This window comes from Arthrobacter sp. ES3-54, assembly GCF_029504395.1.
Lineage (GTDB): Bacteria > Actinomycetota > Actinomycetes > Actinomycetales > Micrococcaceae > Arthrobacter.
The window spans coordinates 339,903-397,573 of record NZ_JAQFIF010000004.1 but is presented as its reverse complement, the minus strand read 5'-3'; the positions used below and the strand labels follow the sequence as shown (position 1 = coordinate 397,573).

At 66.8% G+C, this 57,671-nt stretch carries 51 protein-coding genes (2 of these 51 cut by a window edge); 15 read left to right on the top strand and 36 right to left on the bottom strand.

The features are described from left to right. From mihF to pyrR, 8 genes are all read right to left on the bottom strand, one after another. Positions 1-120 carry the 5' end (the start) of an integration host factor, actinobacterial type gene (gene mihF / locus M2428_RS10400; RefSeq protein ID WP_277525874.1) on the bottom strand. 198 nt of this gene lie to the left of the window's left edge, so the window shows 120 of its 318 coding nt (coding positions 1-120); it begins with the start codon at positions 118-120; its stop codon lies off the left edge, out of view. A gap of 180 nt (positions 121-300) precedes the next feature. Continuing rightward, positions 301-1,167, bottom strand: coding sequence for an orotidine-5'-phosphate decarboxylase (gene pyrF, locus M2428_RS10395; protein WP_277525873.1), 867 nt, complete (start codon positions 1,165-1,167; stop codon positions 301-303). Further along, the gene (carB, locus tag M2428_RS10390; protein WP_277525872.1) at positions 1,160-4,459 is read right to left on the bottom strand and encodes a carbamoyl-phosphate synthase large subunit; all 3,300 of its coding nucleotides are present in this window, start codon (positions 4,457-4,459) and stop codon (positions 1,160-1,162) included. The genes pyrF and carB overlap by 8 nt, the downstream gene beginning before the upstream one ends. Further along, the gene (gene carA / locus M2428_RS10385) at positions 4,459-5,691 is read right to left on the bottom strand and encodes a glutamine-hydrolyzing carbamoyl-phosphate synthase small subunit (protein WP_277525871.1); all 1,233 of its coding nucleotides are present in this window, start codon (positions 5,689-5,691) and stop codon (positions 4,459-4,461) included. The genes carB and carA overlap by 1 nt, the downstream gene beginning before the upstream one ends. A 37-nt stretch (positions 5,692-5,728) precedes the next feature. Continuing rightward, positions 5,729-6,250 carry a hypothetical protein gene (locus M2428_RS10380; protein WP_277525870.1) on the bottom strand — a complete coding sequence of 174 codons (522 nt, stop codon included), beginning with the start codon at positions 6,248-6,250 and terminating at the stop codon, positions 5,729-5,731. Continuing rightward, a complete protein-coding gene (locus tag M2428_RS10375) occupies positions 6,247-7,635 on the bottom strand; it encodes a dihydroorotase (RefSeq protein ID WP_277525869.1) in 1,389 nt (462 codons plus the stop codon). The genes M2428_RS10380 and M2428_RS10375 overlap by 4 nt, the downstream gene beginning before the upstream one ends. Continuing rightward, positions 7,635-8,693 (bottom strand): aspartate carbamoyltransferase catalytic subunit, encoded by a 1,059-nt coding sequence (locus tag M2428_RS10370; protein WP_277525868.1) that lies wholly within the window; start codon positions 8,691-8,693, stop codon positions 7,635-7,637. Before M2428_RS10370 ends, M2428_RS10375 begins: the two co-directional genes overlap by 1 nt. Next, complete coding sequence (gene pyrR / locus M2428_RS10365; RefSeq protein WP_277525867.1) at positions 8,690-9,289, bottom strand: bifunctional pyr operon transcriptional regulator/uracil phosphoribosyltransferase PyrR; 600 nt, start codon at positions 9,287-9,289, stop codon at positions 8,690-8,692. The genes M2428_RS10370 and pyrR overlap by 4 nt, the downstream gene beginning before the upstream one ends. A gap of 136 nt (positions 9,290-9,425) precedes the next feature. Here pyrR and M2428_RS10360 point away from each other — a divergent pair, with 136 nt between their 5' ends. Then, on the top strand, positions 9,426-10,688 hold the full coding sequence (locus M2428_RS10360) for a PrsW family intramembrane metalloprotease (RefSeq protein ID WP_277525866.1): 1,263 nt from the start codon (positions 9,426-9,428) through the stop codon (positions 10,686-10,688). 68 nt (positions 10,689-10,756) lie between these two features. Here the strand turns inward: M2428_RS10360 and nusB are convergent, their stop codons facing one another. The 15 genes from nusB to M2428_RS10285 all read right to left on the bottom strand — a co-directional run bounded on the left by nusB (position 10,757) and on the right by M2428_RS10285 (position 25,215). After that, positions 10,757-11,167 carry a transcription antitermination factor NusB gene (nusB, locus tag M2428_RS10355; RefSeq protein WP_091251831.1) on the bottom strand — a complete coding sequence of 137 codons (411 nt, stop codon included), beginning with the start codon at positions 11,165-11,167 and terminating at the stop codon, positions 10,757-10,759. After that, positions 11,167-11,730 (bottom strand): elongation factor P, encoded by a 564-nt coding sequence (gene efp, locus M2428_RS10350; RefSeq protein WP_090581102.1) that lies wholly within the window; start codon positions 11,728-11,730, stop codon positions 11,167-11,169. Before efp ends, nusB begins: the two co-directional genes overlap by 1 nt. A 155-nt stretch (positions 11,731-11,885) precedes the next feature. Further along, positions 11,886-12,404, bottom strand: coding sequence for a tetratricopeptide repeat protein (locus M2428_RS10345; protein ID WP_277525865.1), 519 nt, complete (start codon positions 12,402-12,404; stop codon positions 11,886-11,888). Further along, positions 12,404-13,495, bottom strand: coding sequence for a 3-dehydroquinate synthase (aroB, locus tag M2428_RS10340; RefSeq protein ID WP_277525864.1), 1,092 nt, complete (start codon positions 13,493-13,495; stop codon positions 12,404-12,406). Before aroB ends, M2428_RS10345 begins: the two co-directional genes overlap by 1 nt. Further along, positions 13,495-14,103, bottom strand: a complete 609-nt coding sequence (locus tag M2428_RS10335; RefSeq protein WP_277525863.1) for a shikimate kinase — start codon at positions 14,101-14,103, stop codon at positions 13,495-13,497. Before M2428_RS10335 ends, aroB begins: the two co-directional genes overlap by 1 nt. Next, positions 14,103-15,302: a chorismate synthase gene (aroC, locus tag M2428_RS10330; RefSeq protein WP_277525862.1), complete on the bottom strand. Its 1,200-nt coding sequence runs from the start codon at positions 15,300-15,302 to the stop codon at positions 14,103-14,105. The genes M2428_RS10335 and aroC overlap by 1 nt, the downstream gene beginning before the upstream one ends. Before the next feature lie 26 nt (positions 15,303-15,328). After that, a complete protein-coding gene (locus M2428_RS10325; RefSeq protein WP_277525861.1) occupies positions 15,329-16,222 on the bottom strand; it encodes a shikimate dehydrogenase in 894 nt (297 codons plus the stop codon). Further along, a complete protein-coding gene (gene mltG / locus M2428_RS10320) occupies positions 16,219-18,009 on the bottom strand; it encodes an endolytic transglycosylase MltG (RefSeq protein WP_277525860.1) in 1,791 nt (596 codons plus the stop codon). The genes M2428_RS10325 and mltG overlap by 4 nt, the downstream gene beginning before the upstream one ends. After that, positions 18,006-18,590, bottom strand: coding sequence for a Holliday junction resolvase RuvX (ruvX, locus tag M2428_RS10315; protein ID WP_277525858.1), 585 nt, complete (start codon positions 18,588-18,590; stop codon positions 18,006-18,008). Before ruvX ends, mltG begins: the two co-directional genes overlap by 4 nt. A gap of 9 nt (positions 18,591-18,599) precedes the next feature. Next, the gene (gene alaS, locus M2428_RS10310; protein ID WP_277525857.1) at positions 18,600-21,278 is read right to left on the bottom strand and encodes an alanine--tRNA ligase; all 2,679 of its coding nucleotides are present in this window, start codon (positions 21,276-21,278) and stop codon (positions 18,600-18,602) included. Positions 21,279-21,446: 168 nt separating this feature from the next. Next, on the bottom strand, positions 21,447-21,713 hold the full coding sequence (locus M2428_RS10305) for a DUF6167 family protein (protein ID WP_277525856.1): 267 nt from the start codon (positions 21,711-21,713) through the stop codon (positions 21,447-21,449). A 19-nt stretch (positions 21,714-21,732) separates the two neighbouring features. Beyond that, on the bottom strand, positions 21,733-22,107 hold the full coding sequence (locus M2428_RS10300) for a DUF948 domain-containing protein (protein WP_277525855.1): 375 nt from the start codon (positions 22,105-22,107) through the stop codon (positions 21,733-21,735). Positions 22,108-22,274: 167 nt separating this feature from the next. Beyond that, positions 22,275-22,901: a 30S ribosomal protein S4 gene (gene rpsD, locus M2428_RS10295; RefSeq protein ID WP_018773157.1), complete on the bottom strand. Its 627-nt coding sequence runs from the start codon at positions 22,899-22,901 to the stop codon at positions 22,275-22,277. 187 nt (positions 22,902-23,088) lie between these two features. Continuing rightward, positions 23,089-23,487 carry a cupin gene (locus M2428_RS10290; RefSeq protein WP_277525854.1) on the bottom strand — a complete coding sequence of 133 codons (399 nt, stop codon included), beginning with the start codon at positions 23,485-23,487 and terminating at the stop codon, positions 23,089-23,091. Between the two features lie 243 nt (positions 23,488-23,730). Next, complete coding sequence (locus M2428_RS10285; protein ID WP_277525853.1) at positions 23,731-25,215, bottom strand: replication-associated recombination protein A; 1,485 nt, start codon at positions 25,213-25,215, stop codon at positions 23,731-23,733. A gap of 72 nt (positions 25,216-25,287) precedes the next feature. On the opposite strand from M2428_RS10285, the gene M2428_RS10280 reads away from it, so the two are divergent. From M2428_RS10280 to M2428_RS10255, 6 genes are all read left to right on the top strand, one after another. Next, positions 25,288-25,932, top strand: coding sequence for an acVLRF1 family peptidyl-tRNA hydrolase (locus M2428_RS10280; protein WP_277525852.1), 645 nt, complete (start codon positions 25,288-25,290; stop codon positions 25,930-25,932). A gap of 481 nt (positions 25,933-26,413) precedes the next feature. Further along, complete coding sequence (locus tag M2428_RS10275; protein WP_277525851.1) at positions 26,414-28,855, top strand: galactose oxidase early set domain-containing protein; 2,442 nt, start codon at positions 26,414-26,416, stop codon at positions 28,853-28,855. Then, positions 28,852-29,577, top strand: a complete 726-nt coding sequence (locus tag M2428_RS10270; protein ID WP_277525850.1) for a hypothetical protein — start codon at positions 28,852-28,854, stop codon at positions 29,575-29,577. Before M2428_RS10275 ends, M2428_RS10270 begins: the two co-directional genes overlap by 4 nt. A 113-nt stretch (positions 29,578-29,690) precedes the next feature. Continuing rightward, positions 29,691-30,980: a glycosyltransferase family 2 protein gene (locus M2428_RS10265; protein WP_277525849.1), complete on the top strand. Its 1,290-nt coding sequence runs from the start codon at positions 29,691-29,693 to the stop codon at positions 30,978-30,980. Positions 30,981-31,020: 40 nt separating this feature from the next. Then, positions 31,021-32,643: a glycosyltransferase family 39 protein gene (locus M2428_RS10260; RefSeq protein WP_277525848.1), complete on the top strand. Its 1,623-nt coding sequence runs from the start codon at positions 31,021-31,023 to the stop codon at positions 32,641-32,643. 25 nt (positions 32,644-32,668) lie between these two features. Next, positions 32,669-33,940 (top strand): glycosyltransferase, encoded by a 1,272-nt coding sequence (locus tag M2428_RS10255; RefSeq protein WP_277525847.1) that lies wholly within the window; start codon positions 32,669-32,671, stop codon positions 33,938-33,940. Between the two features lie 20 nt (positions 33,941-33,960). On the opposite strand, the gene M2428_RS10250 is transcribed toward M2428_RS10255, so the two are convergent. Together M2428_RS10250 and aspS are read right to left on the bottom strand one after the other, a co-directional pair. After that, positions 33,961-34,767, bottom strand: a complete 807-nt coding sequence (locus tag M2428_RS10250) for a GNAT family N-acetyltransferase (RefSeq protein ID WP_277525949.1) — start codon at positions 34,765-34,767, stop codon at positions 33,961-33,963. A 209-nt stretch (positions 34,768-34,976) separates the two neighbouring features. Beyond that, on the bottom strand, positions 34,977-36,767 hold the full coding sequence (gene aspS, locus M2428_RS10245) for an aspartate--tRNA ligase (RefSeq protein ID WP_277525846.1): 1,791 nt from the start codon (positions 36,765-36,767) through the stop codon (positions 34,977-34,979). A gap of 113 nt (positions 36,768-36,880) precedes the next feature. Between aspS and M2428_RS10240 the strand changes: the two genes are divergently transcribed. Then, a complete protein-coding gene (locus M2428_RS10240; protein ID WP_277525845.1) occupies positions 36,881-38,254 on the top strand; it encodes an APC family permease in 1,374 nt (457 codons plus the stop codon). On the opposite strand, the gene hisS is transcribed toward M2428_RS10240, so the two are convergent. Next, positions 38,251-39,591 (bottom strand): histidine--tRNA ligase, encoded by a 1,341-nt coding sequence (hisS, locus tag M2428_RS10235; RefSeq protein ID WP_277525844.1) that lies wholly within the window; start codon positions 39,589-39,591, stop codon positions 38,251-38,253. The two genes, M2428_RS10240 and hisS, sit on opposite strands and share 4 nt — an antisense overlap. Before the next feature lie 277 nt (positions 39,592-39,868). Here hisS and M2428_RS10230 point away from each other — a divergent pair, with 277 nt between their 5' ends. The 3 genes from M2428_RS10230 to M2428_RS10220 all read left to right on the top strand — a co-directional run bounded on the left by M2428_RS10230 (position 39,869) and on the right by M2428_RS10220 (position 43,249). Further along, complete coding sequence (locus M2428_RS10230) at positions 39,869-40,675, top strand: peptidylprolyl isomerase (RefSeq protein WP_277525843.1); 807 nt, start codon at positions 39,869-39,871, stop codon at positions 40,673-40,675. A 61-nt stretch (positions 40,676-40,736) separates the two neighbouring features. Continuing rightward, entirely contained in the window at positions 40,737-42,464 is a 1,728-nt protein-coding gene (locus tag M2428_RS10225; protein ID WP_277525842.1) for a DUF349 domain-containing protein, read from the top strand. A gap of 101 nt (positions 42,465-42,565) precedes the next feature. Further along, a complete protein-coding gene (locus M2428_RS10220; RefSeq protein ID WP_277525841.1) occupies positions 42,566-43,249 on the top strand; it encodes a type IV toxin-antitoxin system AbiEi family antitoxin in 684 nt (227 codons plus the stop codon). On the opposite strand, the gene M2428_RS10215 is transcribed toward M2428_RS10220, so the two are convergent. From M2428_RS10215 to pdxT, 9 genes are all read right to left on the bottom strand, one after another. Further along, positions 43,246-45,537 (bottom strand): bifunctional (p)ppGpp synthetase/guanosine-3',5'-bis(diphosphate) 3'-pyrophosphohydrolase, encoded by a 2,292-nt coding sequence (locus M2428_RS10215; protein ID WP_277525948.1) that lies wholly within the window; start codon positions 45,535-45,537, stop codon positions 43,246-43,248. The genes M2428_RS10220 and M2428_RS10215 overlap by 4 nt on opposite strands. Positions 45,538-45,790: 253 nt before the next feature. Next, positions 45,791-46,810, bottom strand: coding sequence for a protein translocase subunit SecF (gene secF, locus M2428_RS10210; protein ID WP_277525840.1), 1,020 nt, complete (start codon positions 46,808-46,810; stop codon positions 45,791-45,793). Then, the gene (gene secD / locus M2428_RS10205) at positions 46,811-48,586 is read right to left on the bottom strand and encodes a protein translocase subunit SecD (RefSeq protein ID WP_277525839.1); all 1,776 of its coding nucleotides are present in this window, start codon (positions 48,584-48,586) and stop codon (positions 46,811-46,813) included. Positions 48,587-48,691: 105 nt separating this feature from the next. Further along, the gene (gene yajC, locus M2428_RS10200; RefSeq protein WP_277525947.1) at positions 48,692-49,114 is read right to left on the bottom strand and encodes a preprotein translocase subunit YajC; all 423 of its coding nucleotides are present in this window, start codon (positions 49,112-49,114) and stop codon (positions 48,692-48,694) included. Between the two features lie 261 nt (positions 49,115-49,375). Then, positions 49,376-50,524 carry a Holliday junction branch migration DNA helicase RuvB gene (ruvB, locus tag M2428_RS10195; RefSeq protein ID WP_277525838.1) on the bottom strand — a complete coding sequence of 383 codons (1,149 nt, stop codon included), beginning with the start codon at positions 50,522-50,524 and terminating at the stop codon, positions 49,376-49,378. After that, complete coding sequence (ruvA, locus tag M2428_RS10190; RefSeq protein ID WP_277525837.1) at positions 50,517-51,161, bottom strand: Holliday junction branch migration protein RuvA; 645 nt, start codon at positions 51,159-51,161, stop codon at positions 50,517-50,519. Before ruvA ends, ruvB begins: the two co-directional genes overlap by 8 nt. A 134-nt stretch (positions 51,162-51,295) precedes the next feature. Further along, positions 51,296-51,874: a crossover junction endodeoxyribonuclease RuvC gene (gene ruvC / locus M2428_RS10185; protein WP_090578046.1), complete on the bottom strand. Its 579-nt coding sequence runs from the start codon at positions 51,872-51,874 to the stop codon at positions 51,296-51,298. Between the two features lie 31 nt (positions 51,875-51,905). Continuing rightward, positions 51,906-52,661 carry a YebC/PmpR family DNA-binding transcriptional regulator gene (locus tag M2428_RS10180; RefSeq protein ID WP_277525836.1) on the bottom strand — a complete coding sequence of 252 codons (756 nt, stop codon included), beginning with the start codon at positions 52,659-52,661 and terminating at the stop codon, positions 51,906-51,908. Positions 52,662-52,664: 3 nt separating this feature from the next. Further along, entirely contained in the window at positions 52,665-53,366 is a 702-nt protein-coding gene (gene pdxT, locus M2428_RS10175) for a pyridoxal 5'-phosphate synthase glutaminase subunit PdxT (protein WP_277525835.1), read from the bottom strand. Between the two features lie 92 nt (positions 53,367-53,458). On the opposite strand from pdxT, the gene M2428_RS10170 reads away from it, so the two are divergent. From M2428_RS10170 to M2428_RS10155, 4 genes are all read left to right on the top strand, one after another. Then, positions 53,459-54,748 (top strand): Mur ligase family protein, encoded by a 1,290-nt coding sequence (locus M2428_RS10170; RefSeq protein WP_277525834.1) that lies wholly within the window; start codon positions 53,459-53,461, stop codon positions 54,746-54,748. Next, positions 54,745-55,542, top strand: a complete 798-nt coding sequence (locus tag M2428_RS10165) for a glutamine amidotransferase (protein WP_277525833.1) — start codon at positions 54,745-54,747, stop codon at positions 55,540-55,542. The genes M2428_RS10170 and M2428_RS10165 overlap by 4 nt, the downstream gene beginning before the upstream one ends. A 5-nt stretch (positions 55,543-55,547) precedes the next feature. Then, on the top strand, positions 55,548-56,036 hold the full coding sequence (locus M2428_RS10160) for a GNAT family N-acetyltransferase (protein WP_277525832.1): 489 nt from the start codon (positions 55,548-55,550) through the stop codon (positions 56,034-56,036). A 685-nt stretch (positions 56,037-56,721) separates the two neighbouring features. Beyond that, complete coding sequence (locus M2428_RS10155) at positions 56,722-57,594, top strand: isoprenylcysteine carboxylmethyltransferase family protein (protein ID WP_277525831.1); 873 nt, start codon at positions 56,722-56,724, stop codon at positions 57,592-57,594. A gap of 17 nt (positions 57,595-57,611) precedes the next feature. Here M2428_RS10155 and arr read toward each other — a convergent pair whose 3' ends face one another. Further along, positions 57,612-57,671: the end of an NAD(+)--rifampin ADP-ribosyltransferase gene (arr, locus tag M2428_RS10150; RefSeq protein ID WP_277525830.1), read on the bottom strand. It continues 369 nt past the right edge of the window; the window shows 60 of its 429 coding nt (coding positions 370-429); its start codon lies off the right edge, out of view — the gene reads right to left on this strand; its stop codon occupies positions 57,612-57,614.

Below are 57,671 nucleotides of genomic sequence, written 5' to 3'. Positions count from 1 at the left end.
GGCAATAGACAGTTCCCCCGTCTTGAGGCGCTCCTTTGCCTCGGCCCTGGTGGCCCTTGCGGCAGCGGCCTTGCGGAGGGCGTCGGAACGCTCCTGCGGAGTGAGGGGTCTCAAACTCACTGGAAGTCCTCCCTGCATGGCGGGACGGGGCACTCGTGCCCTTGCCCCGAACCTACCGTCTGGCGGCGGCAGAAATCAATGGAAATCTGCGGACGCCAGCAGGCCGAAGCTGGCCGCCGTCCGGAAAGCCCGCGGCCCGGGTCCGGGAGCCCCGGACCCGGGCCGGCTTCCCGGCGGCCGCTAGGCGGCGAGGAGTTCGTCGAGGGTGCGCCGTGCGGCATCCCGGAGGGACTGCAGCTGCGGTCCGGCGCCGAGGATGTCCCGGCTCGAAGTGCCCAGGACCTGGGGATAGGCCGCACCGAAAGTTCGGCGCAGGTCCGCGGCCGTGGCGCCCTGCGCACCCAGGCCGGGGGCCAGGATGGGCCCGCGGACCGCCGCCAGGTCGAGATCCAGTGCGGTGAGGGCTGAACCCACCGTGGCGCCGATCACCAGGCCCACGGAACCGAGCGGACCGTCATAGCGGCGGTTCTCCGCCGCCGCCGCTTCCGTGATCCGCCGCGCGACGGAGTCCGCCCCGCCGACGTGCTGCACGGAGGCGCCTTCCGGGTTCGAGGTCAGCGCGAGGACGAACACGCCGCGCCCGGTCTCGGCCGCCAGGTCCAGGGCGGGCCGGAGCGACTCAAAGCCCAGGTACGGGCTCAGCGTGACCGAATCCGCGGCCAGGGCAGAGCCGTCCCGCAGCCAGGCGTCGGCGTAGGCAGCCATGGTGGAGCCGATGTCGCCGCGTTTGGCATCCGCAATGCTCAGCACGGAGTTTTCCGCAGCCGCGGCCAGGATCCGTTCGAGCACGGCGATTCCCGCGGAGCCGTGCCGCTCGTACAGGGCCACCTGCGGCTTCACCGCGGCAGCGAGGGAGCCCACGGCCTCCAGGACGGTCAGCGAGAAGCGTTCCAGCCCGGCGGGGTCGTCAGTCAGTCCCCAGCGCTGCAGGAGCGCCGGGTGCGGGTCGATGCCGACGCACAGCGGGCCGCGGTCCGCCATGGCCCGCCCCAGCCGGGAGCCGAAGGACTCCCGGCCGGGGGTTCCGGCCGTGGATGCCTCAGGCATCCTGCAGGGCCTTCAGGTTTGCGGCGTGCTCCTGCAGGCTCGTGACGGACCATTCGTAGGTGCGCAGCGCCTCGATGGCCTGGACGGCGGCATTGAACTCGGCCACCGTGGTGATGCACGGGATGCCGATCGACGTCGCGGCGGCACGCAGTTCGTAGCCGTCGCTGCGGGCCTCGCCACCGGAGGGGGTGTTGAAGACCATGTCGATCTCGCCGGCAATGACGAGGTCGGCGATGGTGCCTTCGCCTTCGGCGCTGGAGCCCTCGGCGACCTTCCGGACCGGGGTGGCTTGGATGCCGTTGCGGCGCAGGACGTCGGCCGTGCCGCCGGTGGAGACGATCTCGAAGCCGAGGTCCGAGAGCCGCTTGACGCCCATGATGACCGAGCGCTTGTCCCGGTTCGCCACCGAGACGAAGATCTTGCCCTCCGTGGGCAGCGCGTTGTTGGCGGCCGCCTGGCTCTTGGCGAAGGCCGTGTCGAAGTGCTTGTCGATGCCCATGACCTCACCCGTGGAGCGCATTTCCGGGCCGAGCAGGGAGTCGACCACCTTGCCCTCGGGGGTGCGGAAACGGCTGAACGGCAGCACGGCTTCCTTGACTGAGACCGGTGCATCCAGCGGCAGCGAGGAACCGTCGCCGCTCTCCGGCAGCATCTTGTACGCGCTGCGGAGCTGGTTGATGGTGACGCCGGTGCCGATCAGGGCCGCCGCCTTCGCCATCTGGACGCCGGTGGCCTTGGAGACGAACGGCACGGTCCGTGAGGCGCGCGGGTTGGCTTCCAGGACGTAGAGCACGTCGGAGGCCAGGGCGAACTGGATGTTGATCAGGCCGCGGACGCCCACGCCCTCGGCGATCGCCAGGGTGGCGGTCCGGACCCGTTCCAGCACGTTGCCGCCCAGGGTGATGGGCGGCAGCACGCAGGCCGAGTCGCCGGAGTGGATGCCGGCCTCCTCGATGTGCTCCATGATGCCGCCGAGGTACATCTCTGTGCCGTCGTAGAGGGCGTCGACGTCGATCTCGACGGCGTCCTCGAGGAAGCGGTCGATCAGGACCGGGTGGTCCGGGGTGATTTCGGTGGCGTTGGCGATGTAGCGGGAGAGGTTGGGCTCGTCGTAGACGATCTCCATGCCGCGGCCGCCGAGGACGTAGGAGGGGCGGACCAGGACGGGGTAGCCGATCTCGTCGGCGATCTTCTTGGCGTCCTCGAAGGACACGGCGGTGCCGTTCTTCGGCGAGACGAGCCCGGCCTTGTCGAGCACGCGGGAGAAGGCGCCCCGGTGTTCGGCGAGGTCGATCGCCTCCGGCGAGGTGCCAAGGATCGGCACGCCAGCGTCGGCGAGCTGCTGGGCCAGTTTCAGCGGGGTCTGGCCGCCGAGCTGGACGAAGACGCCCATGACGCCGCCGGTGCGCTCCTCGGCCGCGATGACCTCGAGCACGTCCTCCAGGGTCAGCGGCTCGAAGTAGAGCCGGGTGGAGACGTCGTAGTCCGTGGAGACCGTTTCCGGGTTGCAGTTGACCATCACGGTCTCGTAGCCGGCCTTGCGCAGCGCCATCGAGGCGTGGACGCAGGAGTAATCGAATTCGATGCCCTGGCCGATCCGGTTGGGGCCGGACCCGAGGATGATGATGGACGGCTTGGCGTGCAGCGCGACCTCGTCCTCCTCGTCATAGGAGGAGTAGTGGTACGGGGTGTAGGCGGCGAACTCGGCCGCGCAGGTGTCCACGGTCTTGTAGACGGGACGGATGCCGAGCGCCTGCCGGACGCCGCGGACGACGTCCTCGGAGTTGTGGGTCAGGGCACCGATCTGCTCGTCGGAGAAGCCGTGGCGCTTGGCGCGCGTCAGCATCTCCGGAGTCAGCGCCGCGGCCTGCCGGATTTCGAGGGAGATCTCGTTCAGCAGCTGGAGCTGGTCCAGGTACCAGGGGTCGATCTTGGTGGCCTCGAAGAGCTGTTCCACGGTGGCGCCGCCGAGCAGGGCGCGCTGGACCTGGTGCAGGCGGTCGGTGGTGGGACGCTTGGACTTCTCGATCAGCTCCGCAACTTCCCATTCCGGGACGTGGCTGAAGTCCAGCTGGGAGCCCTTCTGCTCCAGGGAGCGCAGGGCCTTCTGCAGCGCCTCGGTGAAGTTCCGGCCCATGGCCATCGCCTCGCCCACCGATTTCATGGTGGTGGTCAGGGTGGGGTCCGCCGCCGGGAACTTCTCGAACGCGAAGCGCGGGACCTTCACCACCACGTAGTCCAGCGTGGGTTCGAAGGACGCGGGGGTCTTCTGGGTGATGTCGTTCGGGATCTCGTCCAGGGTGTAGCCGAGGGACAGCTTGGTGGCGATTTTGGCGATCGCGAAGCCGGTGGCCTTCGAGGCGAGGGCGGAGGAACGGGAGACGCGCGGGTTCATTTCGATCACGACGACGCGGCCGGTGTCCGGTTCGACGGCGAACTGGATGTTGCAGCCGCCGGTGTCGACGCCGACCTCGCGGATGACGGCGATAGAGATGTCGCGCAGCCGCTGGTATTCGCGGTCCGTGAGCGTCAGGGCCGGGGCGACGGTGATCGAGTCGCCGGTGTGCACGCCGACCGGGTCGAAGTTCTCGATGGAGCAGACCACAACGACGTTGTCGTTCTTGTCCCGCATCATCTCGAGCTCGTATTCCTTCCAGCCGAGGATGCTCTCTTCGAGCAGCACCTCGGATGTGGGGCTGTACTGCAGGCCCTGGCCGACGATCCGGCGCAGGTCGCCCTCGTCGTAGGCCAGCCCGGAGCCGAGGCCGCCCATGGTGAAGGAGGGCCGGACGACCATCGGGTAGCCGAGGTCCCCGGCTGCCGCGAGTGCCTCGTCCATGGTGTGGATGATGTGGCTGCGGGCCGACTCGGCGCCGCAGCGCTCCACGACGCCCTTGAACTTCTCGCGGTCCTCGCCGAGCTCGATCGCGGCAATGTTGGCGCCGATCAGCTCGACGTTGTACTTCTCCAGGACGCCGTTCTTGTCCAGCGCGATGGCCGTGTTGAGCGCCGTCTGGCCGCCCAGGGTCGGCAGGAGCGCGTCGGGGCGCTCCTTGGCGATGATCTTCTCCACCACTTCGGGGGTGATCGGCTCGATGTAGGTGGCGTCCGCGAACTCGGGGTCCGTCATGATGGTGGCCGGGTTGGAGTTGACGAGGATGACCCGCAGGCCTTCCTCCTTGAGGACGCGCAGTGCCTGGGTGCCGGAGTAATCGAATTCGGCCGCCTGGCCGATCACGATCGGGCCGGACCCGATGACCATGACGCTCTTGAGGTCAGTTCTCTTGGGCATTACTTCTTGTCCTCAGTCTTGGAATCGGTGGCAGTCTTTGTGCCTGTCTCTGTCTTTGAAGAAGCGTCCGCCATCAGCTCGATGAAGCGGTCGAAGAGGTAGGCGGCGTCGTGCGGGCCGGCGGCAGCTTCGGGGTGGTACTGCACGGAGAAGGCCGGGATGTCGAGGCAGGCGAGGCCTTCGACGACGTCGTCATTGAGGCTCACGTGGCTGACCTCGACACGGCCGAAGCGCTCCTCGGGGGCCTGCGTGGCGCCGTTGAGCGGAGCGTCGACGGCGAACCCGTGGTTCTGCGAGGTGATTTCGACCTTGCCGGTGCGGCGGTCCATCACGGGCTGGTTGATGCCGCGGTGGCCGTAGCGCAGCTTGTAGGTGCCGAACCCGAGGGCCCGGCCCAGGATCTGGTTGCCGAAGCAGATCCCGAAGTACGGGATCTTCTCGTCGAGCACGGAGCGCAGCAGCGCCACCTGGTTGTCCGCGGTGGCGGGGTCACCGGGGCCGTTGGACATGAAGAAGCCGTCCGGGTTGACGGCCTGGACGTCGGCGAGGGTTGCCGTGGCGGGCAGCACGTGCACCCGGACACCGCGCTCGGCGAAACGGACCGGGGTCATGCGCTTGATGCCGAGGTCGATGGCGGCGATGCTGAAGCGCGGCTCGCCGTCCCAGCCGAAGTCCTTGGGCTCCACGGTGTACGCGGCGTCCACGCTGACTTCCTCGGCGAGCCGTGAGCCTTCCATCGGCGCGCTGGCCAGGACGGCGTCGACGAGTTCCTTGTCCGTGGCGCGGGCGGCGTCGCCGGAAAAGATGCCGGCGCGCATGGTCTTGTGTTCGCGCAGGTGGCGGGTGATGGCGCGGGTGTCGACGCCCTGGATGCCGACGATCCCCTGCTCGGTCAGCTCATCGTCCAGGGACCGTTCGGAACGCCAGTTGGAGGGCCGGCGCGCGGCGTCGCGGACGATGTAGCCGGCTACCCAGATGCGGCGGGACTCGGCGTCGTCGGTGTTGACGCCGGTGTTGCCAATGTGCGGCGCGGTCTGGACCACGAGCTGGCGTGCGTAGGAGGGGTCGGTGATGGTCTCCTGGTAGCCGGTCATGCCGGTCGCGAAGACCGCCTCGCCGAGCGCCGTTCCGGTGGCGCCGTAGCTGGTGCCGCGGAAAATCCGGCCGTCCTCGAGCACGAGGACTGCGGGGGTGGATGCTGCTGCAGCGGGTGCAGCGGGGGTGGTTGTCACTTCTGTTTCTGGCACTTCGTTGGCTTCCGTCACGTCGTTACTTTCCACTATCGGCTTCTGCCTGAGGGGCTGCGGAGATTAAATCTTGGAGGGTGGTGAGGAGCACGGCCTTGTCCTCGGCACGGCGGGTCCGGTAGCCGGTGTCCAGCTCGTGGGAACCGAGCATCCAGCTCAGCACCAGCAGGCCGTCCTTCTCGACGAACTTTCCGGCCATGCCGCTTTCCTGCCGCACACCGGTGAGGCGTGAGGCCGGGATGAACACCGGACCGGCGCCCGCGCGATCGAACAGCACGCCTTCGGGGTGCACGCTGAGCGTGGCGTTGGTGCGGATGCCCAGATTGTGCACGGCGATCCGGTCCAGCCAGTCGCCGGCGGTGGTGGACGCGACGTACTGGCCCTCGGCCGCGGCCAGCGGGGCGCCGAGCTCGGCGGGGACCTCGGGGAGGGGCTCGACGTCGGACTGGCGGCGCAGGCGGTTGCGCCAGCCGACCGCGATGAGGACAAGCGCGACGCCGGTCAGGACGAGCGTGAAGAGCAGGGAAAGGTCCTTGACCGTCATGGGCGGCGGCCCGCCGGTCCGGCGTCGACAGCGTCGGCCGGCCACCGGTAGGGGGTGTTGAGTTTTCCGTCGAGAACGGTCGGGTGGCCCTTGAAGAACGTCGCCACTACCTTCCCGGGCAGTTCCCGGCCGGCAAACGGAGAGTTACGGCCCATGGTTGCCATCTTAGAAGGGTCCACGGTCCAGCGCGCAGCCGGGTCCACGAGTGTGACGTTGGCGGGCTCCCCGGCCTCGAGCGGGCGGCCCTGGTCCTGGACCCGGCCGATAGCGGCCGGTGCCGTGGAGGTCACGCGGGCGAAGTCTTCCCAGCCCATCAGGCCGGATTCGATCATGGTGTGCTGCACCACGGAGAGCGCAGTTTCCAGCCCGGTCATGCCCATGGCCGCCTGCGCCCACTCGCATTCCTTGTGTTCGCTCGGGTGCGGGGCGTGGTCGGTGCCGACGACGTCGATCGTGCCGTCGGCCAGGGCGGCGCGGAGGGCCTGGACATCGGCGTCGGTGCGCAGCGGCGGGTTGACCTTGTAGACGGGGTCGTAGCTGCGGGCGAGCTCATCCGTGAGCCAGAGGTGGTGCGGGGTGACCTCGGCCGTGACGTTGACGCCGCGGGACTTGGCCCAGCGGATGATCTCCACGGACCCGGCCGTGGAGACGTGGCACACGTGCAGGCGGGAGCCGACGTGCTGGGCCAGCAGCACGTCCCGGGCGATGATGCTTTCTTCGGCAACAGCCGGCCAGCCGGCCAGGCCCAGGACGGCGGAGACCTCGCCCTCGTTCATCTGGGCGCCGGCGGTGAGGCGGGGTTCCTGCGCGTGCTGGGCCACGACGCCGTCGAACGCCTTGACGTATTCGAGCGCGCGGCGCATCAGCACCGGATCGTGCACGCAGATGCCGTCGTCGGAAAAGACCCGCACGTGGGCCCGGGAGTCGGCCATGGCGCCGAGTTCGGCGAGCTGCTCCCCCGCGAGTCCAACGGTGACGGCGCCCACCGGGCGGACGTCCACCCAGCCGGCGGTCCGGCCAAGGGTGAGGACTTGTTCGACGACGCCGGCGGTGTCCGCCACCGGGGTGCTGTTGGCCATCGCGTGGACGGCCGTATAGCCGCCGAGTGCGGCGGCGCGGGTGCCGGTTTCGACGGTTTCGGCGTCTTCGCGGCCGGGTTCACGCAGGTGCGTGTGGATGTCCACCATGCCCGGGAGCGCGACGAGGCCGGCGGCGTCAATTACTGTTGCGCCCCTCACCCCGGCGACGTCCGCGTCCAACTGCCGGCCGCGGGCGGCGATCACGCCGTCCCGGATCAGGAGGTCTTCGGCTGCTCCGCCCAGGATCGAGGCGCCTCGGATGAGGTAGGCCCCGCTGTTGTCTGCGTGCTGTTGCTGTTCGGCCATCAGTGGCTCTCCTGGTGGGAATGAGTGAGGTTCGGATTGGCGGCGTGGGCCGCGGATGCAGACACGGATGCAGGTACAGGTGCCGGGGCCGGTTCGCGGTTCTCCCCGGAAAGCAGCAGGTACAGTGCCGCCATGCGGATGGAGACACCGTTGCGGACCTGCGCCAGCACGGTGGAGCGGGGCGAGTCGGCCGCGGCAGCGGAGATTTCCAGGCCGCGGTTCATCGGACCCGGGTGCATGATGATGGTGTCCTTGAGCCCGAGGCTGTCGAGGGCCCGGAGCCGGTTGTCGTCGAAGCCCCAGCGGCGCGAGTACTCCCGGGTGGTCGGGAAGAAGGATGCATTCATCCGTTCGCCCTGGACCCGGAGCATCATCATGGCATCCACGCCCTGTGCGAGGGTCTCGTCGAGGTCGAAGCTAACGGCGCAGGGCCACTTTTCGACGCCGATGGGCAGCAAGGTGGGCGGCGCAACGAGGGTGACTTCGGCGCCGAGGGTGCGCAGCAGCCAGACGTTGGAACGCGCCACCCGGGAGTGCAGCACGTCGCCGGCGATGGCGACGCGCATGCCTTTGAGGTCGGCTCCGGCCGACGGCGTGCCGGCCAGCTTCGACCAGTGCCGGCGCATGGTGAACGCGTCCAACAGCGCCTGCGTGGGGTGTTCGTGGGTGCCGTCCCCGGCGTTGATGACGGCGGCGTCGATCCAGTCGGTTGCGGCAAGCCGGTGCGGGGCGCCGGAGGCCCAGTGCCGGATGACCACCGCGTCGGCGCCCATCGCGGCGAGTGTCTGGGCGGTGTCCTTGAGTGACTCGCCCTTGGAGACGGAGGAGCCTTTCGCGGCGAAGTTGATGACGTCGGCGGAGAGCCGCTTGGCGGCTGCCTCGAAGGAGATCCGGGTGCGGGTGGAGTCCTCGAAGAACAGGTTGACCACGGTGCGCCCGCGCAGGGCAGGGAGCTTTTTGACCTCGCGCTCCCCCACGGCCGCCATTTCCTCGGCGGTGTCCAGGATGCGGATGGCGTCGTGCAGGCTCAGGTCCTGGGTGGAGAGCAGGTGCCTCATGCTGTGGCCTCAATGACCACTTCATTGACGGGTGCGCCGTCCACGGAATCGGTTTCCTCGAGGCGGACGCGGACCTTCTCGGACGAGGAGGTGGGCAGGTTCTTGCCGACGTGGTCCGCGCGGATGGGCAGTTCCCGGTGGCCACGGTCGATCAGCACGGCGAGGCGGACAATCCGCGGGCGGCCGAGGTCGATGATGGCATCGAGGGCTGCCCGGATGGTGCGCCCGGAGTAGAGGACGTCGTCGATCAGCACAACAACTTTGTTATCGATCCCGGTGCGCGGGAGCTGCGTGGGGTACGGCGGCCTGGTGGGCTGGTGCGAGAGGTCATCGCGGAACATGGTGACGTCGAGCTGGCCGACAATCGCGGAGGCGTCCACTGTGGGGTCGGCGGCGGCGATCTTGGCGGCGAGGCGGACGGCGAGGGGATAACCCCGGCGCGGGATACCCAGCAGGACGAGGTCCTGGGAGCCCTTGTTGGCCTCGAGAATTTCGTGGGCGATACGAGTGAGGGCGCGGTCTATGTCAGCCTGGTTGAGGACAACCCGGGTGAGTATCACCTTCGCCGGACCCGGTGCTGAAGGCACAGAAGTCAAAGCTCGTCTCCCCTTTCCCCGCCTCACGGGACGGAATTAAAAAAGGATTATTTGCTCTTTCAAATTACCACAGCGGGGAAGACGGCCCATCGCCGCCGGAATGCGTTTAACCTCACACGGACATAGGCTCGACTCCATGACGACGAACGAGCCACGGCCCGGGCAGGACTACCTTGGCGCCTCAGGCCAGCGGCCGCTGCCCCAGCAGGCCAACCCGACGTGGCTGGGACATGTCCGCCCGGCCGACTACCGGCAGGCCCCGGCCAACTCCCGCGGCCAGTTCCAGCCGGCGCTCCCTCCGGCCCTTCCGGCGGTTCCGGGCGGCCGCCGTTCCGCCGGCGTTTCTGGCCTGGTGCTGGCCGGCGGGTTCCTCGCGTTCGTCAGCCTCTTCCTGGTCCTGCCCTTCCTCCTGGACAGGACCGGAATCTCCGGCTTTGTCATTGGCTTCATCGCCTCCCTGATTCCGCTGGGGACCGTGCTGTTGACCGTGCGCTTCATCGACCGCTGGGAACCTGAGCCCAAGCCGCTGCTGCTTTTCGCCTTTGTCTGGGGCGCTGCCGTCTCCATCGCGGTCACCATGCTGATCCAGCCGTACTTTTCGCTGGTGGCGGGGCCGGCCTCCGGGCTGGACTATACGACCTTCGCCGTGACGGTCCAGGCGCCGGTGGTAGAGGAATTCGCTAAGTCCCTGGGGCTGCTGGTGCTCCTGATCTTCGCCCCGAAGCATTTCAACGGGCCGGTGGACGGTGTGGTGTTCGCCTTCACGATCGCGGCTGGCTTCGCGTTCACCGAGAACATCCTGTACTTCGGCCGTGCCATCGCCGAATCCAGCGACCCCGGCACGGACCTCGCCGTGGTGTTTTTCCTCCGCGGGGTCATGTCCCCCTTCGCCCACGCCATCTTCACGGGAACCACCGGCCTGATCATGGGCCTCGCGGTGCGCCGCGGCCACACCGGGCTGGGCGTGCTGGCGTTCGCCGCCGGCCTCGTCCCCGCGATGCTGCTGCACAGTGGCTGGAACAGCATGGGCCAGGACTTCTTGGCCCAGTACGTCCTGGTGCAGGTCCCGATCTTCCTGCTGGCGGTCCTGGTCATCGTGCTGCTGCGGGTGGCGGAGCGAAGGCTCACCCGCCAGCGGCTCAAGGAATACTCGGCCGCGGGCTGGTTCACCGCGGCTGAGGTGGAAATGCTGGCCACCGCCGCTGGCCGCCGTTCTGCACTGCGCTGGGCGAAATCCGTCGGGCGGGGCGCGCAGATGAAGGCCCTGATCGATGCAGCCACCCAGCTTGCACTGACGCGCCAACGGATCCTCACCGGCCGGGACGTGCCGGCGCACCAACGCGATGAGCAGCACCAGCTCGCCGAGATCACCGCGCTCCGGACCGCCGTCGTCGGCTGACGAAAGAACCCCGCCCAGGCTGTCCTGGACGGGGTTCTTCGTAGTGCCTGACCTGATTGCCTTAAGACTTAGGCCAGCAGCGAAGGCTTCAGCTGCTGCAGCCGGCCCAGCAGGCCGTTGATGAACGACGGCGACTCGTCCGTGGAGAGCGTTTTGGCCAGCGCCACAGCTTCGCTGACTGCCACGCCGTCCGGGACGTCGTCGTTGTAGAGCAGTTCCCAGGTGCCGATCCGCAGGATGATGCGGTCCACGGAGGGCATGCGCTCCAGGGTCCAGCCCTGCGAATAGGTCTCGAGGAATTCGTCGATGGCCGCCTGGTGCGACACCACGCCTTCGACAATTTCGAGGGTGTACGGGTTGACGATCTGGTCTGTCTGCTCGCGGCGGGACTTCAGTACGTCGAACGCCGAGGCAGAGCGCTGCTCGGCCTCAAAAAGCACATCGAGGGCCCGGTTCCGGGCCTTACCGCGCGCACTCACTAGTCGTTGACCCGGCCGAGGTAGCTGCCGTCACGGGTGTCGACCTTGACTTTGGTGTTGTTCTCGACGAACAGCGGCACCTGGATCTCGTATCCGGTTTCGAGCGTGGCGGGCTTGGTGCCGGCCGAGGAGCGGTCGCCCTGCAGGCCCGGCTCGGTGTAGGTGATCTCGAGGACGACGCTCGGGGGCAGCTCGATGTAGAGCGGGTTCCCCTCGTGGATGGCGATGTTGACCATCTGGTTCTCGAGCATGAAGTTGGTGGCGTCGCCGACGGTGGCGGCGGAAACGGTGAGCTGGTCGAAGTCCGAGGTGTCCATGAAGACGAAGTCGGTGCCGTCCTGGTACAGGTACTGGTAGTCGCGGCGGTCCACCGTGGCGGTCTCAATCTTCAGTCCGGCATTGAAGGTCTTGTCGACCACCTTGCCGGACATCACGTTGCGCATCTTGGTGCGCACGAACGCGCCACCCTTGCCGGGCTTGACGTGCTGGAACTCGATGATGTTCCAAAGCTGGCCCTCAAGCTTAAGGACGGTTCCGTTCTTGATGTCGTTAGTGGTTGCCACTGTATCCTCTTAGTTTCTCTCTGGTTCCATCGGGCCGGTGCTATCGGCCAGACGTTCTATGCCGGGCCGGCATGCCGTGCGGCCCGCCAGCGCGTATTTGTCAAAAATCCAAGATCTATTCTACCGGTTCCCGTGGATAGCTGGCTGACCGGGGCTCAGGACTGCTGTTCCAGCACGTCCCGCGCGCGCTGCAGCGCCACTGTGGAGGCGTAGATCAGAGCCGCGTCGGCGGACCCGGCCACGCGCAAATCCAGCGCCTTGGCGAAGGATTCGACGGCGGCGCCAACGTTCCCGCCGGCGAAGTAGGACCTGCCGAGGTGCTGGCGGACGGCCGCCTCCTCCAGGGTGCCCTGGGTCTCGGCGAGGAGCTGCCGGAACACTTCGACCGCCCGGTCGAACCGGTTCGAAACCCGGAGCACGTCCGCCTCGAAGATCCGCAGCCGGAGCGAGTCGGGGTCCTTGTAGCGGGCCTCGGCCAGGAGCTCGGCGGCCTCGGCCGCGTGCCCTTCGACGAGCCGGACGAGGATCAGGTCCCCCGGGTCGACGGAGGCCGCCAACGCCTCGGCCAGGACCTCGTCGTTGACGATCTGGGGCATCAGGGTCTGCGGGTTGATCCGGATCCCGGGAAGTCCCGCGTCCGGCCACTCGCTCGTGCCGCCCTTGACCATGTACATCAGGAGGCAATCTCCTGGTAGGCGGCAAACAGCAGTGACGTGTCCGGGACGTCGAGGATGCCGGGCCGGCCGACGCCGTCGAGCACCACGAACCGGAGCAGGTCACCGCGGGATTTCTTGTCCCGGCGCATGCCGTCGAGGAGGGCCTGCCAGCGGTCGCGGCGGTAGGTGATGGGAAGCCCGAGGCTTTCGAGGATAGTGCGGTGCCTGTCGGCGTCGGCGTCGCTGAGCCGGCCCACGCTGCGGGCGAGTTCGGCGGCGAACATCATGCCCACGGACACGGCGGCACCGTGGCGCCAGGAGTAGCGCTCGGCGAGTTCGATCGCGTGGCCCAGGGTGTGGCCGTAGTTCAGGATCTCGCGCTGGCCGGTCTCCTTCAGGTCCTCGGAGACCACCCGGGCCTTGACGGTGATGGCCCGTTCGATCAGTTCCCGCAGCAGGTCCGAGCGGGGATCGATGACCGCGGACGGGTCTTTTTCGATCAGCTCCAGAATGGCAGGGTCGGCGATGAAGCCGCACTTGATGACCTCGGCCATGCCGGAAATGATCTCGTTCTTCGGCAGCGTCTCCAGCGTGTCGAGGTCCGCGAGGACACCGGCGGGCGGGTGGAACGCGCCCACCAGGTTCTTGCCCTCGGCGGTGTTGATGCCGGTCTTGCCGCCGACCGAGGCGTCCACCATGCCCAGCAGGCTCGTGGGCATGTGGATGACCTTGACGCCGCGCAGCCAAGTCGCTGCGACAAAGCCGGCCAGGTCCGTCACGGCGCCGCCGCCGACGGCGACGACGACATCGGAGCGGGTGAAGTCGTTTTGTCCCAGCACCTGCCAGCAGAAGGAGGCGACCTCGATGTGCTTGCCCTCTTCGGCGTCGGGAATTTCTGCCGTCAGAGCGGTGAAGCCGGCTGCGGCCAACTCTTCGCGGACGGTGTCCCCGGTCAGCCGAAGCGCGCGGGGGTGGATGACCAGGACCCGTTTGACGCGCTCGCCCAGCAGACCGGGCAGGCTTGCCAGGAGGCCGCGGCCCACTACGACGTCGTAGTTCTCACCCGGCGTTTGTCCGGTGACTTTGATGACGGTTGATTCGTTACTCACTATTCAACTTCCTTTGTCGCCGCCGGGATGGGCACGGCCGCAGTCTTCGCGACGGCGTGCACCCCCAGCGCATCTTCCAGCCGGTGGGCCAGCTCCGGAACGCTGCCGCTGCGGACATCGAGGACCAGGTCGGCGAGCCGTTCGTAGACCGGTTGCCGGGTGGCGAACAAGGTCCGCCACCGGCCCATGGCGTCGCCGGCCAGGAGCGGCCGGCCCGAATTTCTGGCAATGCGTTCCGCCACAGTCTCGGCGTCGCATTCGAGATAAACAACGGTACAGCGGCCCAGAAGCTGCTGCGTACCGGAGTCAAGGACAGCCCCGCCGCCGAGCGAAATGACGGTGGTGCTCCCCTGTGCTTCTTCGATGGCCAGCGCCACGGCGCGGGCCTCTAGCTCGCGGAAGGCGTGCTCGCCCCGGCTGGCGAAGATCTCGGCGATCGTCCCGTGCTGGGCCACCACGAGCGCGTCGGTGTCCACGAACGCGCACCCCAGGTGCTGCGCGAGCTGGTGTCCGATCGCCGACTTGCCCACGGCCATCGGTCCGATCAGGACCACCGGGCCAAGGTGCCTTGCCGCGGCGGAGCGCCCGTCGGTTTTTCCGGCTGGCACTAGTGGCCGATCGAGTCCAGGGACGCCGGAATGCTGTCCAGGTAACCCTTGATGTTGCGGGCGGTCTCCTGCACGGAGTCACCGCCGAATTTTTCGGTGACCGCTTCGGCGATCACCAGGGCCACCATGGCCTCGGCCACGACACCGGCGGCCGGGACGGCACAGACGTCTGAGCGCTGGTGGTGGGCCTTGGCGGCCTCCCCCGTGCTGACGTCGACCGTCTTGAGCGCGCGGGGCACGGTGGCGATCGGCTTCATGGCGGCACGGACGCGCAGGACGTCGCCAATGCTCATGCCGCCCTCGATCCCGCCTGCACGGTTGGACGTGCGGATGATCTTGCCGTCCGCGTCCTTGACGATCTCATCGTGGGCGGCCGAGCCGCGGCGCGCCGCGGTGCGGAACCCGTCGCCGACCTCAACTCCCTTGATGGCCTGGATGCCCATCAGGGCCGCCGCCAGGCGCGAGTCGAGCCGCCGGTCCCAGTGGACGTAGCTGCCCAGTCCCGGCGGGAGCCCGTAGACAAGAACTTCCACCACGCCGCCAAGGGTTTCGCCTTCTTTGTGCGCGACGTCGACCTCGGCCACCATGGCGTCCGAGGTTTCGCGGTCGAAGCAGCGTAGCGGATCGGCGTCCAGGGCGATCACGTTGCCCGGGACCGGCAGCGGCCGGCCTTCCGGCACGGCAACGCTGGCGATGGACACGGTGTGGGAGACGAGTTCAATTCCGAGCTGCTTGAGGAACGCTGCGGCGACCGTGCCGAGCGCCACCCTCGTGGCCGTCTCGCGGGCGCTGGCCCGCTCCAGGACCGGGCGGGCCTCGTCGAAGCCGTATTTCTGCATGCCGGTGAAGTCGGCGTGGCCGGGCCGCGGCCGCGTCAGGGGGGCGTTCCGGGCCTGGTCGGCCAAGATTTCCGGCTCCACGGGGTCGGAAGACATGATCTGTTCCCACTTGGGCCATTCGGTGTTGCCGACCTGGATGGCGACAGGGCCGCCCTGGGTCAGGCCATGGCGGACTCCGCCGAGGATCGTGACCTCGTCCTGCTCGAATTTCATCCGGGCGCCGCGGCCATAGCCGAGCCGCCGGCGGGCCAGGGCCTCGCTGATGTGGGCGCTGGTGAGTTCCACACCGGCGGGCACGCCTTCAATTATTCCGACCAGTGCCGGGCCATGGGATTCTCCGGCAGTCAACCAACGCAACATACATTCCATCCTGCCATGTCGGGCGGTTAGAACACCCGTCGGGGTGCCCCCACTGCGTCACACATCACATCTATGACTCCGGCCGGGAGGGCCTCGCCCAGTCCGGTGAAATGCCGTACCTGCTCTACGGCCTGGTAGATGAGCATTTCAAGTCCCGGGACCACCGTGCCGCCAGCTTCCTGCCAGACCGCCGCAATCTGGCTGGGCCACGGATCATAGGCGACGTCCAGGAGCACGCCGGGGCTGCCCGTCAGTTTCGCCGCGAGTGCGTCTGCCAGTTCCGCGGCGAGTGCGTCTGCAGCGCGGGGCGGCAGCGTGGAGATGACGACGTCGGCCGCGGCGACGGCGGCGGCCGCTCCGGCGAGGGGAAGCACCTGGACGGGGACCGCCAGGGCGGCGGACGCCGCGCGGGCCTCGCCGGCACGGCTGGGATCGCGCACGAACACGTCGGCAGTCGCTGCCCCCAGTTCCTTGAGCGCCGCGACGGCCGCGGCGGCGGTCCCGCCGCCGCCGAGGATTACGGCGGTGGGCGCCGGGGCGGCCCCCGCGTGCCGGAGTGCGTTGACGATGCCGGCGACGTCGGTGTTGTAGCCGACCAACTGGGTTTGGTCAGCACTGCCGGCGTCGGGTTCGAACGCAACGGTATTGACGACGCCGAGTGCGCGCCCGACGCCCCGGACTTCGTCCACTTCCGCCACCATGGCCGATTTGAGCGGCATGGTGACCGAGAGCCCGCGCCAGGAACCGTCAGCGCGCGCCTCGTCCCTGACCTGCCGCATGAAATCCGGCAGGGCGGCCTCTGTCACGTCAATGGCGGAGTAGGCGATGTCCAGGCCCAGGTGGGCGTAGGCGGCGCGGTGCAGCGCCGGCGACTTCGAATGGCTGACGGGATGCCCAAGGACGGCCGCCCGCAGCGTCATACGCAGCGTCCCGGGTTGGCCGCACACCAGGCGTTGTACTGCTCCACGTATCCGTTGTGTTCGGCCAGGGTCTTGGAGAACTTGGTCTCCTTGGTGTCCAGGTTGATGGTGACCCAATAGAGGTAGCTGTTGGACTTGGGCTTGGCGGCGGCATCAATGGCCGTCTTGCCGGGAGAGCCGATGGGCCCGGCGGGCAACCCCTGGTTGGCGTAGGTGTTGTACGGATTCGACTTGTCAGCCTTCTGGGCCTCGTCGATGTGGAAGCTGCGGATGCCCAGGCCATAGGTGACCGTGGCATCGGACTGGATCAGCCCGTTCGTCTCGGTGTTGTTCGGCTTGAGGCGGTTGTAGATGGCACCTGCAACGTCACCGTATTCGGCTTGGCCGCCTTCGGCCTGCACGATGCTCGCAACCGTCACTACGTCATACTGTTTCGCGGAATCGGTGACGCCCTGGGCCTTGAGTTCATCCAGGGTGCTGCCGACGAGCTTCTGCAGAATCTCCTTGGCAGAGGAGCCCAACGGGAAGCGGTACTCCCCCGGCGCCAGGTAGCCCTCGAGGTTCTTGGCCTTCTTCGGGACGCCAAACTGCGCGGGCGCATCGCTGAGCGCCTTCAAATCGGCAACCGAAATCCCGGTGCCCTCGGAAATCGCCTGCAGGGATTCGCTGATCCGCAACCCGGCGCTGAGCGCAAAGTACATGACCTTACCCTGGCCCTTGTTGAGCAGGACAGACACGGCATCGGAGTTCTTCATTTCCTGGCGCATCGAGAAAGTGCCGGGGTTCAGGGCACCGCCGGAAGCGGTGAACTCCTTCAAGAAAGTGTCTGCGTTCGCCACGACCTTCTGCGACTCCAGCTCGGTGGCCACGGACCTCGGCCCGGCGCCGGGTTCGACCGTGATGGTGACGTTGCCGGTCCCGGGCCCCGGGTAGTCGGCCATTTTGTCCCCGCCCAGGAGGGGCTTGAGGAACTGCGCGCCGATAGCGATTGCGACGACGAAAACCGTCAGGGACAGCACCAGGGCCAGGAAGCGGCGCCGGCGGCGGACCTTCTTGGACGGAACCTTGTTGTAGCGGACCGCTCCGGCCATCAGCTCGTGGCCGGGCTCGCCGTGGTACTCGGCTTCCGGGTGCGCCTGATCGTGGGGTTCGACGGACTCGTCGTAAACATGGTGGGCCTCATCATGTTGTCCCACATCGTGGGGGTGCAGCGCGTAACTGTGGTGAGGGCCGGTGCCGTGGGCAGCCCCGTCATGGCGGGCTTCGTAGCCCTGCTGGCCGGCCGTCGCATAGACAGCGTCCTCGTGGACGGCGTCCTCGTGGACGGCCTCTTCGCGGACGGGCTCTTCGCGGACGGGGATCATCTGGGTGAAGTCTTCGCGGACGGGCGCCACGTCAGCCGGAACGTCCTGAACGGGCTCTTCGTGCACAGCTTCTGTGTGAACGGGCTCTTCGCGAACGGGTTCTTCGTGCACGGGCTCTTCATGAACAGCGTCTTCATGCACGGGTTCTGTGTGCACGGGTTCGTCGCGCATGGGTTCGTCATGAACAGCGTCTTCGTGCACGGTCGGTGCTGCCTCGGGCAGTTCCGGGGCGGCCTGCGGCAGTTCGCGCTCCGGCGTCGGCGATGGAACGTCTCGTCCCGTCTCAAAAGCCTGCGGCGGGATCACGCTGTGTCCCTGCGTCGCCAGGAGCTTTTCCCGGGCCCGGATCTCTTTACGCGTCAGCGGTCGGCCGGCACCACTAAGGGCGTCACCGGAGGAGTCATCACTGTTGACCGGGCTCACTGTAGCCTTCCATTGTCTGAAGAGTGCGTCTGTACTGCCGGGCCGGTCTGTGCGCCGCCTCCGGTCGGCCCCGGCGCAGACTCCGCGTACACGCGGTTTCCGACCTCCGTTCCCCTGGCCTTTTGCATATCAATCGCATGTTGCAGAATACCTGCCGCCGCAACCTGATCAACTACTGTACGGTGATTTCTGCTGCTCATGCCAGCCTCGTGCAGGTTGCGGTGGGCGGTCACGGTGCTGAGCCGCTCGTCAACCAGGCGCACGGGCACGTCGGATCCGGCGCCCTGCAGGGCCCGGGCAAGCAGCTGTGCATACTCTGTGGCCATCCTGGCCGAGGCGTGCTCTTCGCCCTTCATGGTGCGCGGCAGTCCCACGAAAATCTCCACCGCGTCCAGCTCCGCGGCCAGGCCGACCAGGATGCGCACGTCGGTGTTCTTTTTCACGTTCCGCTGCAGCGTGCGCAGCGGGGTCGCCAGAATTCCGTCGCGGTCGCAGACGGCCACGCCAACGCGGACGGTGCCGACGTCCACCCCGAGCTTCACACCCCGGGGATAGACGCCGGCCACAGCAGCTTCAGACACGTAGATCCGCTATCGCCGGGTAATGGCGTCCACGACGGCGCTGAGGGCAGCGCCGACCTTGGCGGCGTCCGTGCCGCCGCCCTGGGCGACGTCGTCCTTGCCGCCACCGCCGCCGCCGAGGATGCCCGCGGCGAGGCGCACCAGGGCGCCGGCCTTGACTCCGGCCGCCCGGGCGGCTTCGTTGGTGGCGATCAGGATGACGGGACGGTCGTTGCTGACACCGGCCACCGCGACGGCGGCGGGCTCGGAACCGAGACGCGTCCGCAGGTCCAGGGCCAGGCCGCGCAGGTCGTCCGCGCCGCTGACCTGGCCGGCATCGTGTGCGATGACCTTGACGCCGGCGGCGTCCTTGGCGGTGCCAACCAGCTGGCTGGCGGCGGCCGTGAGCTGCTCCTTGCGCAGCCGCTCGAGTTCCTTTTCGGCCGTCTTGAGCTTGGTCAGCGTGCTGGAAATCCTGTCCGCGAGCAGCCCGGAGGGAACCTTCAGCATCTCCGTGAGCTCGGTGACCAGGGCCCGTTCGGCGGCCAGGTGCCGGAAGGCGTCCATGCCCACGAAGGCTTCGACACGGCGGTTTCCCGAGCCGACGGACTGCTCGCCGAGCAGGGACAGGCTGCCGATCAGGGACGTGTTCTCGACGTGGGTGCCACCGCAGAGTTCGCGGGACCAGGCGCCGTCGATTTCCACGACGCGGACCTCGTTGCCGTAGTTCTCGCCGAACAGCGCCATGGCGCCGAGAGCCTTGGCCTCGGCGAGGCCCATGATCTTGGTTTCCACCCGGAAGTTGTTGCGGATGGCGATGTTGGAGACTTCCTCGATCTCTGACCGGGTGGCGGCGCTCAGGCCCTCGCCCCAGGCGAAGTCGAAGCGCAGGTAACCGGCCTTGTTGAACGAGCCGCGCTGCAGGGCCTCCGGGCCGAGGATCTGGTGCAGGGCCGCGTGCACGATGTGCGTGCCGGTGTGGGCCTGCTCGGCGGCGTGGCGGCGTTCCCGGTCCACGGCGGCCTGAACCAGCGAGTCGGACCCGATTTCGCCTTCGCGGACAATGGCCTTGTGCACGCTGAGGCCCTTGACGGGGCGCTGGACGTCTAGGACCTCGACCACGAAGCCGTCACCGGTGATCAGCCCGGTGTCGGCCGCCTGGCCGCCGGCCTCGGCATAGAACGGCGTCTCGGCCAGGACCAGTTCAATTTCGTCGCCCGTGGACGCCTGGGCGACCTTCCGGCCGCCGGACAGGATCCCGCGGACCTTGGACTCGCCCTGGAGCTCGGTGTAACCGGTGAAGACGGTCTCGCCGGCGGACAGCAGCTCCTGGAACGCGCTGAGATCGGCGTGCGAACCCTTCTTGCCCTTGGCATCGGCCTGGGCGCGCTGGCGCTGTTCGAGCATGAGCTTGCGGAACTCGGGCTCGTCGACTTTCAGCCCGGCTTCCTCGGCCATTTCCAGGGTGAGGTCGATCGGGAAGCCGTAGGTGTCATGCAGGGCAAAGGCGTCGGCGCCGGAGAGCGGCTGATTGGCGGCCTTGGACTCCTTGACGGCGTCCTCGAGCCGGGCGGTGCCGGACGCGATGGTGCGCAGGAAGGCCTTCTCCTCGGCGTAGGCAATCCGGCTGATGCGCTCGAAGTCGGTCTCCACGATCGGGTAGACGCCCTTCATGGCGTCCCGCGAGGCCGGCAGCAGCTCGGGCAGGCAGGCCTTCTCGACGCCGAGCAGGCGCATGGAACGCACGGCGCGGCGGATCAGGCGGCGCAGCACATAGCCGCGGCCCTCGTTGGAGGGGGTGACGCCGTCGGCGATCAGCATCAGGGCCGAGCGGATGTGGTCGGCAACCACGCGCATGCGGACGTCGTCGGTGTGGTGCGGGTCCTCGGCGGACTCAGCGGAGGTGTACTCCCGGCCGGAAAGCGCCGCGGCACGGTCGATCACGGGACGGACCTGGTCGGTCTCGTACATGTTCTCGACGTCCTGGAGGATCATCGCCAGACGCTCCATACCGAGGCCCGTGTCGATGTTCTTCTTGGGCAGCTCGCCGGCGATGTCGAAATCCACCTTGGAGCGGACGTTGTCGATCTGGTACTGCATGAACACGAGGTTCCAGATCTCGACGTAGCGGTTTTCGTCGGCGATGGGGCCGCCCTCGACGCCGTAGGACGGGCCGCGGTCGTAATAGATCTCCGAGCAGGGACCGGCGGGGCCCGGCTGGCCGGTGGACCAGTAGTTGTCGGACTTGCCCATCCGCTGGATCCGCTCGGCCGGCATGCCGGTGTTCTTCAGCCACAGCTGCTCGGCCTCGTCGTCCTCTTCGTATACGGTGACCCACAGCAGCTCCGGCGGCAGTCCGTACCCGCCGTCGTCCACGCTGGTGGTGAGGAGCTCCCACGCGAACTTGATGGCGTCTTCCTTGAAGTAGTCGCCAAAGGAGAAGTTGCCGCACATCTGGAAGAAGGTGCCGTGGCGGGCCGTCTTGCCGACTTCTTCGATGTCACCGGTCCGGATGCACTTCTGCACGCTGGTGGCCCGCTGGAAGGGGGCCTCCTCGCGGGCCGTCAGGTACGGGATGAACGGGACCATGCCGGCCACGGTGAATAGCAGGGACGGGTCGCTGGAGACCAGGGAGGCGGAGGGCACGGCGGTGTGCCCCTTGCTGACAAAAAAGTCGATCCAGCGCTTGGTGATCTCCTGCGACTTCATGAGCTGATTTCTTACCCTTCAATATTCACTGCGTTATGTGGCCCGCGTCTGTGCTGCGCGGGACAAGCTGAGGACCGGCACTGATCCGGGCCCCGTCAATCCGGTGCCCCTCCAGGTGGTGCCGACGCGCGCCCTTAACGGGCACCGTACTTACTAATTCTCTCCCGGCTAGCGCCGGACCGCATCCCGGCGGGCAACGGCGCCGCCGGCGGCAATATCCGTTGCCGTTTCGATGCCAAGGGCGGAGCGGAGTTCGGCTTCCCGCTCCCCCATGCCTTCGCGGACGGCGTCGGCGAAGTCGTACAGGCCGTCCGCCAGCCGTCCCACGGCCCGGTTGAGGCCCTCGGGGCCGAGGGCGGACTGGGCTTCGGTGACCTTGCGGAAGGCGATGACGCCGATCGCGACGCCGATTCCCATCCAGATGATTCTGTTCATGTCAGGTTCTCCCGGAGGGTTAGCGGCTGCGGCGGCCGGTGGCGGGCTTTTTGGGGGTGCTGAAGGCGGAGCGCACGCCGTAGCTGAAGGCTGCCACCTTGATCAGCGGCGAACCGACAGTGGCCGCCATCAGCGAGGACAGCGCCGAGATGTTGGCCGAGGCGTCCGAGACGTTGGAGGAGATGCCGTCAACCTTCTTCAGCTGCTCGTTGGTGGTGGTCACCGTGGCGGTGACCTCGTCCATGAGCGGGGTGGCGCCGTCGCTGAGCGAGCGGATCGTGGTCCGCATCTCGTCGAACACTCCGCCGAGCTTCAGGATGGGCACGGCGAGCAGCAGGACCAGCAGTGCAAACACCCCTGCCGCGATCAGGCCGGCAATATCGCCACCAGACATAGACACTCATCTCCTTGAACTGCAGTGGATACCTGCTCGTTGCGTCGGGTTCCGACGGATTTGGCCGGCGGTCAGAACCGGCTCCCGGGGAACTCCCCCAAGTACCTTACATACAAAGAAGCCCGCGGCGCTTGCCACGGGCTTCTTTGTAAGTGTTGCCTTTGAAATTAGCGTGCGTAGAATTCCACGACGAGCTGCTCTTCGCAGGTCACGGGGATCTCGGAACGCTTGGGGCGGCGCACCAGGCGGGCCTGCAGGGCGTCAAGCTTGACGTCCAGGTAGGCCGGAACGATCGGCAGAACGTCGCGGTGAGCGCCGGCTGCTGCAACCTGGAACGGAGGCATGGTCTCGCTGCGGCTGTGGACGTGAACCAGCTGGCCCTCGCCGACGCGGAAAGACGGGCGGTCAACGCGGATGCCGTCAACGAGGATGTGGCGGTGCACAACCAGCTGGCGGGCCTGGGCGATGGTGCGGGCGAAGCCGGCACGCAGCACGAGGGCGTCGAGACGCATTTCGAGCAGTTCGATCAGGTTTTCACCGGTCAGGCCCTTGGTGCGACGTGCTTCTTCGAAGGCACGGGTCATCTGGGCTTCGCGGATGCCGTACTGGGCGCGCAGACGCTGCTTTTCGCGCAGACGTACGGCGTAGTCGGAGTCCTGCTTCTTGCGGGCACGGCCATGCTCACCGGGGCCGTACGGGCGGCGCTCCATGTACTTGGCGGCCTTGGGGGTCAGAGCGATGCCGAGTGCACGCGAAAGGCGTGCGGTACGGCGAGCACGAGTGTTGTTAGCCACTTGTGTCCTTCCAATATCTGCGGTGTGTCAGTGTTACTGGCCTCCACGATGGAGAGCATCGGCCAACCGCTGCCTTTTGCTACTGGGCACAGGGCAACCCTCATCAAACGCGAAGTTTCGATGGATTGTGCGTCCGTGCCTTGCCAGACAACGAATCAGCCTACCAGATCCGGCCGGCGGACCGAAGTCAGATCCGGGCGTGCACTCCGCGGGCACCGCTGCGTCCGAAGGACGCCGCACCCAGGAATTCCACGGCCACGAACGGTTTTGGACCCACTACCCATTCGTCGTGGCCCGGCGGAATCGCGTAGGTGTCGTTGGCGTGGATCGTGGAGCGCAGCCCTTCGGCCGTTTCTACTTCCATTTCTCCGGATATGCAGAATCCGAGATGGTGGTGCAGGCATACGTCGGTCTGCTCGTAGGGCCTGGTGTTCTCCGACCACCGCCAGCCCGGGCCCAGGATCAGTCGGGCCACCGAGTAGTCGTTCACCGTGCAGAGGTCGAATTCAGCCTTGTCCGGGCACCGCTTCTTGTCGGGCACATCGAAGGACTTCACTGCCATGGCTGTAACGAAATTGATACTCATGGGACACTACCTGGGGACGGGGCGGGGACGCTCGCGCTGGATGATCTGGGATGGAGCGAAGCCGACTGCCGTTCCGCGGTCCGGAGTGCGAGAGCCGGCGATGTGACCGCGCTGTCCCCTGCGCCGCACGGATGGCCAGCAGATCAATGCTGACGTAATTCCACGTTAGACCTCTTGGCCCCTATGTCAACGGCGGATTCCGCGCTGCGTGCCGCGACGGACCAGCCGCTGGTCACGGGCCGTTCACTTGCCGCGGATGATCTTCCGGAGCCGCTCGAGCCGGGTGGCGATGTCGCGTTCGGCTCCGTTGGCGGTGGGCTCGTAATAGTTGCGCCCGACGAGGTCGTCCGGCGGATACTGCTGGGTGGCCACGGCATGCGGCGCATCGTGGGCGTATTTGTAGCCCTTGCCGTGACCCAGCTGTTTTGAGCCCGGGTAGTGGGCATCGCGCAGGTGGGCCGGGATGCCGTTTCCGAGCCCGGCGCGGACGTCCGCGATCGCCTGGTTGATCCCCATGTACGCGGCGTTGGACTTCGGCGCAGTGGCCAGATGCACCACGGCCTCAGCGAGGATGATCCGGCCTTCCGGCATGCCGATCAGTTGGACGGCCTGGGCCGCCGCGACGGCGGTCTGCAGCGCCGTCGGGTCCGCCATGCCGACGTCCTCGGCCGCGGAGATTACGATCCGGCGGGCCACGAACTTGGCGTCCTCACCGGCCTCCAGCATCCGGGCGAGATAGTGCAGGGCGGCGTCGACGTCGGAACCCCGGATCGACTTGATGAACGCGCTGGCGACGTCGTAATGCTGGTCCCCGGCCCGGTCGTAGCGGACGGAGGCGACATCCAGGGCCCGCTCCGTGTGCCGCAATTGGATCGTGACGGGCTCCGCCGTTCCCGCGCCGGCGGCTGTGTCGGTATCGACTGCGTCGATGTCGTCCGCGTCGCCGAAGGCGACGCCAGCCGCGGCTTCGAGGGCCGTCAGGGCCCGGCGGGCGTCGCCGCCGGAGAGCCGGACAAGGTGCGCCAGGGCTTCGGCGCTGAGCTCGGCCTTGCCGTTCAGTCCACGGACATCCGAAACGGCCCGCTGCAACAGGCCCTCGACGTCGGCGTCGGTGAGAGGTTTCAGGGTCAGCAGCAGCGAGCGGGACAGCAGCGGGGACACGACGGAAAACGACGGGTTTTCGGTGGTAGCAGCCACCAGCACCACCCAGCGGTTCTCGACGCCGGGAAGCAGCGCGTCCTGCTGGGCCTTGTTGAAGCGGTGGATCTCGTCGAGGAAAAGGACGGTGGTGGTCTTGAAGAGGTCGCGTGCGGTCAGCGCCTCATCCATCACGCGGCGGACGTCCTTGACGCCGGCGGTGATGGCGGAGAGCTCGACGAATTTCCGTCCGGGGCCCTTGGCAATGACATGGGCAAGGGTGGTCTTGCCGGTGCCGGGAGGACCCCAGAGAATCACAGAGCTCGGCCCGGCGGGGCCGGTCGCGTCGGAGCCGGCAGCCAGCTGGCGCAGCGGGGAGCCCTGGCCGAGCAGGTGCTGCTGGCCCACCACGTCATCGAGGGTGCGCGGCCGCATCCGGACCGCGAGCGGGCTCCGCGGCGAGGCTGACCCGGCGCCAGACCGAGCTTGGCCCCGGGCGTGGCCGGAATGGTCGGCGCCGCCGTTGCCATCTTCGCCGGGGTCGTCAGTTCCGTCGGCGTCGTCCCGCCCTGCGCCAAAGAGATCATCCACATAGATAGGCTACTTCTAGTTCCTGCCCGCCCTGCCATCATCACTTCTCACCCCTGCAACGGAGAGCCTGCCATGTCCAGCCCCGAGACCCGAGTGGCCTTCGTCTCCGGCGACAGGCTGCCCGGCTGGGTGGACCGCTTCGCCGCGAGCCACGGCGCCCTGGTGGAGGAGGAGCTCGACGCCGGCCTGCAGCTGCGCGCCGCGGACGGCGCCGTGGCCGTGCTCCGGGCGCCCTGGCCCGTGGACGGCCGGCCCGGGAGCGGCCACGACGCCGTCTCGCGGCTGGCCTCCCTGGCCGGGCAGCCCCGGAGCATCGGTGCCGTACTGGTCCGGCGCGGCGGATACTCGGTGGCTGTGGTCAGTGCCGGCGCCGTGCTGGCCTCCAAGACCGGCACGCGCCACGTCCAGTCCCGGACGGCTGCCGGCGGCTGGTCCCAGCAGCGCTTTGCCCGGCGGCGAGCCAACCAGGCCGACGCCCTCGTGGAGGCAGTCGCCGAGCACGCTGGAAGGATCTTCGCAGAGCACCGGGTCGAATACCTGGCGCCGGGCGGCGACCGGACGCTGTCGGACCTGGTGCTCGCCGAGCCCGTGCTAAAACGCTACGCCGGCCTGACGCGGCTCGCTTTTCTGGACGTCCCGGATCCACGGGCCGCGGTCCTGAAGAAGGCCGCCGCGGAGCTGTGCTCGGTGCGGATCCTGGTCACCGACCCGCAGTAGCGGTTCCTGCCGCGCAGTTCCCGACCTGCCGGCTTCGGTTCTTTGCTACATCTTTTTTTGCGTGTCCCTGCCGCTTCAGGGCCCGACGGCTCCGGCCGGGCGCGGGGCAGCCGGAAGGCGCTGACCTTGGCTTCCACCGGATGACCAAGTAGTTCGCCAGGGTCCCCGGCCACCACCTGAGTACACGCCATTGCCTGGCGCCGCGCGAAGTCGAGTAATTCTTACTCGTTTCCCTTGCATTTTACCGCCCATAGACTCAAACGCATCCTTTGTCACTGAAATCAATCGCTAATGGGGAATTCAATGTGCAACATTGACCATCCGATTCCCAGAATGACAAATACGGAATCATCTCCCACCGCACTCCGCGTTTACAACGGCAGAATACGCAACGCACAGGATGCGACCGGCCGTGAATAACCTACAACGCCGGCGCTTAATAGCGCTCATTCTGGCGTTTCTTATTCCCCTGAATTTTATCGTGGGCGCCGTTGCCGTGGCGGCCGACGCCGTCAATCTCGTGAGGAACTCGTCTCTTGAGGAGGGTACCGTGGACGCCACTTGCTTCAAGCGGGCCGGCTGGGGAACCGAAGGCAACTGGAACTTCGTCGAGGGTCGCCTCGGCGGCAGGGCAGCCTCCGTCACCCTCCAGGGCCATACGGCGGGCGATCGCAAGCTCGTCCAGGCGGAAAGCGCCCAATGCGCGCCGGCCGTGGTCCCGGGCCACAGTTACACCATCCAAGTCTGGTACAAGTCCACGGCGCCGGCGTCGCTCACCCTGTTCCGCCATTCCGCCCAGGGCTGGAGCTACTGGGGCGACATCCAGCAGCAGGCACCGGCAGCAGGCTGGACCCTCGCCACCGCCACTACACCCACGATCCCCGACGGAACGGATTTCCTTAGTTTCGGGCTATCGCTGGGAATTGACGGAACTCTGGCAACCGACGACTATTCCCTGACGGAAATCCAAGCTCCGACAAATAACACCAGTGAATTGATAATCAACGGAACTCTCGCAGACGGAACTCCTACACCGGCGTGCTTTATGACGGCCGGCTGGGGAAACCGGCAAATAGCAAGCTCGCTCTCAAATGACGTCCCGGCGAATTCACCCGCCGGAGCGCGATCCTTTGCCATAAACGTCACGGCCTATCAATCCGGAGACGCAAAACTCATCCAATCGGACGCGCCGGGCTGCGCACCCGCCGTCACGCCAGGGGAGCAATACGACCTCAAAGTCGATTACAAGTCCACCGCGGCGGGTCCGTCCGGCCTGACCGTCTTCAGCCACACTGCCAACGGCTGGCAGTACTGGACCGATCTCAAGGAGTTGCCGCCGGTTTCCGGCTGGACAACGGGCCAGGCACGTACTCCGTCGATCCCCACCGGCGTCGACCGGATTTCCCTCGGGGTGTCCATCGCCGGCAACGGCACCTTGTCTACCACCAACTACTCGCTGACCAAATACGACACCGCGGGGCCGGATCCTGTGGGCGGGCCGGATGCCGTCGGATCCTGGGAAACCCTTTCCGCCCAAATGCCCGTGCGGGCGCTGCATTCCACGCTGCTCCACGACGGACGCCTGTTGCTGATCGCCGGTTCGGGCAACGACGAGACGAACTTCAATGCAGGCTCGTTTCGGGCGGTGGTCTGGTCACCCACAACGAACGAATTCAAGAACATCCCCGTGCCCTACGACATGTTTTGTGCCGGCCACGTAACCCTCCCGGACGGGAAAGTGCTCCTCGCCGGAGGCACCCAGGCGTTCCCCACCGCCAACGTGGGGCCGACAACCTTCCAGGGATCCAAGAAGAGCTACTACTTCGACCCGGCCGACGACACCTTCCATCAACTGGCCGACATGGCGGGGGCCCACTGGTACCCGTCGCTGACCAAACTTGGCAACGGCGATATCTGGTCCGCCGGCGGGCTCGACGAAAAGGCGCAGGGCACCGTCTTGACGGAGATGTTCGACACCTCCGCCATGAGGTGGCTGCCGCAGAACCAGGTGCCGCAGACGTGGAGCTTCTGGGGCACCTACCCGCACATGTTCCTCCTCGAAAACGGCAGGATGTTCTACTCCGGGGGCCACACCTTCGGCAACGGGCTGCCGGGGACGGGGTCGTCGATCTACGACTGGACCACCGCACAGATCTGGGACGTTCCCGGGCTGCGGCAAAAGGATCTCAGGGACCAGGCCGGCTCCGTTTTCATTGGTCCGGTCCAGGACCAGAAACTCATGATCGTTGGCGGCGGCAACGCCGACGGCAACACGCCCGGCATCAACCTCGTGGACATCATCGACCTCAAACAGCCGAGCCCCCACTACGTGCCCGGACCGGATCTCCCGGGACCCGGCAAAATGTACGTCAATGTCCTCAACCTGCCCGACCGCTCCGTGCTGGCCGCGAACGGCGCACAGTTGAACCGTTCCGGAAACATCCAGACGGCTGCCATCTACACGCCGTCGACGAACTCCTGGAAGACGGTGGCGGCGGACCCTGTGGGCCGCAACTACCATTCGACGTCCATTCTCCTGCCGGACGGCCGCGTGGCGGTCATGGGCTCCAATCCGCTGGATAATTCTTTCGAAGAAAGGATCTCGGTCTACAGCCCGCCGTACCTGTTCAAGGGGACCCGGCCGGCCATCACCTCGGCTCCGGGCCAGGTTGGCTACGGGCAGAATATGCAGATCGGTGTGACGGGCGATGTCACGGCCGCCTCGCTCATCCCGCCGATGTCCCAGACGCATCAGACAGACACCAACGCGCGAGTCATCGACCTTCCGTTGGCAGGCACGGGCGCGGGCCGCACCGCGCAAATCCCCAATAATCCGAACCTCGTGCCGCCAGGGCCATACATGCTCACCGTGTTGTCCGCTGACGGAATCCCCAGTGTTGCCCGTTGGGTGTGGGTCTCATGACGCGCCACAAGGAAACGTCAGCACGCGGGGCACGCGCCGTCGTCGCCCTGACGACAGCGGGCCTGGCAGCCGCGGCGGCCATGGTGTGGGGCGGGATGTCCGCCGTCGCCACCGTCGCCACCGTCAGCGCCGTCAACGCCGCTCCGCGCGCGAGCCAAATACCAGCGGCTGCCGAGCCGGACCAAGCGCCCACAGGCGCCCGGCCGGGGCCGTCCGCCACTACATCCGCCACCACGGCCCCTACCAAGGGCACCACCGGCTCGGGCAACGCACCGAAACTGGGACCCATTCCCCCGGTTTCCGCCGGACCAAAGGCGTCCCAGTCGGCAGGCGACTCACCCGAGGTCTCCCTGGCTGAGGCGGCCCGGGCGGAAACCGGTGCGGCCGCCTCCTTGCCGGAGGGCGGCAATGCCACGGGCCTCAAGCAGCGGGGCCCCGTTGACCCGGCGGCGGTACTGACCGATTCGAGCCTGTCCCTGGGCGGTTGTCTCCCCCAGTACGGCTCCGACGGACAGTGCCTTCCCGCCATTCCGCCGAGCATGAGCCGGCATATGAAGGAGATGAAAGACACGGGCCTTGATCCCGGGTCCATGCCGCATTCCTGGACCTGCACCGAGGTCCGCACGTACTTCAAGAGTGGACTGTCAGTGCGCAAAGCGCATGTCGATCCGCAAAAGCTCGACGCCAACCACGACGGCGTCGCCTGCGGTGCGGCCGACTAGCCACCCCGCCCGTTCCCGGATCCGCCTGCGGTCCGGCTGACTACCCACTCCGGCTGACGATCCCGCCCGTTTCCGAGATCCCCTGCGTCCACCCACCCCATTGGAGCTCCGTCATGTCCGCTACCTTGCTGGCCAGCGCCCTCGTCCTCATCATCGCCCTGGCGCTCTTTGCCATCGCCGTGTCCACCCTCTACCTGAACACCTACGCATGGTGGGACCCCAAGACGCAGGTGCGGACGTCCTACTCCGGCCTTCAGTCGAGGGAGGGGCATTCGTTTTCCCTGATCATGCCGTGCCGGAACGAACGCGAAGAGGTCATGCGGGCCACCTTGGCGGCGCTCCTGGCGCAGACCCATTCGCGCAAGGAGATCATTATCTCGGTCGGACATGACGACACGGCGACGGTGGAAATCGCGCACCGGCTCGCCCGGGAGTTTCCGGAGTTCGTCCGGGTCAGCGTGGATATCAGCGAGAGGAAGAACAAGCCACGGCAGCTGAACAAGGCGCTGTCGCTGTGCCGCAACACCGTGGTCGGGGTTTTCGACGCCGAGTCGATCGCCGCGGAAGAACTGCTGGCCCATATCGACAGCGTCTTCACCACCAAGAACGCCGACGTCGTCCAGGGTGCCGTACAGCTGATCAACTACAAGGACACGTGGTATTCGCTGCGCAACTGCCTTGAGTACTTCACGTGGTTCCGGTCCAGGCTGCACGCCCATTCCCGGCAGGGATTCATTCCCCTCGGCGGCAACACCGTGTTCATTAAGCGGGAACTGCTGACAGCGGTAGGCGGATGGGACGGCTCCTGCCTCGCCGAGGACTGCGATCTCGGCGTGCGCCTGTCGACGCTCCGCCGCAAGATCGTGGTGGCCTATTCCCCGCAATTGGTCACGCGTGAGGAAACGCCCGACAGCCTGTCCGGCCTGATCCGGCAGCGCACCCGCTGGTCCCTCGGATTCATGCAGGTTTTCGCAAAGGGCGACTGGAAGGCCCTGCCGTCCCGGCGGATGCGGACCATCGCCTGGTGGACGCTGATGCAGCAGCATTTCATGGCACTGGCCGGGGTCTGCATCCCCATCGCAATCGCCGCGGCGATCTGGGGCAAGTTTCCGCTCGTGGTCACGCTGGTCACCTTCCTGCCGCTGATACCCACGCTCGTGACTGTGGCCTTCGATGTCTGCATGCTCCACGAATTCGGCCGCGACCATAAGTTCGCCATCAGCTGGTACGACTACTTCCGGCTCATTGCCGGCACTCCCCTGTACCAGATGGTCCTGGCGTTCGCGGCCCTGCGGGCTTTGTTCAAATTCGTGCGCCGCGATTTTGCCTGGGAAAAGACCGACCATTCCGGATCCCACCTGGCCTACCTCCTCCCCGGCGCTGCCGAACCCGCACGCCACTAGCACCCAATTTGCGTTTCAACGGCTCCCTTAGGAGGCAGTCATGGCAACCACGGAACTAAAACCCGATCAACCCGAGGCGGCGGCCCGCGAGCGGAGCGCAAGGGCCGAAAGCGCGCCCAAACACCGCGGCACGGCGCACGGCGCCCCGTTCAGCCTGAGATACCTCCCGCTATGGGACAGGACCGCCCTCGCCGCGTTGACGGTCACCGCGGCAGTGCTCAGCCTGTGGAACCTCGACGGCGCGCCGAGCTACCAGGACGACGAAGGCACCTACACCTCCCAGGCCTTCGCCGTGCACTCGGGGACCCTGGCCCCCTACACCTACTGGTATGACCACCCGCCGCTGGGATGGATCCAGATAGCGGCACTGAACTGGCTTCCAAATCTGCTCGGACTCGGCGACGGCACCACCATCGGTGCCACCAGGTACGTGATTTCGGTGTACTTCGTCGCCAGCGCGGTGCTGCTCTACATGGTGGCCCGCCGGCTGGCCATGCGTATTCCATTCGCGGCCCTGACCACGGTGCTCTTCATCCTGTCCCCGCTTTCCCTTGTGCTCGGACGACAGATCTACCTCGACAACATCGGTGTGCCTTGGCTCTTGCTGGCTTTCTACCTTGCGTTGTCCTCGCGGGACGCGCTGTGGCACCATGTGGGAGCCGGGATCTGTTTCGCGATCGCCGTGCTCTCCAAGGAAACCCTGTCCATCTTCGGCCCCGCCCTGCTGCTCGCCCTGATGTACCGGCCCAAATGGAGCAACCGGTCATTTTCGGTGGTCGGCTTCCTCACCGCCGGCGGGCTGCTGCTGGCCTTCTACCCGCTGTCGGCACTGCTTCGGAACGAGCTCCTGTCCGGACCCGATCACGTCTCACTCCAGGACGCCCTCGCCTACCAGCTCCTGAACCGTTCGGGCTCCGGCACCATCTTCGAGGCCGGCTCCAGCCGCGCGGAGTTGCTCTCCGGCTGGCTCTACTTTGACAAGTACCTCATCGCCGCCGGACTGGCCGCCGCCGTCGTCTGCCTGCTGCGCCGGCAGTCCCGGATTCTCTTCATCGCCATCGCCTCCTTCGCCACACCGGTGGTGCTCGGCCAGGGCTACCTCCCCGCGATGTACATCATCGGTGTGATCCCGTTCCTCGCCCTGGCGTGCGGGTCGGCCGTGGATATCACCTGGGGCGGCGTGGAAAGACTCGCCCGCCGCGCGCCAGGCCTGACCCGGCCCCTGCGGGCGGCTTTCGTCGCCGTACTGTCGGCGTCTTTGCTCCTGATGTCGCTGCCGCAATGGTTTGAACAGGACAGGACCCTCCTGACCGCCCAGACCAACTCCAACTGGCGCAGCGCCATGACCTGGGTCCAGGACAACGTCTCACGCAGCGAGGTCGTGCTCGCCCCCTACTCCATGTGGCACGACCTGAATTCAAGTGGGTGGAACAACGCCTGGACCATGATCGCCACCGAGAAGCCGGACCTCGACAAGCAGTTCGACATCGAACGGCCCGGCGGGTGGCGGGCAATCCGCTGGGTCATCGTCGGCCCGTCCGTCACGGCCAACATCGACTCCCTGGGGCTGACCCGGGTGAAGACAGCCCTGCAGAATTCCGAGGAAGTCCAGACATTCGGCGAATGGAGCGTACACCGCGTCACCAATCCTCCGTCCAATTAGGACGCAGACCAAAAGGACGGCAGTCATGAAACTTTCAGTCATCGTCCCCACGCGCAATGAGGCGCCGAACGTCCAACAATTGATCAGCCGGGCTGCCGAGGCATGCCGCCAAATCGACGCCGAACTCGTGTTCGTTGACGACTCAGCGGACAACACCCGGGACGTCATTGCCGCCGCCGCGGCGGCGGCACCAATGCGCATCAGGGTGATCCGCCGGGAGGCGCCCGCGGGCGGCCTGAGCGGAGCCGTCGTGGATGGCGTGCGGTCCAGCGACGCGGAGTTCTGCATGGTGATGAGCGGCGATCTCCAACATCCGCCGGAACTCATCCCGGCCCTGCTCGCGGAGCTTGAAGACAACGACGCGGACATCGTGATCGCCTCGCGCTACGGGGCCGGCTGCAGCGGCCGCGGCCCGAACCGGGGCGGGAGCAGAGGCGGCGGCCCGAACCGGGGAGGCGGCGGCGTGGCCGCCTGGTCCCGCCGTGTGATCTCTGCCGGGGCCACGCGCATCACGCTGGCGCTGTTTCCCTTGCGGCTGCGCGGCTGTTCCGATCCCATGACCGGGTTCTTTGGCCTGCGGCGCTCCGCCATTGAGTGCAGCGCACTACGGCCCAGCGGGTTCAAGATCCTGCTGGAAATCCTGGCCCGGCACCAACTCAGGGTGTCCGAGGTTCCGTTCACGCCCGGGCCGCGGACCGCCGGCAAGTCCAAGGCGGGAGTGGGCCAGGGGTTGCGCTTCCTCCGGCAGCTCGGCGAGCTGCGCGCCGGAACGGCCTTGCTGTTTGCCGCCGTGGGGGCAGTCGGGGCCATGCTGAACCTCTTGATCATGGCCTTCCTGCTCTCCAACGGAACGCACTTCGTCGCGGCCGCCGTCGCGGCCGCGGAAGTCACGATTGTCTCGAACTTCCTCATGCAGGAAAACATTGTCTTCGGGACCCTGCCGCACAAGGCCAACGGCTTGCGGACCCGGTTTGGGCAATCGTTCTGTTTCAACAATCTGGAGGCCCTGGCCCGGCTTCCGGTCCTGATGCTGGCAGTGAACGTCCTGAACATCGACGCCGTCCTGGCGCAGGCCGCGACGCTCGTGGCGGCGTTCGTGGTGCGGTATTTGTACCACTCGAGGATTGTGTATTCGGCGGGGCCCGGGCGCACTCGCGCCGCCCCGACGGAACTGGACAGCAAGGCCCTGGCGAACGGCGGGGGGTTCGCCAGCGGCCGCATCCGCCTCCGCAGCCTCTGGGGGCGTGGCCTCGGGACGCGCGGCCTCGGGGCTGGGCACGCCGGCGAGGGAACGTGACGCCTGCCGGACGGCCCGGGCTAGCAGCCGGTCAGGTGCCGCTTCGGTCTTTCCTGCCGGTAGAGGTACCGGCCGGCTTCGCGGAAACCGGCGTGGGCGTACAGGCTCCGGGCACCGGCGTTGGATGCCATCACCAAAAGCCAGTACCCGGCCACGCCGCGAGCCCCGCCCTCACGCAGCAGTGCCCGGATTATCCGGCCGCCATGGCCCAGCCGCCGCGCATCCGGACGCGTGGCCATGCAGTACAGGCCACCCCACGTGGGCCCGGTTGGTCCTGCGGGCCCGGTGCTGGGCAATGCGAGCCGCGCGACGGCGGCGGGCGTACCGCCGTCGTCCCGCACCAGGGCGTAAAGGGCCGGGCACCCGGCCAGGATGCGGCGCGCCACGGCGAGCTCGTCGGTTCCCCCGCGGCCGTCGACGCTCCACCACAGGTCCAGCCACTCCGCCGACGGCTCGGAGGAGATTTCCACGGCGGGGTCCGAGCCGCCGGAATTAGCCCTGGAATCTGCGCTGGAATCTGCCCAGGGCTCCGCCCCAGACCGACGGACCAGGACCAGGGTTTCGGACTGCCGGGTGAATCCCTCGTCATCGAGCACCGCCTGCAAGGCCGCCTGGCGCGGGCCGTCAAAGATTTGGAAGATCAGCGGAAGCCGGCGCTTCCGGTACCAAAGCCGCGCCTCCCGGAGTGCGGCGAGCTGCCGGTGCGGGTCGTCACCGCCAAGATCCCGCGGCCAGACCGAGTTTGCCCGCTGTGTCACGCCGGAGGCCGCCCGAAGCACCCAGCCGCCGGACTCCGCCCGTTCCGCGGCCGGCCATGCAGCATCCATCAGCGGCTCCAGCCCCGGGATGGTTTCGGAGTAGGCTTCCGGACTAGCTTCGGGACTACCTTCAGGGCTCGATTCGGCGTCTGTTGCGGGGTGCGGGTTCAGTGCCATCAAGGTTCTCTCCATCCGGAACGAATGCGGCCGATTATGAAAGCAGCAGGGGCTCTCCGGTTGCCCGGGGAGCCCCTGCCGCTCATGCTGATGCTGCTGGCTTAGTTCTTGCCGTCCTCGGGCTTCTTCTTGGCGGCCTCCGGCTTGAAATCGACGCCGGCTTCCTTGCGCTGCTGCGCCGTGATGGGAGCGGGAGCCTGGGTCAGGGGGTCGTAGCCGCCGCCGGACTTCGGGAACGCGATGACGTCGCGGATGGAATCCACGCCAGCCAGCAGGGCAACCACCCGGTCCCAGCCGAACGCGATGCCGCCGTGCGGAGGAGCGCCAAACTTGAAGCCCTCCAGGAGGAAGCCAAACTTGGTCTGCGCGTCTGCCTTGTCCAGGCCCATGAGCTCGAAGACGCGTTCCTGGACGTCGCGCTCGTGGATACGGATCGAGCCGCCGCCGATCTCGTTGCCGTTGCAGACGATGTCGTAGGCGTAGGACAGTGCCGACTCGGGATCCGTGTCAAAGGAGTCCATGAACTCGGGCTTGGGCGAGGTGAACGCGTGGTGCACGGCGGTCCACTGCCCGGCGCCGACGGCGACGTCGCCGGAGGCAACCGCCGCGGCCGCCGGTTCGAACATCGGCGCGTCCACGACCCAGCAGAAGGCCCAGTCAGCCGGGTTAATGAGACCGGTACGGTGGCCGATCTCCACGCGGGCAGCGCCGAGAAGCGCACGGGACGGGGTCTTCTCGCCAGCTGCGAAGAAGATGCAGTCACCGGGCTTGGCACCGACGGCGTCGGCGAGGCCCGCACGCTCGGTGTCGGTGAGGTTCTTGGCGACAGGACCGGCCAGCTCGCCGTCTTCCTTGTACAGGACGTATGCCAGGCCCTTGGCGCCGCGCTGCTTGGCCCATTCCTGCCAGGCGTCGAGGGCTCGGCGGGCCTGGGAGGCGCCGCCGGGCATGACGACGGCACCGACGTAGGGCGCCTTGAAGACACCGAAGTTGGTGTCCTTGAAGAATTCGGTCAGCTCGGTGAGCTCCTGGCCGAAGCGCAGGTCCGGCTTGTCCGAGCCGTAGCGGCCCATGGCGTCGTGGTAAGTGATGCGCTGGATCGGCGTCGGAATCTCGACGTCGATCAGCTTCCACAGTGCTTTGACGATGTTCTCGCCCAGGCTGATGATGTCGTCCTGCTCCACGAAGCTGGCCTCGATGTCCAGCTGCGTGAATTCCGGCTGGCGGTCCGCACGGAAGTCTTCATCGCGGTAGCAGCGCGCAATCTGGTAGTACTTTTCGAAGCCGCCCACCTGCAGGAGCTGCTTGAACAGCTGCGGGGACTGCGGCAGCGCGTACCAAGAACCGGGCGCGAGGCGTGCGGGGACCACAAAGTCGCGGGCGCCTTCCGGCGTCGAACGTGTCAGCGTGGGGGTTTCGATCTCCACATAGCCGTCCTGGTGGAGCATCTCGCGGGCAACGCGGTTGGCTTCCGAACGCAGGCGCAGGTTGCGGGCGGGGCCGGGGCGGCGCAGGTCCAGGTAACGGTGCTTCAGACGCGCTTCCTCGCCCACCTCAACGTGCTCGTCGATCTGGAACGGCAGCGGATCGGAGGTGTTGAGGATGGTGACCTTCTCGGCCATGACCTCGATCTCACCGGTGGGAAGCGCCGGGTTCTCGTTGCCCGCGGGGCGCTGGGAGACCGTGCCGACAATCTGCAGCACGTACTCGTTGCGCAGGCCGTGGAAGACTTCTTCTTCGCGGACCACAACCTGGGCGACGCCGGACGCGTCGCGCAGGTCAACGAATGCGACACCACCGTGGTCACGACGCCGGCCGACCCAGCCGGCGAGGGTTACGGTTTGTCCAATGTGCTCGGAGCGAAGCGATCCGAGGTCATGTGTGCGCAGCACAGCATTCCTTTCAGCGGAAAATCAAAAGTGACATTCAAAAAAAGAGAAGTTCAATAGGATCGCTTCAGGAACGATCCCGTTCGAGTTTACCCGTTGGAAAGGCCCCTCCCGCCATGGCAACCCGGCACAACGGAACCCAGCCCGGTGACCAGCCCGGTGACCGGTCAGCCCCGCAGCAGCCGCACCAGCGGCTGCAGCGCCGGCTCGGCGTGTTCGATTCCACAGCAATCGGCCTGGGTTCCATGCTCGGCGCCGGCGTGTTCGTCGTGTTCTCCCCCGCCGCCGCCCTAGCCGGGCAGCTGCTGACCCTCGCCGTGGCTGTCGCCGGCGTCATCGCCTACTGCAACGCCGTCGCGTCGGCGCAACTGGCGGCCAAATACCCTGCCAGCGGCGGTACTTATGTCTATGGGCGCCGGCAGCTCGGCGAGTGGCCCGGCTTCATAGCGGGCTGGGGATTCGTTACGGGCAAAACTGCGTCCTGCGCGGCAATGGCGCTGACGTTCGGGCACTACGTCGCGCCGGCCTACGCCACGCCGCTGGCGGTGGCCGCCGTCGTGGTTCTCACAGGGGTTAACCTCCTCGGGATCACCCGGACCGCGCTGCTGACCAGGGTCCTGCTGGCCGTGGTGCTGGCCACTCTCGTCTTCGTCGCCGTGGCGTCGCTGCTGGGTCCGCACCCGGAGGGCGCCCCCGCGGTGTCGGCGGCGCCGGCTTACCCTGCTGCGCCCGCCGGCGGCTGGGGCGTCCTTTCCGCGGCCGGGCTGATGTTCTTCGCCTTCGCGGGCTATGCGCGGATCGCCACCCTGGGTGAGGAGGTCAAGGACCCCGCGCGCACCATCCCGCGGGCCATTCTGGCCGCGCTGGCCGGCGCCTTCGTGATCTACTTTTGCCTGGCCGCCCTCCTGCAGTGGCACCTGCCGCCTCAGCAGTTGGCGGGTTCGACGGCGCCGCTGCTGGACGCGGTGGCGGTCTCGCAGCTCAGCGCCGGTGTTCCTTTCGTCCAGGCCGGGGCGGCGGCCGGCTGCCTTGGCGCGCTGCTGGCCCTGATCACCGGGGTCGGCAGGACCACCCTGGCGATGGCCCGGGAACGTGACCTGCCCGCCCCGCTGGCGAGGCTTGGCGGCACCCACACCGTCCCGGTGGTCGCGGAACTGGCCGTCGCCGCCGCCGTCGTCGTCCTGCTGCTGAGCACCGACGTGATGACCGTGGTCGGATTTTCCAGCTTCGGGGTGCTGATCTATTACGCCGTGACCAACGCCGCGGCCTTCACCCTTTCCGGACGCCCCTGGCATGCGCCGCGCTGGCTCCATGTGCTGGGCTTCCTCGGCTGCCTGGTCCTGGCCGTCACCCTGCCGCCGGCCTCCATGCTGGTCATGGCGGCGGTGCTGGCCGCCGGGGTGGCCGGGCGGTTCCTCGTCGTGCGGGTGCGCAGGACCCGAGAAAACACCAGGCCTCCCCGAACAACCAGGACTCCCCCGAATAGCTAGCGCGCGGCGGTTACGCGCACGTGCAGGTCCTCCTCGGAGGGCATCCACGCATCCGGGTCGGCGTCGTACTGCTCGCCCGTGCGGATGTCCTTGACCTGGTGCTTGCCGTCGTCGTCGGTGAACCAGACAAACGGAATGCCGCGACGGTCGGCGAACTTGATCTGCTTGCCGAACTTCTCGGCCTTCGCGGCGACCTCCGTGGCGATGCCCCGACCGCGCAGCTGCGCCGCGACATCCTGCGCCGCACCCCAGCTGTCGTCGTTGTTGAGCGTCACCAGCACGGCGGTCGGCACGGAGCGCGTGGCCTTGGCCAGGTCCTGGCTCAGGATCCGTGACACCAGGCGCGTCACACCGATTGAGAGTCCGACGCCGGGGAATTTGCGGTTGCCCTTGCTTGCCAGCGCGTCGTAGCGGCCGCCAGAGCAGATAGAGCCCAGCTGCTCGTGCCCCACCAGAACGGTTTCCACCACGGTGCCCGTGTAATAGTCGAGGCCGCGGGCGATGCTGAGATCGGCTACCACTCGTCCCGGGGCGTGCTGGACGGCCGCCGCAATGACCTGCTCCAGCTCGTTCAGGCCTTCCTCCAGCAGCTCATTGGTGACGCCCAGCGCCCGGACCTGCTCCACGAAGGACGTGTCCTGGGTACGAATGCTGGCGAGCTTCAGGGCGGCCTGCGCCTGATCGTCAGTGGCGCCGAGTTCCTCCTTGAGCAACTCGGCCACCTTCGCAGGCCCGACCTTCTCGAGTTTGTCGATGCTGCGGAGAACGCCCGCGGTGTCTGTGAGTCCGATCCCGGTGTAGAAGCCCTCGGCCAGTTTGCGGTTGTTGATCCGCAGCAGGAAATCGGGGATGGGCAGCGCATTGAGCGCCTCCGCGATCACGAGCGCGATTTCAACGTCGTAGCGGAACGGCAGCTCGCCGTCGCCTACGACGTCGATGTCCGCCTGGGTGAACTCCCGGGCCCGCCCCTCCTGGGGACGTTCGCCGCGCCAGACCTTCTGGATCTGGTAGCGGCGGAACGGGAAGGCCAGGTAGCCGGCGTTTTCCACGACGTACCGGGCGAAGGGCACGGTGAGGTCGAAGTGCAGTGCCAGGGCGTGGGGATCGAACTTGGCCGCAGTGTCCTCATCGTCCTGGAGCCGGCTGAGGCCGTAGACCTCTTTATCGATTTCGCCCTTGCGCAGCAACTGCCCCACCGTTTCCACGGCGCGGGTCTCGATCGAGGAGAAACCATGGAGCTCGAACGTCCGGCGCAGCGTGTCCAGCACATAGAGTTCCACCAGCCGCTCCTCGGGAAGCCACTCGGGGAATCCTGACAGGGAGGCTGTGCGTGCCATGGTGAAATTTTCTCCTCTGGTTACCACTGCGGTATCTCGTTGCTACTGCAGTATCTTCGGGCTCGGTCCTCACGCGGCATTCATCTGTCGAAACGTAACGAAGATAAGCGGCAGACCGGCCAGTCGTGCATAAACTGTGTGCGGCAGTCAGTTTATGCGTTCGGCGCCCGCTTCTTCCAACGGAGCCGGCCCCGGCGGGGCTGCCGGCAGCTTGCTGCTGCTACCGCGACGGCGCCAACGGCCCGGCACGGTAGCGGCCCTACAACCAGGAGGACCTTTGGCGGCCAGTTCACGCAGCGCACGCGAGGCGAAGCGGCGCGTCCAGCAGATGGAGGCCAGGCGCGGCCTGCGCCGGGACCAGGACAAGCGCCGCAAGCGCGACAACGTGCTGGCCATCAGCGTCGGCACAGCGGCGATCGGCCTGGCCCTGGTCCTGCAGCTCACCGTCTTCGCGTCCAACCCCACCGAGGAAGAGTTCGCGGCCGTGCAGGAGGGGCTCCAGAGCCCGTCAGCGTCGGCCACACCGACAGCTGCCCCCACCAATGCCGCGAACATCCCCAAGCCGGAAACCGCCGCAGGCAAGACCTTCACGGGCGAGCTCAAGCTGAACCGCGGAGCGCTCGGCGTCGAGCTCGATGGCGCCAAGGCCCCGCAGGCGGCGGCGGTTTTCAAATCCCTCGCCGACCAAAACTTCTACAAGGGCCTCAGCTGCCACCGGCTGACCACGGCGGAGAACTTTGGCGTCCTGCAGTGCGGTTCCAAGGCCGGAGACGGCAGCAGCGACCCGAGCTACATGTGGGGCCCGCTGGAAAACACCCCGCAGGACAACAAATACCCCGCCGGAACAATCGCCGTGGCCCGGACCAGCGGGAACGCCAACAGCAACGGCACCCAGTTCTTCATTGTGTACAAGGACACCGTCATTCCGGCGGACGCCGCCGGCGGCTACACGGTGGTGGGCAAGGTGACCTCGGGGCTCGACGTGGTGGGCGGGATTGCCGCCGCCGGACTGAAGCCCGGCGCTAACGCCACCGACGGCGCACCTGCGGAACCAGTCACGATAGACTCGTTCTCACTGAAGTAACCAGCTGCGGCCCTGAAGGCCGTGGTCCCGGTATTTCCCTCCAAGCGAAAGACTTCTAGCGGTGACAGACAGTCAGAAATCCGACGAAACATTGGCAACAGCAGCTGCCAACGAGACCGAAGCCGAGGCAACCCCTGCCGAGAGTGCAGGCGCTGCAGTAGACGCTGCCGGCGAGACTGCGGCAACCGCAGCCCCAGCCGCTGCAGACGACGCCGAACCCGTCGCGCCCACCGAGGCAGCGGAACCTGCAACGCCCAACGAGGCAGCGGAACCTGCAACGCCCAACGAGGCAGCGGAACCCGCAGCGCCCACCGAGGCAGCAGCGGCGGAGCCCGCCGCGGCACCGTCGGCGGAGACGCCAGCCGAACCGGCCGCCGAGCCTGTTGCTAAAGCCGAGGCCACTGCTGCTCCGGCCCCGGCCCCCTCGCCGGCCGCGCGTCCCGCGCCGAGCCCGGCAGCGTTTGCTGCCCGGCCGAAGGCCAAGCCGTCTCCGGCCGCCCCGGCTCCCGCACCGGTGGCAGTGTCCTCCGCAGCCTCACTGGCGGAAGCAGCCCGCTGGGGCCGTGTTGAAGGCGACGGCCATGTCTTCCTGACCGTTGACGGCACGGAATACCCCGTCGGGCAGTACCCGGGAGTCAGCGCCGACGAGGCCCTGGGCTACTTTGCCCGGAAGTTCGACGACGTCGTGGCCCAGATCGTCCTGCTGGAACAGCGCGTGAGCTCCAAGGCCCCCACTGCGGACATGCAGAAGACCGTCACGCACCTACGCGAGCAGCTCGCCGAGCGGAACATGGTGGGCGACTTCCGCTCCGCCGAGGCTCGGCTGGACGCGCTGGTGACACAGATCGGCGAGCTCGAAAAGGCCGAGAAGGCCGAGCACGACGCCGTTCGCGCCGCCGAGCTTGCCGCCCGCGAGGCCATAGTGGCCGAAGCCGAGGAAATCGCCGGTCACGATCCCGCGCAGATCCAGTGGAAGACCTCCAGCGCGCGGATGAACGAACTGTTCGAGAGCTGGAAGACTGCACAGAAGAGTGGAGTACGGCTGGGCCGCAGCAACGAGGACGCGCTGTGGAAGCGGTTCCGTGCCGCCCGCACGGTGTTTGACCGGCACCGGCGCGCCTACTTCTCCCAGTTGGACAGCACCAACTCGGCAGCCAAGGCAGCAAAAGAGAAGCTGATCAACGAAGCCGAGGCCCTTTCCTCCTCAACCGACTGGGGTTTTGCCGCCGGCGAGTACCGCCGCCTGATGGATGAATGGAAGGCTTCCCCGCGCGCCAGCCGCAAGGACGACGACGCCCTGTGGGCCCGCTTCCGTGCCGCCCAGGACGTCTTCTTCACCAACCGGCAGGCAGCCAACGACGAGATCGACCAGGAATACGGTGCGAACCTGGTGGTGAAGGAAGCGCTCCTGGTGGAGGCCAACGAGCTCCTGCCGATTAAGGACCTTTCAGCGGCCAAGAAGGCACTGCAGTCCATCCGGGACCGCTGGGAAGAAGCCGGCAAGGTTCCGCGCGCCGACATGGGCCGCATCGAAGCTGGCCTGCGGAAGGTGGAGGACGCCGTCCGTCAGGCCGAGGACGAAAACTGGAAGCGCTCCAACCCTGAGACGAAGGCGCGCACCAACAGCGCCCTGACCCAGCTCGAATCCGCCATTGCCGGTCTCAAGGAAGACCTGGCCAAGGCGGAGAAGGCCGGCGACGAGCGCAAGATCGCGGCAGCCCGGGAGGCCCTCGAGGCACGCCAGGCCTGGCTCGAGCAGCTCGAGCGCTCGGCGAGCGAACTCTCCTAGGCACGCGGCACACCAGGAAGTCAGTCCAGGCCCCGTTTCGGTTATCCACATGACCGGAACGGGGCCTGTTCCATGTCCGGGGAACCGGGAACGATGGCGGGATGGTACACATGCCCCGCGCTCCCGCCGCACTTTCCGGGCCGCCTCGTTCGGGCCAGACTGGTTCGGGCCAGCGCGCTCCGGGGCCGGGACCGGGGCCAGAGCACTGCGAGCTCTACTCCCCCGGAACACTGTTCTCCTGGCCGGAGCTGCAGTCGATGGCCGCCGATGGCGTGCTGACGCAGCTGTATCAGCGGGGTTACCTGCCACCCGGGGCCCATGCCAGTCCGCAGCTGCGCGCCCGCGCCGCGTCCCTGGCGGTGGCGCCGACGATCCGGCAGCGGGTCGTGGCGGGGCGAATGACCGCGGCCTGGATCTACGGTTGCGCCGCCGAGCCGGACCGCCTGGCGCTGCTGGTTGACGCGAACCGGCGGATTTCCAGTCTGAGATCGGTGCGCGGCTGCACCTTCCACGAAGTTCGTCTGGGGCCGTTCGACGTCGTGAGCATGGGAGGCCTGATGGTGTCCAGCCCGCTGCGCACGGCAGTGGACGTGGCGTTGCACGTGGAAGCTGATCGGGCCGTGCCGGCTCTGAGGGCCATGCTGGCCCGTCCCGAGCTGGGCGTGCGTCTGCGGCTGCTCAGGGTTGCCGTCGAAGCCAGCCCGCGCGTTCCGCACAAACGGGCAGCGCTGGCGAAGCTCGCCGCCCTCGTCACACAGCCGTCGCCGCCCAATGCGGCCGGCTAGCTGCGGCGACGGTTCCCTGTGGTGCGGTACACGTCGAAGACGCCGTCGATCCTGCGGACTGCGCTGAGCACATGGCTGAGGTACTTGGGATCGCCCATCTCGAACGCAAACTTCGAGATCGCCACACGATCCGTGGACGTGTGGACGCTCGCCGCCAGGATGTTGACGTGGTTTTCCGACAGCACGCGTGTGACGTCGGAAAGCAGCGATTTGCGATCCAGCGCTTCGACCTGGATCTCCACGAGGAACACGCTGGCCTGTGTGGGCGCCCAATCCACTTCCACGATCCTGTCCGGCTGACCCATCAGGCCGCTGACGTTCGTGCAGTCGGTCCGGTGCACGGAGACGCCGGAGCCGCGCGTGACGAAGCCAAGGATCGGATCCGGCGGCACCGGCGTGCAGCACCGGGCCAGCTTCACCCAGACGTCGTCCACGCCACGGACAACAACACCGGAATCGGAGAACCGCGCCTTGCTGACCTGGGTGGGAATGGAGACTTCGGTGAGGGCGTCGTCGGGGTGCTCGTTTCCGCCGAGGCTCTCCACCAGGCGTTCCATAACGGACTGCGCGGAGGTATGGCCGTCGCCCACGCCGGCGTAGAGCCCGGAGATGTCGACGTACTTGAAGTCCTCCGCGATCGCGGCGAGGGCGTCGTGGGTCATGAGCCGCTGCAGCGGGAGGTTTTGCTTCCGCATCGCCTTGGTCAGCAGGTCCTTGCCGCGGTCAATCGCTTCCTCGCGGCGTTCCTTGCTGAACCATTGCCTGATCTTGTTCCGGGCCCGGGCGCTCTTGACGAAGTGCTGCCAGTCCTGGCTGGGACCGGCGCCTTCAGCCTTGGAGGTGAAGATCTCCACCCAGTCGCCGTGGTTCAGTTCACTGTTGAGCGGAACGAGCTTGCCGTTCACGCGTGCGCCGATGGTCCGGTGGCCCACCTCGGTGTGCACGGCATAGGCGAAGTCCACGGGCGTGGACCCGGCAGGCAGGGCCATTACCTCACCCTTGGGGGTGAAGACGAACACTTCGCGGGCGTTGATCTCAAAGCGCAGGGAGTCGAGGAACTCGCCGGGGTCCGACGTTTCCTGCTGCCAGTCCACGAGGGAGCGCAGCCAGCCCATGTCGCCGTCGCGCGGGCTGCCGGGGCCGGCGGCCGTCCGGTTCGGCTGGTCCTTGTACTTCCAGTGCGCGGCGACGCCGTACTCGGCCCGCCGGTGCATTTCATGGGTGCGGATCTGGATTTCCACCGGCTTGCCGCCGGGACCGATCACCGTCGTGTGCAGCGACTGGTACATGTTGAACTTGGGCATCGCGATGTAGTCCTTGAACCGCCCGGGCAGGGGGTTCCAGCGGGAGTGCATCGCGCCCAGGGCCGCATAACAGTCCCGGACTGAATCGACCAGGACACGGACGCCCATGAGGTCATTTATGTCGTCAAAGTCTTTGTCGCGGACGATCATCTTCTGGTAGATCGAGTAGTAGTGCTTTGGCCGTCCGGTGATCGTGGCCTTGATCTTCGCCGCCCGGAGGTCCTCGGTGATCTGGTTGCGGATGACCGACAGGTTCTTTTCGCGCTCCGGGGTCCGGTCCCCCACCATGCGCACGATTTCCTCGTACACCTTGGGATAAAGAGCAGCGAAGGACAGGTCCTCCAGCTCCCACTTGATGGTGTTCATACCGAGCCGGTGGGCCAGCGGCGCGAAGATTTCCAGCGTTTCGCGCGCCTTGCGGGCCGAGGACTCTGCCGACACGAAGCGCCACGTGCGGGCGTTGTGGAGCCGGTCGGCGAGTTTGATCATCAGGACGCGGATGTCCTTGGCCATGGCCACGACCATCTTGCGCACGGTCTCGGACTGGGCCGCCTCACCGAAGCTGACCTTGTCCAGCTTGGTGACGCCGTCCACCAGCATGGCCACTTCGGGGCCGAACTCGGCCTTCAGATCGGCCAGCGTGTAAGAGGTGTCTTCGACGGTGTCGTGCAGCAGGGCCGCGGCCAGCGTGGTGCCGCTGAGGCCGAGTTCGGCGAGGATGGTGGCCACCGCCACCGGGTGCGTGATGTACGGGTCCCCGCTCTTGCGCTTTTGGCCCCGGTGGCAGCGCTCGGCCACCACGAAGGCGCGCTGGATGAGGTCGAAATCCTCTTTGGGGTTGTTGGCACGGACCGTGCGCAGCAACGGCTCCAGGATCGGGGAGTACGCCGGGGCACCGCGGCCAGTCAGCCGGGCAAGGCGCGACCTCGTGCGTTCACGCCGGCCAGGAAAAGTCGGCCGGGCGTGCGAATTGTCGACCGGCACGGGAACATCGGGACGTCCGGGAACCACCAGGTCAGTCTGAGAACCCTGGCCTTGGCCCTTGTCCGCAGGTGCCTCCGGCACCGGCGTCGAACGTTCTTCCAATGGAGCACCTCTCGCGACCGGTCAATTATTCAAGTGTATTCCCGCAGCAGGATACTTTTATAACCGGCCGGGGTACGGCGACGGGCCGGAGGCCGTCGAATGGACGGTCTCCGGCCCGTCTGCTGGGCTGGCTTAGGGAGAGTGGCGGAGCTCAGGCCGTAGCGGGCGACGCCGGCGATGTGGTCTTGGCTGCCGCTTCGGCGCGCCTCTGTTCCACTCGCTTGGCCTGCTTGACCAGCTCAGGTTCGCCCTGCCGCAACGCGGCGTACAGCGGCGCCGCGATAAAGATCGTCGCGGCCGTGCCCACCAGGATGCCCACGAACAGCGCCAGGGACAGGTCCCGCAGCGTTCCGGCACCGAGCAGCCCGGCACCGATGAAGAGAATCGCGCCGACCGGCAGGATGGCCACCACCATGGTGTTGATGGACCGGACCAGGGTCTGGTTGATGGCGAGGTTGACCTCTTCAGCGAAGGTCCGCCGGGTGGACGCCTGCATGTCCGCGGTGTTCTCTCGGATCTTGTCGAACACCACCACGGTGTCGTACAGCGAATAGCTGAGCACCGTCAGGAAGCCGATGATGGCCGACGGCGTCACCTCGAAGTCACTGAGACCGTAAATACCGGCGGTCATGAACATCGTGACGGCCATGCCGACCAGTGCCGAGAGCGACATCTTCCACGTCCGGAAGTAGAGCGCCATCAACACGGCGGCCAGGCCCACAAAGATTGCCAGGCCCATCAGTGCCTGCTTCGTGACGTCCGCACCCCACGTGGGGCCGACGAAGGTTGAGGTGACCTCGTTATCCGTCACGCCGTAGGCCTTGGTGAGGCCTTCCTTGATCTGGAGAGTCTCGTCGTCGGTGAGCTTGTCCGTCTGGATGCGCATGGTGGTGCCTGCGACGTTGGCCACGCGCGGCACGGACCCCGATACGACGTTCTGGACGGCTTTCTCGCCGAGGGAGGCCTCGGTGGTCTTGACGTTGGAGACGGTGAACTCGGAGCCGCCGCGGAACTCGATGCCGAGGTTGAAGCCGCCCTTGGCGACCGGGATCAGGATCGAGAGCGCGACGGCGATCCCCGCGATCAGGAACCACAGCTTCCTGTAACCGACGAAGTCGTACGAGCGCTTGCCTGTGTACAGCTCATTGCCGAATGTTGAGAAGTTGACCATTTACTTGCCCTCCTTGGACGCGCTCTTGGAGGTACCGGCGAGCTGCGCCTGTTGTGCCTGGTCCTGCTTTTCGGCGAGGCGGCGTTCTGCGATGGTCATCCGGCGTTCTGCCTCGGCGGCGGCGCCGGTGTTCTTCGCGCGCACCACTCCCACGGGCTTGTCCTCCGGTGTTCGGACCCTGCCGGCGCCGCGGTACAGCGGGACGGCCCCGAGGCGCTTCGGGTCCAGACCCGAGAACCTGTGGCCTTCGCCGAAGAACTTGGTCCGAGCCAGCAGCTGCAGGGTGGGATGGGTGAACATGAAGACGACGATGAGGTCGGCGATCGCGGTGAGGCCGAGGGTGAACGCGAAGCCGCGGACGTTGCCCACTGCCACGAAGAACAGCACGACGGCGGCGAGGAGGTTCACGGCCTTGGAGGCGAGGATGGTGCGCTTGGCCCGCTTCCAGCCGTTTTCCACGGCCGAGACGAGGCCGCGGCCTTCGCGGAGCTCATCGCGGATGCGTTCGAAGTAGACGATGAAAGAATCGGCCGTTTGGCCGATCGCCACAATCAGCCCGGCGACGCCGGCGAGCGAAAGCCGGTAGTTTTCGGTCCAGCCGAGGATGGCGATGGCCAGGAACGTCAGCACCCCGGCGATCACGAGGGAGGCCACGGTCACGAGGCCAAGGGCCCGGTACTGGAACAGCGAGTAGACAAACACCAGCAGGAGGCCGATCACGCCGGCGAGCATCCCCATGCGGAGCTGCTCCCCGCCAAGGGTTGCCGAGATCTGCTGTTCGCTCTGGATTTCGAAGCTGATCGGCAGGGCACCGAAACGGAGCTGGTCCGAGAGGGCCTTGGCCGACTCCTCGGTAAATCCGCCGGTGATCTGCGGCCGGCCGTCGGTGATGACGGCGAGGGACCGTGGGGCAGAGATGACCTGGTCGTCCAGGACGATTGCGAACTGGGCCTTCGGATCCGAGCCGGTCTGGCCGCCGCCGGCGGCGTAGAACTGGTACAGGCGCTCGGTGACTTCCTTGAACTTGGCGGTGCCCTGGTCGTCGAACTGGATGTTGACGGCCCATTCGTTGGTCACGGCGCCCTGGGCGCCGCGCTGCAGCTGGAACGAGGAGGACTTGATGTTCGAGCCCTTCACCTCAACCGGACCAAGAATGTACTTGGTGGCCGGCGAGTTGGCCGACGCCGGCTCACAGGTCACCAGCGGCTTGGTCGGGTCGGAGCGCTGCTGCTTGTCCTGGGAGGGGTTGTCGCAGTCGAGCGCCTCGAACTGCTTGTAAATCTCGGGGGTAACCCAGTTCTCGTCGCTGCTGTTGGCGGGTGCCGCCGTCGGCTTCGGCAGCTGGGCCTCCGGGGTCCGGGACGCCGCGGGGACGGCTGCGCCGGGGCCGGCCTGAATAACCGGGCGGAAGTTCATATCGGCGGAGGCCTGGATCAGCGCACGGGTTTCCTTGGCAGGAGTTCCCGGGAGGCTGACGACGACGTTGCGGCCGGACTGCGTGCTGATTTCCGCTTCCGCGACGCCCGAGCCGTCCACGCGCTGGCGGATGATCGCCACGGCCTGGTTGAGCTGGTCTTCGGTGATACCCGAACCGCCCTCAACCTTGGGCGCCAGGATCATCTGGGTGCCGCCTTCAAGGTCCAGAGCGAGCTTTGGAGCCCAGCCCGCTTGGCCGGCAATCGTGCCGCCTGCCAGGACAGCCGTCATGGCGGCGATGAGTACGCCAAGCCAGACCAGCATCCTGATGGCTGAGTATTTGGGGCCAGTTCGTGCCATTGTCGATCTTTCTATTATTTACGGCGGATCCGCCGGCGCGGGCTCTTGACCCCCGCCGACGGATGCCCGCAACCGTTGCTTCGCGGGATAGCTCAGTTAGGCAGACTAGCTGTCTTTTTTGCCTTCGTCGTTGAGGCGGCGCAGGGTTTCCTCGGGAGTTTCATTGCGCGGTGCGTCTTGGACAGGGGTGCTGGCGTCCATGCCCTCAGTGCCCAGCTTGTCTGTGGTCAGCGAGGAGGCGTCATCGGGAACAACCGACGGCTCCTCGGCCGCAACAACCGGCTCCACAATCTTGGTGACAGCCTGGCGGTGCACGGTGGCGGTGTTGCCCGGGGAAAGCTCCAGAGTGACTTTGTTCTCGGCCTCATCGATGTTGACGATCCGGCCGAACAGCCCGAAGCTCGTCATAACCTCCACACCGGGCTCAAACTTGGACTGAAGCTGGGCCTGCTGCTGCTGGGTCTTCTTGTTGCGGCGGAACATCATGAAGACGAAAAGTCCGAGCAGGACGAAAAGGAGAATCGTCATGATGTCGATGCCGCCGCCGGCCTGCGGCTGGGTCTGGGCAGAAATAAGTCCGAACACAGGGATTGTTCCGTTCTGTACTTGCATAGCTGTTTTTCAGCAACGTCCGTTTGCTCCGGGCGGCGCGGGCAGGGGTCTGCACAGCAAGCTGGCAGAGAGACCATCCCCAGACCGCCGGCGGCCACCTGCTCACCGCCCACGGAAACAAAACCCGAACGTGCCGAGCGTCATACCAGTCTAGAGGGAAAAGCTGAAAGTACGGTGCTAGCGGCTATTTCTGATCCGCTGAGGACCGGTTTCCTCAGCCAGGCCACCGCCGGATTCGCCCTGCGGGCCCTCGCCCGGCTCGTCGCCGAGCTCGTCGGCAAGCCCCTCGGCCTGGAACAGCTCCAACGGATCCTGGCCGAAGACGCCGGCAGGAACGGCAAAGCCCAGGTGCGTCCAGGCCGGCGCCAAGGCAATGCGGCCGCGCGGCGTCCGGCCCAGCAGCCCCTCCCGCACCAGGTAGGGCTCGGCGACCGTTTCCACGGTCTCCGTTTCCTCGCCGACGGCGATCGCGAGCGTGGACAGCCCCACCGGCCCACCGCCGAACTTGGTAATGAGGGCCTCGAGAACGGCACGGTCCAGCCGGTCCAGGCCACGCTTGTCTACCTCATACATGTCCAGGGCCGCGGACGCCGCCCGGGCATCAATTTGCTCGATGCCGTGAACGAGTGCCCAGTCCCGGACCCGGCGCAGGAGCCGGTTGGCGATGCGCGGCGTGCCCCGTGACCGGCCGGCGATCTCACTGAAACCGGCCGAGTTGACCTTCAGGTCCAGCAGGCCGGCGGAGCGGCGCAGCACCAGTTCCAGCTCTTCGACGGAGTAAAACTCAAGGTGGCCGGTGAAACCGAAGCGGTCCCGGAGCGGCCCGGGAAGCAGACCGGCCCGCGTGGTGGCGCCCACCAGTGTGAAGGGCGGCAGTTCAAGCGGGATGGCGGTGGCGCCCGCGCCCTTGCCGACGACGATGTCGACGCGGAAATCCTCCATCGCCATGTACAGCATTTCCTCGGCCGGCCGGGACATCCGATGGATTTCGTCAAGGAACAGGACCTCGCCTTCAGAGAGCGAGGACAGGATGGCCGCGAGGTCGCCCGCGTGCTGGATGGCCGGGCCGCTGCTGATCCGCAGCGGGACGTTCATCTCGGCGGCGATGATCATGGACAGCGTGGTCTTGCCCAGGCCGGGAGGGCCGGAGAGGAGCACGTGGTCCGCGCTGCGGCCGCGCATCCGCGAGGCCTCCAGGACGAGGGAAAGTTGCTTGCGGACCCGGTGCTGGCCCACGAAATCGTGCAGATTCTTGGGCCGCAGGGCGGCTTCGATGACCCGCTCCTCCGGCTCCTCTCCCCCGGCGGTAATCGATGGCTCAGCCACGCGCGCCTACCCGGTTTCCGGCGCGGGCGCCGTCCTGCCCCAGCCAGCGCAGCGTCGCGCGGAGGATCTCCGCCACGTTGCCGTTCGCGGCCAGTTCCGGGGAGTCGGCCAAGGACTTGTCGATGCTGGCCGTGGCATCCTTTTCGGACCAGCCCAGGCTGATCATTGCGGCGACGACCTGCGGCTTCCAGACGGATTCCGCAGACACCGCCGCGACCGGCGCACCGGCGGTGCCGTGCGGCACGAGCTTGCCAGCGAGTTCCAGCACGATCCGGCCGGCCACCTTCGGCCCAATTCCGGGGACCTTCGTGAAGGCCTTGCCGTCGCCGGAGTGGGCGGCAACCCGGATGGCTTCTGGTTCGTGGACGGCCAGCACGGCCAAGGCCAGACGGGGACCGACGCCGCTGACGCTGAGCAGGATGTCAAACACAACACGTTCGTCATCGCTAGCGAAACCGAACAGGGTCAGCGAGTCCTCCCGCACGATCAGGGACGTAAAGAGCTTCCCCTCATCCCCCACCCTCAGCCCGCTGAGGGTCTGCGGCGTAGCGTTGACGCTCATGCCGGCGCCGTTGAGGTCGATAACGGCGGAGGACAGGCCAACATGCGCTACGGTTCCGCGAAGAAAACTGATCAAGGCCGGGCTCCTGGGTCTACAGCGAAAGGCAACAGCGAACAAAGATAAAGCGAATATCCAGACAGCGAACAGATGGAATGGAAACCCTGCTATCCGAACATATCTACGAATAGCCTAGCAAGCGGGCATGACATTCAGCGCGCACGGCGCGCTTTTGCCTCCGCGTCGGCCCACGCCCGCTGGGCCGGAGTGAGGGACTGGCTGCCCGGCCCCGTCGTCGCCACGGCGGCGCCGCTGCCGGCCCGCCAGGCGTGGGTGATGGCCAGCGCGAGGGCGTCGGCGGCGTCGGCCGGGCGCGGGGGCGCGTCCAGCCGGAGGATCTTGGTCACCAGCTTCGTGACCGCGTCCTTGTTCGAGGTCCCGCTTCCCGTCACGGCGGCCTTGACCTCGGACGGGGTGTGAAGCGCCACGGGGATGCCGCGGCGCGCGGCGGCCGCAATGACCACGCCGGAGGCCTGCGCCACGCCCATGACCGTGCTGACGTTGAGCTGGGAAAAGACCCGTTCGACGGCGAGGACGTGCGGTTCGTACTTGTCCAGCCACTCATCGATGGACGTGGCGATGACCAGCAGCCGCTGGTCCAGGCTCTCCTCGGGGGAGGTTCCCACCACACCGAAGGCCACCATGGTGGCCCGCCGGTTCCTTTCGACGTCGACGACGCCGATCCCGCAACGGGTGAGGCCCGGGTCAACCCCCAGCACGCGCAGGGTCAAGACCGGGCCTCAAAATCACTGCTTGAGGATGTCACTCGGCTTCCAGTGCGGCCTGCACTTCGTCGCTGAGGTCGGCGTTGCTGTAGACGTTCTGGACGTCGTCGAGTTCTTCCAGGGCGTCCACGAGCTTCATGAACTTCTTGGCGGCCTCGAGGTCCAGCGGCACCTGCATGGACGGCACAAACTCGGCCTCGTCGGTGTCGTACTCGATTCCGGCTTCTTTGAGGGCATCGCGGATGGCCTGGAGGTCGGTCGGCTCGGAGTGGATCTCGAAGCTGTCGCCGTTGTCCTTGACTTCCTCGGCCCCGGCGTCGAGGACTGCCATCAGCACGTCGTCCTCGCTGAGGCCGTTCTTCGGCAGCGACACGACGCCCTTGCGGCTGAAGAGGTAGCTGACCGACCCGGGATCGGCGATCGTGCCGCCGTTGCGGGAGATCGCGAGCCGGACCTCGGAGGCGGCGCGGTTCTTGTTGTCCGTGAGGCACTCGATCAGCAGAGCGGAGCCCTGCGGGCCGCGGCACTCGTACATGATTTCGGTGTAGTCCACGACCTCGCCGGTGAGCCCGGCGCCGCGCTTGATGGCGCGGTCGATATTGTCAGCGGGCACCGAGGTCTTTTTGGCCTTGGTGACAGCCAGTTCCAGGCCCGGGTTGCCGGACAGGTCAGGGCCGCCCATGCGCGCGGCGACTTCGATGTTCTTGATCAGCTTGGCGAACGACTTGGCCCGGCGGCTATCAAGGATGGCCTTCTTATGCTTGGTCGTCGCCCATTTGGAGTGGCCTGACATGCTTTACGCTTCCCCTCTGATCATTCGAATAAACAGTTCATGCACGCGCTTCTCCCCCGTCACTTCCGGGTGGAAGGAGGTGGCCAGCAGCTTGCCGGAACGCACTGCAACAATTCTAGCCGTCCCGTCCAGGGATTCGGGGTGGCCTGCTTTGGACGGTTCCACCTGGGCGAGGACTTCGACGCCGTCGCCGACGCGCTCCACCCAGGGCCCGCGGATGAAAACGGCGTGGACCGGAGCCACCGCCCCGGCGACGGCGCTGAACTCGAGCCCCCTGAAGTCGAGATCCGTCTCGAAGGACTCGCGCTGCCGGCCGAAGGCGTTGCGGCGCACGGTGATGTCGAGTCCGCCGAAGGTCTGCTGCGGGTTTCCGACGAGGTCCTTCGCCGGGTCCGCGATCTCGTCCGCCAGCAGGATCATCCCGGCGCACGAGCCGTAGACGGGCAGGCCCGTCTGGATGCGTTCGCGCAGCGGATCCCGGAGCCCGAAAATTCTGGAGAGCTTGTCAATCGTGGTCGATTCGCCGCCGGGGATGATCAGGCCGTCCAGGCCGTCAAGCTCCGCGGGGCGGCGGATCCCGACGCCGGTGGCACCGGCGGATTCCACGGCGTGAAGATGCTCCCGGAAATCGCCTTGCAGCGCCAGGACGCCGATCCGGAGCCCTGTTCCCACGCGGGAATCAGGGGAAAAAGAGGGGGTGGTCATCCCCACAGCATAATGGGCTGCGCTGCGCCGGGACGCATGCACCAGCCCCGGGCGTCCGGGGTCCATGCCGCTGCTGGGATATATTACAGAGCATGCTTTACTTCAGCGTTCCGCTCGGCAAACTCGTCCGCCGGGTCTCCCGGCTCAGGGGCGGAGGCTCGGCCCTTCCCGGGCTTGTGGTCGAAAAAATCGACCCCGATTTCATGCGGCGGACACTGTCCACGCTGCCACTGGGGGTCGCCGTCGTCAGTGGCACGAACGGGAAAACCACCACCACGAAGATGGTGGTGGAACTGCTGGAGAGCCAGGGACTGAAGGTCTTCACGAACCGCACCGGCAGCAACTTCACCCGCGGCGTGGCCGCGGCGCTCCTGGGCGAGGTGGACTGGCGCGGCCGGCTCGATGCCGACGTCGCGGTCTTGGAACTGGACGAGGCGCATGCCGTGCACTTCGTCAACAAGGTCCCGCCGCGGTACAGCCTCCTGCTGAACGTCCTCCGCGACCAGCTGGACCGTTTCGGCGAGATCGACAAGACCGCCGAACTGCTCCAGCACATCGCGTCCAAGACCACCGGGACCGTGGTCCTGAACCGTGAGGACCCCCGCGTGGCCCGGATCGCCCAGACCCTGGACGGGCCGGAGGTGCTCTACTTCGGGCTGGACGATTCCCTGCTCAGCACCTTCCCCAACGACGATGAGATGCGCGCGGCCCCGGGGAGCCCGGTGCCTCCCGCCCCCGCCCGGCCGGCCGCCGACGTCGTGCTGCGCCGTGTGGGACCCGACGACGCCGATTTCGAGTACGACGGCGCGACGGTCACCACGCCGATGTTGCTCCGTGGCGTCTACAACATCTTCAACGCCGCCGCCGCGCTGACCCTCGCCCGCGGCGTCTCGGGAGCCCGCGGCACCGGTACGGACCAGGCCGGCCTGCTCACGGCCCTGGCCAAGGTGGCGCCGGCGTTCGGCCGCGGCGAAAGCCTTGTGGTCGACGGCCTGCCGCTGGAGCTGGTACTGGTCAAGAACCCCAGCGGATTCCGGCTGGGCCTGAAATCGTTCCCGGCCGCCGGGTACGCCACGATGATCGCGATCAACGACAACTACGCGGACGGTCGGGACATGTCCTGGCTGTGGGACGTCGAATTCGACACCCTCCGCGACGGCGGCGTGGACCAGCTCACGGGCTCCCGCGCCTACGACATGGCGCTGCGGCTGCAGTACGACGACGTCGCCATCGGCGCCGTCGACACGGAGATCGCGCCGGCGCTGGCAGCGTTCATCCGCGGCGGCGAGGCCAAGCCGAAGCGGATCTTCTGCACCTACACGGCCATGCTGGCCATCCGCCGCGAGCTGTCCAAAATCACCACAGTGGAGGTGGTCTCATGACCCCCCGGTCCCCCGAAACCCCGCACGAGCTCTCCTTTGGGCACGAACTGCCGCCCGAAGACTCCGCGGCCCCCAGCAAGGGAACCATCCGGGTGCTGCAGCTCTACCCGCGGGACATGAACATCTACGGCGACTGGGGCAACGCCCTGGTCCTCGCCCAGCGCCTGCGCTGGCACGGCTACACGCCGGAGCTGCTCGAATACAACGTCGGTGACCCGTTCCCGGCAGACGTGGACCTCATTGTCGGCGGCGGCGGACAGGACAGCGGGCAGCTCGTGATCCAGGACGACCTCCTGTCGCGCGAGTCCACGCTGAAGCAACTGGCCGACGACGGCACCCCAATGCTCGTAATCTGCGGGCTGTACCAGCTCTTCGGGAAATTCTTCAAGACCCGGCTCGGCACGGTCCTCCCGGGCATTGGCATCCTGGACGTGGAGACCCACGGCACCGACGAACGCCTGATCGGCAACGTCACCGTCACCTCCCCCGAGTTCGGCAGCATCCTGGGCTATGAGAACCACAGCGGCCAGACCACGCTGGGACCCGGCGTCGAACCGCTCGGAACCACCGCCAAGGGCACCGGCAACAACAGCACCGACGGCCAGGAAGGCGCCCGCTACCGCAACATCGTCGCGAGCTACCTGCACGGCTCACTGCTGCCCAAGAACCCGGCCCTCGCGGACTTCCTGATCCAGACCGCCGTCGAACGCAAATACGGCAGCTTCACGCCGGGCACCCCGGACGACTCATACGCGGTGCTGGCGCGTGAACACGCCGCCCGTCGGCCCCGCTGACCCAGATGGCAGGCATTCCTGGCGGCACCGTCCTGATTGGGCACGACATCCCGGAGCGGGAGGACGTCCTGCAGCTTCTGGGCGAACACCTCGCTGACATGTACGCGACCTCCCCGCCCGAAAGCGTCCATGCCCTTGATCCCGCCGCGTTGGCCGGACCCGGCATCAGCTTCTGGACCGCCCGGGAAGACTCACAGCTGTTGGGGTGCGCGGCGCTGAAGCACCTGGCGCCCGGCGACGCTGAGATCAAGTCGATGCGCACCGCGAACGCAGCCCGCGGGCGCGGCGTTGCCTCGGCGCTGCTCCGCCACGTCCTGGCCGAGGCCCGGCACAGCGGCTACCGGCGGTTGTACTTGGAGACAGGGAGCCAAGAGTTTTTCGCGCCCGCGCGGCGGCTGTATGAGCGGCACGGCTTCACGGACTGCCCGCCGTTCGCCGGTTACGAGTTCGACTCCAACAGCGTCTTCATGACCCTCCAGCTCGACGCCGGGTAGCTGCGCGGGAGCTAGCTGCGGTGACCGCGGGGCTCCGCCTAGCGCCCGGACACCCGAAGACTGCCCCCGGTGCTGACCCTTGCATAGCCAATCAAATTGCCCGACACGGCAAAAACCCACAATCCAATGTTTTGACCGGATTCCATTTCGGAAACCACTTCTGACCAACGCTATTGGGACATTCCGGTTGCTTTTCTGTGAATGGTAGCGGCATCTGGCGCACGTCTAATGGCGCTATTTAACGCATCCCTTGCTGTAGGCTCCGATTCGAACCTTGGGGGATTGATGCTGAACTACTTTCGCGAGACGCAAGAGGCACGATTTGCGACCTCTGCACGTCGAATCTATGGCTTTGTCTCTGCCGGCTTCGTGGTTGCAGTCATGGCATTGGTTTTTGCGGGCCTCGCACCCATATGGATATTCTGGGCGACCTTCGCCGCTTCTTGCGTTCTGAACGCTTTCCTGACGAGAAAGTGGATCAGAGAAGACGCACTCGAAGCCTATCGAGGCGGCCACGGTCGAATTCGGTAGGCTGACGCCAACATTTACTTCGACACAAACAAAGCCACGTCCTAGAGCCGGAAGTGCCCGCTCGAAGAATTCCATTGACAAGCAGGCAAGGAGTATTGATGACTAGGTTAAGTCGTTGAAGCCCTTGGTTCGGTGGAGTCGGGCTTATTTCGCCATGCAGGCGGTCGTCGGTCTCTCCTGGTGGATCGCGGTTTTCGTTTCGCCTATGGTGCGCGAGGCGACCCGCGGTAATCTCGACCCGGTCGCGGTCTTCGACATTCCACTGTTCGTCATGGCCTCGGCCGTGGCGGCATTTGGCGTCAGGGTTGCCGCGGTAGTAAGTACCGGCTGGACGAACTTCGTCGCGATCGCACTGGCGGTGTACGCCACGATCACGACCGAAGCGGGCTGGGGTGTCCTGAGCATGGGTGCTGCAACCGCAGGTTCCCTGATCGCGCTCTGCCTCATCTTGCTAGGGCGCGTACCGATCGCATGGATCATCCGTGGTCCATTCGCTTTCCGTCCCGCCGTCACCCGCCCGACCGCTACCATCCACGTGGCTTCAACATTCGGGCAAATCGTCCTCTTCTGGGGGTTCTTCCTGGCGGTGCTTCCCTTGGCCATAGCGTTTCTCGCACAGCGCTGGGCGCTGGCGCTACCGTTTCCATCGTTTGCAGGTCCTTTAGGTGTCGTGGTTCTCGTACTCGCCAGCGCTCTTGGCCTCTGGTCGGCAGTTGTGATGTCAACGCTGGGAGATGGCACGCCGTTGCCATCGGCGATGCCTAACCGTCTGGTCATTGCGGGTCCGTATCGTTGGATTCGTAATCCGATGGCGGTCGCGGGCATTGTCCAGGGCGCCGCGATTGGCCTCATTCTGCAGTCATGGCTTGTCATCGCCTACGCGGTCGTGGGCTCGCTGGTGTGGAACTACGCCGTCAGGCCACTTGAGGAATCTGACCTCCAGGAACGGTTCGGCGAAGAATTCCAGCAATACCGCGACACGGTGCGCTGCTGGATTCCTAAAGTATCGAAGACTCAGCTCTCTTAGAGATTTCGAGGACGCTACTAGTCGTCAATGACCGCGAGGCCCCGGCGTTTCAGGTCGGCGAGGCCATCCCGCATTGC

Coding starts and splice junctions, on each gene's coding strand:
- pyrF (WP_277525873.1), bottom strand. CDS start 1,167: ATGCCTGAGGCATCCACGGCCGGAACCCCCGGCCGGGAGTCCTTCGGC.
- carB (WP_277525872.1), bottom strand. CDS start 4,459: ATGCCCAAGAGAACTGACCTCAAGAGCGTCATGGTCATCGGGTCCGGC.
- M2428_RS10380 (WP_277525870.1), bottom strand. CDS start 6,250: ATGACGGTCAAGGACCTTTCCCTGCTCTTCACGCTCGTCCTGACCGGC.
- M2428_RS10375 (WP_277525869.1), bottom strand. CDS start 7,635: ATGGCCGAACAGCAACAGCACGCAGACAACAGCGGGGCCTACCTCATC.
- M2428_RS10370 (WP_277525868.1), bottom strand. CDS start 8,693: ATGAGGCACCTGCTCTCCACCCAGGACCTGAGCCTGCACGACGCCATC.
- M2428_RS10360 (WP_277525866.1), top strand. CDS start 9,426: ATGACGACGAACGAGCCACGGCCCGGGCAGGACTACCTTGGCGCCTCA.
- M2428_RS10345 (WP_277525865.1), bottom strand. CDS start 12,404: ATGTACATGGTCAAGGGCGGCACGAGCGAGTGGCCGGACGCGGGACTT.
- aroC (WP_277525862.1), bottom strand. CDS start 15,302: ATGTTGCGTTGGTTGACTGCCGGAGAATCCCATGGCCCGGCACTGGTC.
- M2428_RS10325 (WP_277525861.1), bottom strand. CDS start 16,222: ATGACGCTGCGGGCGGCCGTCCTTGGGCATCCCGTCAGCCATTCGAAG.
- alaS (WP_277525857.1), bottom strand. CDS start 21,278: ATGAAGTCGCAGGAGATCACCAAGCGCTGGATCGACTTTTTTGTCAGC.
- M2428_RS10305 (WP_277525856.1), bottom strand. CDS start 21,713: ATGAACAGAATCATCTGGATGGGAATCGGCGTCGCGATCGGCGTCATC.
- M2428_RS10300 (WP_277525855.1), bottom strand. CDS start 22,107: ATGTCTGGTGGCGATATTGCCGGCCTGATCGCGGCAGGGGTGTTTGCA.
- M2428_RS10290 (WP_277525854.1), bottom strand. CDS start 23,487: ATGAGTATCAATTTCGTTACAGCCATGGCAGTGAAGTCCTTCGATGTG.
- M2428_RS10280 (WP_277525852.1), top strand. CDS start 25,288: ATGTCCAGCCCCGAGACCCGAGTGGCCTTCGTCTCCGGCGACAGGCTG.
- M2428_RS10270 (WP_277525850.1), top strand. CDS start 28,852: ATGACGCGCCACAAGGAAACGTCAGCACGCGGGGCACGCGCCGTCGTC.
- M2428_RS10265 (WP_277525849.1), top strand. CDS start 29,691: ATGTCCGCTACCTTGCTGGCCAGCGCCCTCGTCCTCATCATCGCCCTG.
- M2428_RS10260 (WP_277525848.1), top strand. CDS start 31,021: ATGGCAACCACGGAACTAAAACCCGATCAACCCGAGGCGGCGGCCCGC.
- M2428_RS10255 (WP_277525847.1), top strand. CDS start 32,669: ATGAAACTTTCAGTCATCGTCCCCACGCGCAATGAGGCGCCGAACGTC.
- M2428_RS10250 (WP_277525949.1), bottom strand. CDS start 34,767: ATGGATGCTGCATGGCCGGCCGCGGAACGGGCGGAGTCCGGCGGCTGG.
- M2428_RS10240 (WP_277525845.1), top strand. CDS start 36,881: ATGGCAACCCGGCACAACGGAACCCAGCCCGGTGACCAGCCCGGTGAC.
- hisS (WP_277525844.1), bottom strand. CDS start 39,591: ATGGCACGCACAGCCTCCCTGTCAGGATTCCCCGAGTGGCTTCCCGAG.
- M2428_RS10220 (WP_277525841.1), top strand. CDS start 42,566: ATGGTACACATGCCCCGCGCTCCCGCCGCACTTTCCGGGCCGCCTCGT.
- secF (WP_277525840.1), bottom strand. CDS start 46,810: ATGGTCAACTTCTCAACATTCGGCAATGAGCTGTACACAGGCAAGCGC.
- secD (WP_277525839.1), bottom strand. CDS start 48,586: ATGGCACGAACTGGCCCCAAATACTCAGCCATCAGGATGCTGGTCTGG.
- yajC (WP_277525947.1), bottom strand. CDS start 49,114: ATGACGATTCTCCTTTTCGTCCTGCTCGGACTTTTCGTCTTCATGATG.
- M2428_RS10180 (WP_277525836.1), bottom strand. CDS start 52,661: ATGTCAGGCCACTCCAAATGGGCGACGACCAAGCATAAGAAGGCCATC.
- pdxT (WP_277525835.1), bottom strand. CDS start 53,366: ATGACCACCCCCTCTTTTTCCCCTGATTCCCGCGTGGGAACAGGGCTC.
- M2428_RS10170 (WP_277525834.1), top strand. CDS start 53,459: ATGCTTTACTTCAGCGTTCCGCTCGGCAAACTCGTCCGCCGGGTCTCC.
- M2428_RS10165 (WP_277525833.1), top strand. CDS start 54,745: ATGACCCCCCGGTCCCCCGAAACCCCGCACGAGCTCTCCTTTGGGCAC.
- M2428_RS10160 (WP_277525832.1), top strand. CDS start 55,548: ATGGCAGGCATTCCTGGCGGCACCGTCCTGATTGGGCACGACATCCCG.
- M2428_RS10155 (WP_277525831.1), top strand. CDS start 56,722: ATGCAGGCGGTCGTCGGTCTCTCCTGGTGGATCGCGGTTTTCGTTTCG.